Genomic DNA, 57671 nt, shown 5'->3' on the forward strand with positions numbered 1-57671 from the left:
ATAAGATAACACTAACGATAAACAACGAGTCATATTTATTTAAAAGAGAAGAACTTCTCCCTCTTCTTTTTGGCCCAGAACAAGCAATTGAACTGCAAAGCCTAATACCTCAAATCTATATTACTGGTGCTGATAGTATTTAATTACGATGCTTAAGTGTTCCATAACCGATAGCTCCTAAAGATAATAACCACAAGATTAAAGTTATGGTTGGATAATCGAGAAGCGCACCTTGATAGAGATCCTGCTCGGAGACAAATGACTTCCCAGCAAAAAACAACACTCCGCCAAGAATATAAAAAGATAATAATCTTACACTACTTGCAAGTGAAGCAATTGGCTTCCAGATTCCTTTATGCCTAATTTTTACTGCATAATTATTCTTTGCAAACTCTTTCAAAAACCACTTAAGATGTCTTGGAACAATTCGAGACGCACTTAAAACATCTTTTGCAATCCACATTCCATCTTCAATAAAGCTATCAGTTGAGAAGCTATCTTTGATAATGTCATTGATATCTCCTTCTAAAAGGTTGAAGATATCAAAGTCAAGATCAAGAGACTGCCCCACTCCATCAAGAGTTATCAATGCTCTAAAGACAACGAACCATTCACTTGGTAAGAAAATATGATGTTCTCTAAGAGTTGTAATAATAGAACTTATAATTAGAGAAAAGTTAGTTTGTTGAACAGTTAGTCCAATCTGTGGACCAATTGCATTCTTTATATCAACAATAAGCTTATCTACATCTGGTACAGTTTCATAAACTGCAACATCTAAAAACTCATAAACTAAGTTTTCAAAATTTTGAGTTAAGATGGCATAGATAATCGCGATAAAGTTTTGGCGAGCATTCTTAGAAAGATTTCCAACAAGGCCAAAATCAATCAGAGCTATTTTTCCATTTGGAAGATAAAAGAAGTTTCCACCGTGAAGGTCTGCGTGAAAGAAACCTTCATTTAGAAAACATCGCATAAAGATTTTCACGCATTCATCGAGCTTAGAATCTAAATCAGCGATATGCTCACTAATCCTAGCGCTATCACTAAAAGGTATCCCCTCAATTAGTTCCATGACCAAGAGGTCGTGGCAAGTAAAGTCTTTATAAATTTTAGGTAAATGAAAAATTTCTGATGAGTCGTACTTTGCAATTATTTTCTTCAGTTTCTCACAATTAAGAGCTTCAACATTGAAGTTTAATTCACTTTGAAGTGAGAAAGAAAAATCTTCTAGAACTTTAGAGAAGCCCAAGAACTTAAAATCATCTGCCGCCTTCTCTGTTTGAGTTGCCAAGAAGATAAGAATTGAAAGATCAGTTTGAATGATTCGATCAATCCCAGGTCTTTTAACTTTTAAGACAACTTTTTCACCAGTTAGTAATTCAGCTCGATAGACCAATCCAATTGAAGCGGTACCAATCGGCTGCTCCTCAATACTTTTAAAGACTTCTTCAATCTTTTTCCCTAGTGATGCTTCAACATTCTTTTTGATACCTGAGAAAGGAATCGGCTTCACTTCATCTCTAAGTTTTTTCATATGCTTGATGAAGTCTTCATCAAAGATATCTTCTCTCGTACTAAGTAGCTGGCCAAATTTAACAAAGGCAGGCCCAAGCTCTTCAAAACAAAGTCTTAGGCGATATCCCATCACATCTCCCCATGAATTGTCATGAACAGAAACCTTTTGTGACTCTTCACTTTTTCTTGGGAAAACAAAGTTTGGAATTATATTAATAACATTCTGAGAAACAAACTCATCGAGGCCATTTTTAGCAAAAACAGTAGCAATCTCTCTTAAACGAGAAATATTTCTAATTGTTTTCGTTATTTTAAAACTCGTCGTTATTAGGCCCACATAATATCCTTTAGAAAATATCTATTATTTTATCACGATAGAATCAAAAGGTGCATAGCCCTATTGCCAGAAAAATGGTAAAAATAAGGAGTGAAAGAATTTTTTATTATTACATCGCTTTTATTTTCTCTAGTGACTCATGCAAATGATGAGACTTGCTCGCGCGTTGCAGTAATTAACCAACAAGAGATTCTTATTGATCCAAGCTCCTCATTAAAGGGAGAAGGCCTACGCTACCATCTTGAAAAAGATAAAGTGGCCCTAAGTTATTTAAATGATTATCAATCACTACAAGAAGATATTTGGCGTCCTGCAATAATGGGAACTGTTGGTTCGGGCCTTATTTTATCGGCCTTCCTAACAAACCCTAGCTCAAATACCAGAAGAAGCCTTATTGCATCAGGAACGGTTGTTCTTATTCTCAACTACTTATTAACGAAAACAATTCAAACAAGTAATGAAGAGTTACTTTATAAGAGTATTGATGAGTACAATAAGAGACAAGAACCTAAGATTTTTCTAAAGTCAGACGATCAAATTAATACGCCTGAAGTTTATATTGAAAAAAGCTGGAGCTTCTAATGATGGACAATAAAGAAATCACTTGCCACGCGTGTCATAAACCACTAGATCTTCAACCGGGACAGAAAATCTCATTAAAAGAAGAGTGTCCATATTGCTACGCTAGTGTTCATTGTTGTAAAATGTGTAAGTTCTACGACATTACGGCATATAACGAGTGTCGCGAATCAAGTGCTGATCGCATTGTTGAGAAAGAAAAAGCTAATTTTTGTGATTACTTCGTCCTCAAGGGCGGTGGTGATGGCGGAGATAGTAAGGGTGACCTTCTTGCCGCTGCAAACGCATTATTTAAATAAAGGAATTATTAATGGCAAATCCAATAACAAAACAAGGTTACGATACAATTCAAACTGAGCTTGATCACTTAATCAAAGTAGAAAGAGAAGAGCTTAAGGTTACAATTGCGGAAGCAAGAGAGCTGGGTGATTTAAAAGAAAATGCTGAGTATCACGCGGCCAAAGAAAAACAAGGTGTTGTTGAAGGACGTATCTCACAACTTCAAGGAATTCTTGCGAGCTGTGAAGTTATCGACCCTAGTACAATTAAATCAGACAAGATTGTTTTTGGAGCAACTGTCTCAATTTTAAATATGGAAACTGATGAATCACAAACTGTTAAGATTGTTGGTGAGTCGGAGTCAGATATGAAGAAAGGGCTTATTTCATATAATAGTCCATTAGGTAAAGCACTTATTGGTAAGGAAGAAGGCGACGAAGTTCTAGTGCGTGCACCAAAAGGTGATATTGAATATGAGGTGGAGAGCATTGAGTTTAAATAAGGATATTCTATCTACTCAAATTTCTGATCTCTACGCAAAGCCTACCAAAACACTCGAAGCGCTTAATAAAAAAAATATACATACAATTAACGATTTGCTTTGGCTTATGCCAAGGCGAATTGTTAAATTGCCAGAAATTGCTAAATTTGATTACGCAAATATTGGCGACTTCTTTCGTGGTCGCGCAACAATTGTTTCGATGCAAGCAAAGCCAAACTTTAAGTCGAGAGGAAAAGGTAGAGCTGTATTACTCAATATCGCTGTTACCGTAAAAGATGACTTAAGTGACAATTATATAACTTTAAAATGGTTTAACGCTTACCAGTCAATTCAGAAGAAACTTGAACAGCTTAAGCACCTCGAATTCCTAGGTGTTGTCTCAGTATTTAATGAATCAATGCAAATTGTTAACCCTGAAGTTTTTGAAGTTGGTAAATCTGAATCTGAAAGTGGACTGCGTATCACCTACCCGACAATCGATAGTGTGAAGTCACATCATATTCAAAAAGTCTTTGATAAATTACCAAATGGATTCTGGGATAAGATTCCAGAAATTATCCCTAGTAATATACTTGAAGACAAAGGCCTTCTATCTCGTAGTATGGCCTTTAAATATCTCCACGGCAGAGTTCCTTCTAACGAATGGAGCCAGGAGAAATTTGATCAAGCGAGACGTAGAATTATTTATGAAGAATTCATCTATGATCAACTCAAGATAAAACTACGAAAAAATAAGAGAACTGAACTATCACGCAATAGCCTCGAAATAAGTACAGAGCAAGTACAAAAGGCAAAGTCTCTTTATCCTTACGAGCTTACTACTGATCAAGACAAGGCCCTCAACGATATTGTCTCAGACTTTGAAGGGACAACACCTTCAATGCGACTAATTCAAGGAGACGTAGGTTGTGGGAAAACGACTGTTGCCGTTGCCTCTGCTTACTTAATCCTAAAGACAGGTGGGCAAGTCGCTCTTATGTGCCCTACTGAAACTTTAGCACTTCAACACTACCGAGAAATAGAAGAAATTCTTGGCAGTGAATTTAATGTTGAACTTCTTGTTGGGAGTACTAAGGGCAGTGAAAAGAAAAAAATAAATGAATCTTTAGAAAATGGTAATTGTAATATCGTAATAGGAACTCACTCTCTTTTTCAAGACAGTGTAAAATTCAAGAATCTTGAACTAGCTATTATCGACGAGCAACATAAATTTGGTGTCGAGCAAAGAATAAAACTAATGAAGAAAGGTGAAAATCCTCATTGCTTAATTATGTCTGCAACACCTATTCCACGCTCTCTTAGCCTAACCAAATATGGCGACCTTGATATCTCCATCATTAAAACAATGCCAGGAGGAAGAAAAGGTCAGAAAACTCGTATTGTAACAAATACAAATTTAAATAACTACTTAAGCTTTGTGAAAACAAGACTTGAGATGAAAGAGCAAGCCTACGTTGTCGTCCCGGCAATTGAAGAGTCTGAAAATGATGATATCAGAAACCTTGAACATACTTATGAGCTTTACAAAAAATACTTCCCTGAGTTTAGGATTGCCTATCTACATGGAAGAATGTCACCAGATGAAAAGCAAGCAGCAATTACAGAGTTTAAGGAACATAAGACAGATATTCTAATTGCGACCTCAGTTATTGAAGTTGGTATTAATATTATTAACTCAACTATTATGGCCATCCTAAGCCCTGAAAGATTTGGACTTAGTAGTCTTCATCAGATGAGAGGACGTGTTGGACGAGGAAATAAGCCAGGCTTCTGCTTTCTTGTCACAGACAGAGAAATCACACCTGACAGCATGCAAAGGCTACAAGTTATCGAAAAATACACCGATGGATTTAAAATTGCTGAAGAAGATTTAAAGATTCGAGGAGAGGGAGATCTCTTTGGTCAAGAGCAATCAGGAGTCGTCACTCAGAAAAGATTGGCCAATATCGTCCTCAATCAAGACATCCTATACGAAGCAATTGAGGATATTAAGAAGTACCCTAATGACTTTGATTCCATCATCAATTTTATGAACCATGATGAAAAAGTTTTCACTACGATTTAACTTAGCAAAAAACTCAGATCGAGTATAAAATAGAACTATGATTCACTTAAAAGTATTAAAAACAAATGACCTTTTATCTCTAGGAGAATATCGCTTTGATCTTCCTAGGGTTTATATTGGAAGTTCTATTCACAATAACTTGATCATTGAAGATAAAAGCATTGATAAAGAAATTGGAGTTCTGAAGTCTATCAGTCATTACTTAGTCTTTGAAACGAATAACTCTTATAAAGTAAACTCTAAGGCGGTTGAAGGTATCGTTAGATTAGAAAAGGGTGATATCCTTGAGTGCCAAGGAGTACAGATACAAATACTTGAATTTCTTAAAAGTGAAGAAAGTGACTTTCAAGACTATTACAAATACCTTGAAAAATTAAAAGTAGAAGATCCTGCAAAGTACGAGTTTATTCAATCTCTCGAAGAACATTATATTACTCTAACTGGAAAATACGACGATGACTTCTTGGAGAAATAAAGCAAAGTATCATCAAGTGGATGAAACAACTAAAATTCAATATTGGACGAATATTGAAAATTTAGAGCAAGAACATAATCGTGTCATAGTATTCAATTACGGACTAGTTTGTAATATAAGGCATTTTGTCTATCAGATTGATCACTATGAAAAACTTGGATATAAAATCCTACTACATGATTACCGCGGACACTATCAATCAGAAACCACTCAAGGTGTTGAGTCTATCACATTTAAGAATATTGTTAGTGATCTCAATTCGTTAATCAGATCTCTTAATATCAAAACATCAATACATATCGGACACTCGATGGGAGTAAATGTCACACTTGATTATGCTCATAAATTTCCAGAAGAGGTACAAAAAATTGTTTTGATTTCAGGAACAATCTTTCCTCCACAAGATGTTATGTTTGATTCAAATATTATTGATATGACAGAGCCTTATATCAAAGAGTTAAAAAGCAAGTGGAAGTCTCAATTTCAATTCATCTGGAAAAACGTTTACCGTAATCCTCTTGCCAGTGCACTGGTTTGGAATGGCGGCTTCAACATTAAGAAAACAAATATTGAATTTGTAGAGTACTATATGAAGAAGCTTGGAGAACTATCTCCAGATATCTTTTTTCAGCTACTCGATCAAATGAGAGATCAAAGAATCATTAAGGAGCTTGAGGAAATTAAAACTCCGACACTAATCATTGGTGGTGACAAAGATAAAGTCATTCCAAATTACTTACAACAAATCCTTCATGACAGTTTAAAGAATTCAGAGCTCTATATCATTAAAAACGGAAGCCATGTTCCGCAAGTTGATTTCCCAGATTTTATCAATGAAAGAATTGATTTATTCTTGAACTAAACCTTTATGGATTAATAGCTTTTTGAAAACACGATTCATTGCATAGATGCGTTGCGCTTTCTTATATTCACTATGTGATGCTTCACCTTCTGAATTAATTCGATAAGAAGTTTCATCAACAACTTGAACTTCAAAAGGGTAAAAGAATCTGATATCTCTTGCTAGTGAAGAAAAGTCTAAACCAAGTAATTCCTTAGCAACTGCTGAATCCTCTTCTTTAGCAAGTTTTCTTAATTTGAAGAACTCTGCTAAGAAAGGGTTCTTATACTTAATTAGCTGACGACAAGTAAATTGAACTGAACGGTACTTTGCAGAAGAATGTAAATTATTTTCATTCTTTAAATTATCAAAGCTACATTCATCAATTTCTCGATTCACTGCTGAAACAAATCTCTCCTCAGAAAGATTATTCCTTAACGCCATTTTAACCAGGCTTGAATACTTTGTTCTAAAATGATTGATATCAAAAATTGTATTCAAAGATCTTGAAGGCTTAATATTATGAGGAGTTACAACATAATTACGAATTAAAAATTGAAGAACTTTTAAAATATCTAACTTATTTTTTGTAACTAAACGAACACCTACTCTATCAAAAAGTTCTTCAGCAACGTTTTCGGCCTTATGAAGTAACTTAATAATAACACTATCACGGGACTTCTTTGATTTCGTTTCAAAATCAACGAGAGGAATTGAAATATCTCCCGATTTCAAGAAAAGATTATTCTCTTGATCACGGTGAAGATAGCGATAGAATTTATCAAAGATTTGAGTTTGAATTTGATTAAAGTAATTGGAACGAAGATCTTTATCAGCATGCAAGATAGTGTGCATTACTTTTAAAACAATTTCCGCCCAAAGTTGTTCCTCAACTGTATGATCTGAATTCCCAGTGGCCATAAGAAATAAACCACTAATGTCTGTAACAGTATAAAGAGAGTTAGGAATCTCTAGATCAAGTCCATCTGGAGTTCCATCTTTTAAGAAATAACGTTTAATGAATTGGACAGCTTCTTGAAAGTTACCAAATAACTCTGCTCTTGAAACAGGATCTTCTGTATCTAGGCCATAACCTTTTAAGAATTTATTTACTTCTGTGATGTCATCCAGCTTGGCAACAAAGAAGTTTGAGTCGAGTGCAGATTTACCACCTACAACAACATCAAATACATCCCAGTCGAAAATATAATTTTTTAAATAATCAGGTCGATTCATAAAGTTACTTTGTTCTATCGTTGAGTAATGCTACCATAAGCCCATGAAGACAGAAAATCAGCTAAAAAATACAAAAAAACTGACATTAAAGTCACTAACTGACTTAAGAATTCTTTTTCTTACATTTTTTGGTGCAGGACTTGCGCCAAAAGCACCAGGAACAGTTGGAAGTTTAGTAACAATTATCCTTCTCTATTTTGTTGGTAAGCTGAACGCACCTTTTTTCTTCTTCATCCCCTTTCTTCTAATCCTAACAATTGGTGCAGTTTTCATAACTGGTGTTATTGAAAAAGAATACGATTGTGTCGACCCATCATGGATTGTTATTGATGAAGTTATTGGGATTTGGATTGCGTCATTCTTCATACTTGATCACAGTTACGTAAGTTACGTAGCGATTTTTGCCCTCTTTCGCCTCTTCGACATTTGGAAAATAGGACCAGTGAAATACTTCGACAACCGTAAAGACGCACTAGGAACTACGTTTGACGATATTGCAGCGGGTCTTATGGCCGGTATCTGCTACATCCTTACTTTTAAATTGTTAGAATTTATCTCTTGACTTACGCAAAACTTACGCTAAAAATATTTATAAGCAAAAAGTAAAAAATTAGAAAGTCATCTAGTTAGATCTTTTAATTAACTGTACTTACACAGAAGTTAAAAATCCTCCTTTTTGCATTAGCTGATAACAGATAAATTTGGTAGAACAAAGTAAATAGAAAAACGGAGAGCTTATGGCCACAACATCAACTGAAAAGAACAACAAGCAAAAAGCATTAGACCTAGCACTTTCAACAATTGAAAAACAATTTGGTAAAGGTGCAATTATGAAGCTGGACACTGAAAATGGTCCAGAAAAAATTCCAGCGATTCCAACAAGCTGTTTAGGTCTAGATTTAGCACTTGGTGTAGGTGGTGTTCCTAAAGGTCGTATTATCGAAATCTATGGTCCAGAATCATCAGGTAAGACAACACTAACTCTTCACATTGCTGCAGAAGCGCAGAAACAAGGTGGTACAGTAGCATTTATTGATGCTGAGCACGCTCTTGATACTGTATATGCGCAAAAGCTTGGTGTTGATATTCCAAATACTCTTATTTCTCAACCAGACAGTGGTGAGCAAGCTCTAGAAATTACAGATATGCTTGTACGCTCTGGTGCAGTTGATCTTCTAATTGTTGACTCTGTTGCAGCACTTACTCCAAGAGCTGAACTTGAAGGTGACATGGGTGATTCACACATGGGTCTTCAAGCAAGACTAATGTCACAAGCACTTAGAAAGCTAACTGGTTCTATTAACCGTTCAAATACAACTGTAATTTTCATTAACCAACTTCGTATGAAAATCGGTGTTATGTTCGGTAACCCTGAAACAACGACTGGTGGTAACGCTCTTAAGTTCTACTCTTCAGTAAGACTTGATATCAGAAGAACTGGTGCTATTAAGAACGGTGACGAAGTAATTGGTAACAGAACGAAAGTAAAAGTTGTTAAAAACAAAGTAGCTCCTCCATTCAAAGTTGTTGAGTTCGATATTATGTACGGACAAGGTATTTCACAGACAGGTGACCTATTAGATCTTGCTGTAGCAAATAATATCGTTGGAAAAGCTGGTGCATGGTTCTCATATAATGAAGCTAAGATCGGTCAAGGACGTGAGAACTCAAAACAATATCTAGCAGATAACCCAGAAGTTGCTCTAGAGATTAAAAATAGAATTCTTGCCCTACACGGACTAATTGAAGATAACACTGTTGTAGATCAAGCAACTGGTGAAATTATCGAAGATGAGCCAGTAGTTGAAGAAAAGAAGACTAAGAGCAAGTCTAAGTCTAAAAAAGTAGTTCAATAAACAAATATAGCCCCTTAGGTTTCTATCCTATCGAATGATAGATATTAATATTAAGGGGCGCCCTTTAAAATGAATCTCTCAAAATGACCCTCAAAGAAACTATCGATAAACTTCCGCTTGGAGAATCTGAAACAAAATCAGAGGACATACGTTCATTCAAACGAGCTTATCAATACTGCATCTGGCTTCTTTCAAAGAGAGATTACTCAAGATATAAACTATCTCAAAAACTCTACGAAAAAAAATACACTCCATTCATTGATCAACTACTCGACTTCTTAGAAGAGGCCAAGTATCTACAAGAAGAACAATATATTCGTACTCGAATTAAAACCTTCATGTACAAGGGTTTAAGTAAGAGAAATATTCTGAATAAATTACGTGCAGAAAGAGTTGAACCAAGCACAGAGCTTATCGACGAGCTGTTTGATGAGTATAGATATACTGAAAATGGTCAATTACGCGAGTTAATTAACAAGAAATTGCGCTCTAAGGGTGTTTCGGCCCTCGAGGATTTTAATTTTAAGCAAAAGTTGATACGCTTTCTTTTGTCAAAAGGACATTCATACGACAAAATTAATACTGAACTAAAAAATGTCCAAAATGATGAGGAAAGTAATGCACAAAACTACCCTTTTTAATTTCATTCTTTTTATCTTATTACTACCTCTAGTATCGTGTAGAGTTGATAGAGATGATAAGAATACACTTCGATTTCCTTTAACAGAATCGATTTCTACAATTGACCCAGTAAATGCATATGACTCGGTATCGATGTCTGTAATTTATCAAGGGTATGAACAATTATTTGAATATCACTATCTAAGAAAACCATTAAAACTTGTTCCTCTTTTAGCAGAAGAAATGCCACAAGTTTCAGATGATGGACTTACATATACAATTAAAGTTAAAGAGGGAGTTCAATACCACGATCACCCAGCTTTCAACGGACAACCACGTTATGTAGAGGCCCAAGATTTTATTAACCAAATCAAACGTCTAGCTTTTACACCGTATCGTAGTAATGGTTGGTGGCTATTTGATGGAAGAGTTGTTGGTTTAAATAAGTTTAGAAAAGAAGTTGGAAGTGATTTTGAGAAGCTTTTATCAACTAATGTTGATGGACTTAAAGCTCTTGATAAGAGAACACTTCAGATTAGACTTATTGCTCCCTACCCTCAAATGCTAAATGCTCTTGCAATGAGCTTTACTTCACCAATGCCAGCTGAAGTTATGAAGAAAGAAACTTTTCTTGATGAGTTAATAGGGACAGGGCCATATAAATTAGATAAGTGGTTTCGTGGTTCAAAACTTTTCATGAGCCGATTTAATAACTATCACAAGTCTTTCTACCCAGGAAAAGGTGATCGCTTTGCCCATAGTAAGAACCTTTTAACGGATGCTGGTAAACGCGTTCCTTTTATCGATAAGATTGAATTTCATATTATTAAAGAAGCTCAAACAAGATGGCTGCAATTTATGTCTGGTAAACTCGACTTCCTTAGAGTTCCAAAAGATAACTATCATTCACTTGTTTCACCTAGCGGAGAGCTTACAGAGGAATTTCGCGACAAGAAGATCACTCTTGATATCTTTTCAAGTTTCACTTATTGGTGGTTCTCATTCAATATGAAAGACCCAATTGTAGGAACAAATAAGAATTTAAGATTAGCAATTGCACACGCTGTAAATGTTGAAAAGTATATTAAGACATTTACAAATAATATTGGGTTAAAGGCAAACTCAATCTATCCTCCAGGAATCCCGGGTTATGACCCATCAAGAAAGCTTCCGTATTCATATAATATTGAAAAGGCAAAAGAGTATCTAAGAAAGGCCGGATACCCAGATGGAAAAGGGCTTCCAACTCTTGTCTATGATACGAGAGCATCATCGACGACACAAAGACAACGTGCAGAACTTCTTAAGCAAGATCTTGAAGCAATTGGTATTAAAATGAAAATTCAACTTAATACATTCCCTGCATTCTTAAAGAAATCAAAAGAAGGAAAACTTCAAATTTGGTTAGATGGTTGGACTCTTGATTATCCAGATAGTGAAAACGTTCTTCAGTTATTAACAACTAAGAACCAAGCTCCTGGCCCTAATGTTTCAAACTACTCAAATGCTGATTTTGATAAGAAATTTGAAAGTATTAAAGTAATGAATGATAGTGATGAAAAATATCTTCTGATGTCTCAAGTTGAAGATATTGTTTTAGAAGACCTTCCATGGGTACTTCTTTACTATTCACGTGACTATATCGTTTATCATAACCGACTAAAAAACTTCAGATATAACGACCTTGTTGTTAATAAAGTTAAATACTTAAGATTAAAATAGTAAATAAGCACCATATTTCGGGGGAATATATTTCCCCCGAATTTCGACAATACTGCCCCTATCATTTTTTTCCCCATATTTCCGAATAGTAGATCAGTACGCTTGTAAAGCCTACTACTGCAACAAAGGAAGTAATGAATGAAGACTCTTGCACATTTCATACTCGTCATCATAGGGATACTATTTCAAGCTCAAGTCATGGCAAATGACTATATGATCTATTCTGTAGAACATGAACTGCCAATGACCAATGACGTTCAAGAAATTCAAAAAAACTACTACGTAAACTTAGGTGAAAAACAAGGTATTAAGAATGGTACCTTACTTGATGTGTATCGTGTTGTGATTTTAAACGATCCATATGATCGTGAGAAACGCTACCGTCACAAGATGAAAGTTGGACAACTTGAAGTTATTCATCATGACTCTGATACCTCAATTGCAGTAACAAAGAATTTTAACGATAAAGAAAGACATCCTATTTTAGAGATACCTGCATTTATGGTTGGAGACCAGGTTAACGTAAGTCTCAATTAGAGCGTTCATGGAGCAGAAACCTTCTTTGCTTAAGAAGTTCTATCTGCTCTTTAATGGCCTTCGTGGCCTTCCTTTGTCTTCTTATCAGCTCTTCATCTCCACCTTGTTGTTCTAAAAGCTTCAACACCTTTGCGGCCATTCCATCTGCAATAGCTAGCTTATTAGACATTTCATGAAGAAACTTTCTTTCTTCTAAGGCAAGTTCAACAATTGTAGAGTCATCCATTAGTCACCAAAATATTTATAACTTAACACTTCACCAAAAAGTGTTTGTGATTCAATTCTTATTACATCAATCTTAAAAATATAGTAACCAATTGCCAAATCACATGGGCCATTTTTAAATATTAAATCAATTTTTCTTAATATATTTCCAGCGCAAATACCGTGGAATTTTTGTTGATAATGTTTAACCGATTCTAATACTGATTGATGTTCGATAAATATAAATAATTGTTGCTTCATAGGATATTATTATGCAAGTAAAGTACTCAACAAATAGAGCTAAGTGACTTAAATTACATAACTAAAGTATAAGTACTTCTAAATATTTTAAATATTTAGGCCCTATCTCTAGACAAAAACAGCGCTTTGTCCTATAAAAATAACTTAAGTCACATTTAATTTTTCGGAGTGCACAAAATGGCAAGAATTACGATTGAAGACTGTCTAGAAAAAGTTGAAAACCGCTATGAGTTAGTACACCTAGCTGCTAAACGCGTAAAGCAATTAAGAGATGGTGCAGACCAACTTGTTAAGAGTAAAAATAAAGATGTTGTTACAGCACTTAGAGAGATCGCAGCTGGTAAAGTTAAGCACGCTCCAGTAAGTGAGTACGATTCAGACGAATTCTAAGTCGAATTTAATTTTTTTTAAATTATTTTGAATATAAGAAAGGCCCTAATTAGGGCCTTTTTTATTACTTAAATTTTGGTTTGAATTTTGGTAGCGCAATTTTTAAAACTTCATTAAAGTGTGCTACAGGATAGAACTTCATTCCTTTTCTATGTCTTTCAGGAACTTCTTTTAAATCCTTTTCATTATCAATTGGTAACATAATATTCGTAATACCTGCTCTCTTTGCAGCTAATACTTTTTCTTTAATCCCACCAACAGGAAGAACCTTACCTGTTAAAGATAGCTCACCAGTCATGGCCAGATTACTCTTAATAGTCACATTGTGAGCAAGTGAGTAAAGAGCAAGTGCCATTGTAATACCTGCAGACGGACCATCTTTTGGAGTTGCACCAGCAGGAAGGTGAAGGTGAACTTCTCTTTCAGAAAGGAAGTCTTCCATTTCATCTTCGTTTTCATCAGAAGCTTTTCTCTTAGGCTTCATCTTGAAGTATTCTTCCATCTCATTTTGTAGAAGTTGCTTAACATAACTATATGCAAGGTTAGCAGACTCATTCATTACATCACCTAACTGACCAGTTAGCTTGAAACCTTTGCCGTTAAGAGAAAGAGTTTCGATATAAAGAATATCACCACCATAACCTGTCCAAGCAAGACCTGTTGTCATACCAGGACAAAGCTTCTTAAGGGCCTTCTCACTTTGATAGCGAGCAGTTCCTAAGATATCTTCAAGTTCCGTAGGTTTAGGATTAAATACCTTATGTCTCTTGGCCTTAACTTTTTCAAGTGCAGCGCGACGACACATTTTAGCAATCATCTGCTCCATCACACGAACACCTGGCTCACGAGCATAATCTTCGATTAGCTTTTTAAGTGTTGCTTTTGTTAGGCTAATATCTTTCTTTTCTAAACCATGTTTTTTAATCTGTTTTGGAATTACCCATTTAGTAGCAATTGAAAGTTTCTCTTCCATTGTGTAACCACTAAGCTCAATAATCTCCATACGATCTAAAAGTGGCTCAGGAATATCGCCAATATAATTAGCTGTCGAGATGAAAAGAACTTTTGAAAGATCAAAAGGAACATCTAGATAGTGATCAATGAAATTATGGTTTTGCTCAGGATCTAAAACCTCTAAGAGCGCTGATGCTGGATCACCTTGGAAAGATTGTCCAAGCTTGTCGATTTCATCAAGCATGATGACAGGGTTATTCACCTCAACACGCTTCATTGCTTGGATTAAGCGACCAGGCATTGCTCCAACATATGTTCTTCTATGTCCTTTAATCTCTGCCTCATCTCTCATACCACCAAGAGAGAAACGGTAGAATTTTCGACCGAGAGATTCTGCAATTGATTTACCCATCGATGTTTTACCAACACCAGGAGGACCTGCTAAACAAAGAATCGTTCCATCAAATTGTGGCTTTAATTTACGAACGGCCAAGAACTCCATGATTCTTTCTTTCGCTTTCTCAAGGCCATAGTGCTCTTTTTCAAGAATCTTCTGCGCCTTATCCATATCGACATGATCTTCAGTCGACTTTGACCATGGAAGATCGACGATCCAATTTAGGTATGTACGAGTTACATTGTACTCTGGTGATGAATCAGGAATTACCTCTAGTCTTTCAATCTCTTCATTAACAGACTTTAGAACATCTTCTGGAAGTTTCGCTTCAAGAATTCTTTCTTTAAGCTTACTAATGTCACGGGCCTTATCATCTTCTTCCAATCCAAGCTCAGATTTAATAACCTTGAGCTGCTCACGTAAGAAGTATTCTCTTTGATATTTGTTAACTTTGTCATTAACCTCATCAGAGATTTTCTTTTGAATGTCAGCAACATCCTTTTCTCTTTTTAGATATACTAATAGTTTCCCAAAACGTTTCTTAACAACAAGAGTTTCTAGGAAGTCTTGTGCTTCTGGAATATCTAGAGATAGTGCAAATGCAACTAAGTCTGCCAGTGCACCAGGTGAAGAAGAGTTAATCATCGCAAGCTTCATTTCTTCGTTAAAGTAAGCATTTACTTCACTAAGCTTTTTAACCTGATTGATGATTGAACGAGTGTATGCATCTAGTTCTTCATCTTCTTCTAAGATATCATCAAAAACTTCGTACTTAGCTCTTAGTAGTGGAGATTGTTCGTAAATATTAGAAGCACGGTATCTTTTTATACCGTGTACAAGAACGTTTACAGAACCATCTGGTAACTTAAGTCTTTTTACAACCTTACAAAGAACACCTACTTTATAAATATCCTTTGAAGTGATTTCCCTAGAGTCTAGGTCTTCTTGAATAGAAGGATCAATCTCACCTTCTTCATTTTTAAGATCACTCTTAACAAGGTTAAGAGCAAGATAACCACTCTTAATTAGATACTCATCTAATTCAGCAGTGAACTTATCTTCAGTTAAAATAATTGGCGCAATCATTCCCGGAAAAATCGGGCTATTCATAATAGGTATGATTACAACATCTTCAGGGAATTTCTCATCCCCTTGAGAGTCTTTAATTTGCACGTTGTACTCTTCGTATTCATTCATAATAAGTCACACCTACTTTTTAATATCGATTACTAATCGACCTGGATTTTTTAAAGTGAAAACATCAATTGAATGTTTTCCATCAATAACAAGTTCTGCAGAAAGCGTATCGTCTCCAACTGGATAAAAATCTACTTTCTTCACAAGTTTAGAAGTTCCAAAAGAACCAACTTTTTTATTAAGCTTTGTTTTAAAGAAATCTACATAGATCTTATTCTCTTTTTCAGACTTATAACCATAGACTCTTGGAGCCTCATTTGTTTCAAAGTCGAAAACAAGTCTTTCAAAACCTCTTGAGCTACCATTTCCGTGACGAATTGATTTCAGTACAGAATTAGTATTGCTATTTGTCGAATGAAAGATTCCTTTGTTGAAAAAGATTGATCTTTTTTTATCCGGAATTTTACGAATTCTTTCGTTTAATAAATCTTGTGAATAGGCCTTGTGACCCAGAGAAAAAACTGTGATTAACAAAAGTACTTTTAATAGATTCATATTTACCTTCCATGGGATAATTAGTTAAATTTTACTAAATTGCGCGTTAAAAATGAATAGTAAATTTGGATAATTAGACTTTTGATTTTCTTAACTGTGCCGCACCAAGCAATCCAAACAAAAGAGCTAACCAATAGATGTGAATTTTATATTCACTAGATTCTCGAGAATTATCAACTGAAGCAATTTTCCTGCCTCCGGCCTTCTTATGAAAAATATCTTTATCAGTTCCAATTCCTTTCAGTCCCTCACCATAGATACTACTTATCCAAAGATTGAATGTACTAAATGAGTTGGCACCAAATTTTGGATTATCTGGAAAAGCCTGAGAAATAACGGCATCTTCACCATTGCGACCAATTACATTATACACGCCAAGGCGCTCGTTCAATGGATAGAAATCATACTCACCTTTTCTTAAAAGAACGATATAGCGGCGTCCGACAACGAATCTTGGCTTAAGCTTGTTAGGATAATCGATCCCCTGCCAAGTTCCTCCATCATAGACAAAACTAAATGAGTTCTTATTCAAAAGTTGGCGAGAACCAAGTCCAACTGACTTCTCTAATTTGAATGAGACATTAGTTACAACTGATCCATCACTTAATTTCTTAGGAAAGCTACCTTGATAGGTTCCCATAATAATAGCATTGGACTCAGAAAGCTGTTTACTCAATGGGATTTGAAATAACTCTTGTGCTGAACTAGTTATAGAAATAAATATAAAAATAGAGCACAATAAGAACCTTAACATACAATTCTTATCGGATATTCTACCTAATACTTTAGTCTTTTAATCAAGCTCTATCGTATTGAAATTACTAAAAATCTCATGGTTATCGAGAAGAACTAACGTATTACCTTGGCCAGTTAATCCCTCAAGTAATTCACATATTGAAGTCAGTTCATTAATTGATAGACCGTAAGAGATATTTGTTAGTACGATAACCGAATTCTTCACCTTCTTATCAATGGCCTTTAGAAGTTTTACACGAAGGCGCTCTCCACCAGAAAGAGAAGGAATTGTTCGATCGAGAGTTAAGTAATCAAGGTTAAGAAGTTTTAAATATTCTATCGTTCTTTTAATCTTAGGTGTAGTTGGTAGTGTTTCAAATAAAGTTGATACTGGTGTTTTACATGCATCAATAATCGTATACTTTCCATCTGTGATAGTAGCGTAGAATTTCTTCAATCCTGTTCCACCACATTCATCACAATCGAAAGTCACGTCTTCTAAGAACTGCATATCAATTTCTTGAATGCCCTTTCCTTCACAAACTGCACACTGACCTAGCTTACTGTTTTTAGAAAAGTGTCCTTTTTCTAGGCCAAGAGACTTAGAAACTGGAAGCTTTGAGAAATAATTTCTTACATGGCCACTCAAGTCTAAGGCCGTTCCAACAGTAGAACGACTAGTCGATTTCTCAATCCTAGTTTCATAAATAAAAATATTCTCAATTCCATCAGGATAACTTAAATCATCGATTTCATAAGAAGTTTCAAAATCATATTTTTCATTGAAGATATCTTCATTCAACTCATTAAATAAAGCATTGATAACAAGCCTCTTATCAAATGAATCCATCTGAGTCTTTACTTGATTAATTGTTCCAACTTGAAATTTAATTTCATTATATCTAAAGCCTTCAAACTCAATATTTTTGAAAACAATCTCTTCGTCTACTACTTTCTTTTTAGATGATTGTTTTTGAATTTTTTCAATTTTAGGTAGCTTGTGTGCAACAACTTCACCACCAAGATGTCCTGCACCTGGTCCAATGACAATATTGTGATCACTTCCTTGCTGTAGAACTCTACTATGTTCAACCATCACAACGGTATTATTTGTTGAAAGTTTTTTTAGAAATTTTAATAATACTTTTTGTTCATCTGAGTTCATCCCAAGACTTGGCTCATCAAGAACAAATAAAGAGCCACTTCCTTGAAAGCTTAAATAACGTACTAGTAGCGATTTTTGATATTCACTTGTTTCTAATGACTTAAGTTTTGTCATTAGAGGAAATTGACCTAGGCCTAACTCGATTGCAATCTCTAGTTTACTTAAGATTTTTTTTACGATTGTATTACTCTTGTCTACAAATAAGTTTTCATACAATTCTTCTAGAGTTAGAGATAAACAATCTCCATATGAAATTATATTTTGCAGTTTTCCACGATGAAGTAGAGCGCTAGGAGAAACTCTTCTGCCGTCACAAATGTGACAACATTTTTCACTTTGTAGTGATCTTAGAAAGATTCTCGCAGAACGCTTATATCGCTTCTCTTCAAGTCCATAGAGAAAGTTTAAAACACCATAAAAGCGTCCACTTCCTCTCATAAGTATTTCTTCAACTTCGTCTTTAACATCACAAAAACGACTATCTGGAGAGACTCCTACTTTTTTAATTTCAGCAATAAAGTACTTATAATGCTCACTATATTTAGCGTACTCTAAGAAAGTGATGGCACCTTCAGAGATTTTTTTCTTAGGGAATTTTACAATTTTATTAATATCATAACTAAGTGTTGACCCATATCCCTTACATTCAGAACACGCCCCGACTCCATTATAAGGAAGAAGATCACTAATTTGCCTCGCACTACGAACTTCTTCTTCAGAACACTTAGGACAAAAGGCCGTCGTATTTAAGTTGAAGTGCTTTAGTTCGTCTTGGCCAGCAAGATAAACACTTAACTGGGCAACAGAACTATTCTTTATTAGCTCCATCCATTTTTTTCTAAATTGGCCAATGCTCTTAGGCTTTATTCGAAAGATCTCCCATTGGGAATCCTCTTTATCAAAGTCACGGATAGTAGAAGTTTTTGAGTCAAAACTTCTAGCAGGCATTCCACTTATATTTTCGAGATAATGATCTTTACCAATTAGCACATGAATAACTTTACAATCACCAGTTAGAGTATCAGTTATGTCAGTTTCAACCTGTGAAAGTCCATCAACAAATTCATTTCCATGAATTAAGCACCTTGTAGAGAATGGCTCAAAATATAATTGCGCTAACTCGTAGCTTATCTCAAGTTGATCGGCCATATTTAGGCGCGATCCAACAATTGGATTATTTTGCGCTAAACTCCAAACCGGTAAAACAGGAGAAATACTATCGACTTCAGCACTTGTTGGAACTCTTTCAAAGAAGTTCATTGAAGAAGGAAGTGAATTCAAAAATCTTCTTTTGGACTCATTTGCCAATGTATTAAAAACGAGTGAAGACTTCCCTGATCCAGACACACCTGAAACACAAGTGATCTTGTTAATTGGAAATTCAACATCAATATTTTTTAGATTATTAGTTCTTACGCCTTTAAGCTGAATGGATTTTGCCATATGGATTTATAGCATAGAAGAAAAGTTTTTGGTAAGCCCATGAATAAACAAGGCCCACAAAAGTGGGCCCTGCATATATTCGAAAATATTGTAAGATAAATCTTAACGCTTCGAGAATTGGTACTTTGCTCTTGCACCTTTCTGACCAGCTTTTTGTCTTTCAACTTTTCTTGGATCTCTCGTAAGGAATCCAGCTGATTTAAGCTCGCCTCTAAGAGCTGCATCAATCTTAAGAATTGCTCTTGCAATACCAAGACGAGTAGCACCTGCTTGACCAGTAGTTCCACCACCAGTAACGTTGATCTTTAGATCATATTTATCTGCAAGCTTAAGTAGGTTTAGAGGTTGGTTAACAACGTATCTATCTGTACCTTTTGTGAAGTACTCTTTGATATCTCTATTATTAACAACAACTTTACCAGTTCCTGCAGCCATGTAAACTCTAGCAACTGAAGATTTTCTTCTACCAACTGCCTGTGAATCCCAAGTTTTTCCTTTAGCCATAATAATAACCTCTTACTAGAATTTGTATTCTACTGGGTTTTGAGCGCTATGTGCATGCTCAGATCCAGCAAAAACCTTAAGTTTTGTTAGTTGTTTTCTACCTAGAGAATTCTTAGGAAGCATACCTTTAACAGCGTTCATAAGAATCGCTTCTGGCTTTCTTTCTAATTGTTCTTTAGCAGTTCTTTCTTTAAGTCCACCAGCATACCCTGTGTGTCTGTAGTAAACTTTATCGTTCCACTTATTCCCAGTAAATCTAACTTTTTCTGCGTTAATAACAACAACAAAATCACCAGAATCTGTATGAGGAGTGTACTTTGGTGAGTTCTTCCCTCTTAATACATTAGCGATTTCAGTTGCTAAACGTCCAACTACCATATCAGTAGCATCAATTAAGTGCCATTTTTTGTCAGCGTCTGCTGGCTTCAACACAAATGATTTCTCAGTGTACATAGTAACCTTCCACTTTAATAATGTTAAAAATCAATAAAACGTAAACGCATCATCAGAATAAAATGATTTGTTTACAACACTTAAGGACCTAAAGGCCCATAATTCCGTTGTTTGTGGGGTAACGGGTTTCGGCAGATATTAAACAATTTATGCCAATAAAACAATGGGAAATTGTTATTTTTTTGGCCATGCGTAATATTTTCTTCGAACTTAAGTGTTTGAAATTGCGAAATTTTCTAAAATTGGCCAATCGTGATGTGAAAACGACCAAATGAGTCACCACCAATGCGGTCTAATTTGATCCCGTAGTCAAAATCGAGGGAGCCAATTGGAGTAAAAAACTTAAAGCTCATCCCTACTGACTTTAATAGGTCAAAGTTATCAATTTTATCAACAAAGACGCGTCCCGCATCAAAGAAAACAGCAATAGCAGAATAGTCACCAATATAATATCTTGGTTCAAGTCTGAAGTTTACAAAGAAGGCCTCGCCTCTAACTGTTGTATCATTAATATATGTACCGTCTGTTAGCCTTCCACTTTCTAAATCACTATAACCACGAAGATAGTCGCGTCCAATTAAACGAAAAACCTTTAAAGGTGGGATATAACCAGTTGTCATTGGCTTACCATCAGTATCGATAATAATATTTCCACTGCTATCTTTAACGATATCGCTTGAGAAGTTGTGCTCGTATCCTAGGGCAATAGAAGTTGCTAGGGTAAAATCACCCATAGGGATGTAGTTAAAATTACGAACGACGGCCTTGTGATAGTCAATTGTTAGGTCTTCACTTTCTTGTGAACCAAGATATGGGTTTGCAAATTCCCATGAGAAATTAAACCAAGAGCCTTTCTTAGGAAGCGTTTTATTATCTCTAAAGTCTAATGATAGTTCAGGCCTGATTGCACCAATGATATATTTATCTTCATCAATTGCATCTGTTGCATCAAATTGTCTGATATTATCAAATTCATAAGTAAGGCTCATTGATAAAACATCAGAGAAGGTCTTAATCAGTTGTGGAGAGAAACTAATGATATCAGCATCAAAGTCAGAGTATCTTTTTCTTTCGTAACGAGCAGTCGCCTTAAAAGTTACTTTGGATTTGAATAGGTCATAGAATAGATACGGCTCAACATATTGAAACTGTACTAACCCTTCTAATAACTTTCGCGAGTCCTCTCTTCTGCGATCATCAAGATACGAGAAATCAGTTCTCCAGTTTGTCTGGGCCTTAAAAATGAAAGAGCGGTTCATTCCATTGAAGTTATTATAAGAAATAGTCGTAGAGAATTTTAAACCTAGGTCGGTTCTGAATCCCGGTGCTATTTCAGCAAGACCAAAATCCTTCTCAGTAACTTTAATAACAAAGTTTAGATACTTCTCTGTTGGTGAAACTTCTTCTCCAACGAATGAAGAAATATTTACGTTTGAAAATAGGCCAAGCTCTCTTAAGCGTGCGATAAAGTCGTTCATGGCCTTAGGAGTAACAAGATCCCCACGCTCCAACGGAAGCTCCCTTCTAATAACAACATCTTTAGTCGTTGAGTTCCCAGTTACAATGACATTTCCAAGATAGGTCTTTACACCAACACCAAATTTTAGGTTTAATTCAATTTCGTTTGTTGCAGAGTTTACATTAACAATCTTTTTAGGACGTTTTTCAGTATATGTACTGAAGTAATAGCCTCGTGTTTTTAGAGAAATCAGGGCATTCTTTAAATCCTCATCAATGTGAACAACATTAAAAGGCTTTCCTATTTTATTTTTAAGGACATCTTTAATAAAGTATCTGGCCTCTTCATCTTCAACACCCTCAATATTGATCTTACTTAATATATACTGAGAACCTTCAGAAATTGAAAAAGAGACAATTGCAGCATCTCCACCGTCGATGAAGTCGACCTTAGGCTTTTCAATATTTACGAAGATATAACCGTCTTTAACATAAATCTCTTTAATCTTCTCAGAGGCGTTTTCAAGTCCTCTTTCATGTAGATAGTCAGCCTTTAAAAGATCTGAATCTGTCTTATAGTAGACTTCATTTAGTTTTTTACTATTTTTTAAGTGATTGCCGTTAAAATTAATTTGAGCAACTTTAACCTTACGTCCTTCGTTGATAGTAAAATAGAAGTTTAGAATTTTATTTCCATTAATATCAAGTCCACGAGCTTCAGTTAGCTTAGACTTTGCGTAGTAATAACCGTTCTCACGATAAAAGTTCACAATATGACGATTAAGCGAAATATCATCAAATCGTCCCTTATTATTTTGAATATACTTCTTAACGTGAGAGAGAAGATCGTTATGATTTAAACGATAGTTATTATAAAAATTAACACCGAATCGAGATCCTAGTTCAACATTGAAAATTAGCTCATAATTACCATTTTTCAAAACGTTCAACTCTTCTTTTACTCGCGATAGCCAAAAACCATCTCTTATTAATAAAGAACGATACTCTTGAAGCATTTTTTTATAATTTGTGAAATCCAGAGAGCTTCCTTTAATACGATGCCAGAATTTTTCAGCTTCGATTAAGTTTACTCCAACTAGGCCATTTAATTTTATATCCTCAAGTCTCCTGATCTCATTCTTTAATAGATTTAGAGTAATCTTAATTCCTTCTTGATTTAACTCTTTAGAAATTGAACCTACTTTTGAGCCCTTTTTAAAATACTCTTTACCAATGGCCTTAAGCCCCTCTTGAGCAGACATGTCATCAAAATAGTCCCCTTCTTTCAACTTAAAATCATTTTTGATTCGTCGGTTAAGTACAGAGTCTGTCCCCTTTACGTTTATTGAAAGAATTCTAGGCTTTGTTTCGACAACAATATTTAGACGGCTCTTTTTAACTTCATAATAAAAAGTTTTGTAATATGGCTTTGTTAATTCAAATTGAATAATTCGGCTTAACTCTTCACGAGTTAATTCCTTTCCTTCATACTTTTTAAAACTTTCGATGATAAAAAGACATTCTTCGCGGCCGGTACAGTCAATATCAACATTTTTGATATGAATATTTTCAGCACCATGAACAGAACTAAATAGTAAGATGAATGTGGCAATTAATCTTAAAATGACCATTTATATTTTATGTCGGCCCCTACAGAACCGTCTGTTCCTTCTTTATTATTTGTATCATCTTCACTTTCAAAGATCCCTTCAATAGAGAGCTTATCACTTATACTGTAATCAACGTTAATCGACTGTTTATTACTTTCACTATCAAAAGTATTGGAAAACTTTAAATTGATATTGTCATTCACTTTTTTCGTAATCTGTAGCTTAGTTGCCGTCTTTACTGACTGCTCAGATTTCGTGGCCTCTTCAATAGGACTATCAGAGCTTTCAGTAAACTCTGGCAAAACGCTTAGCTTTAACCCAAGTGCAGCATCTAGGCCTTCATTAATATTTAACTGATCAACTAAAAATGTACCAATTCCGATTGTCGTTAAGTTAGTTCTTTGACTGTCTTCCAAGTTTTGAGAAAAGTCAGATGTTACTCCAAGTGTGAGTAGTGAAAATATATTATCACGAGAAAGTGATGGATTTGATTCTAAGTTGATTGAAATGTCGTCAACCGAACCAGCAATTCCCATTTCAATATCATATTGTCCAATAGTAGAGTTTGCTAAAAGATTTAGAGTGATAGGTTCAATATTCTCTTCTTTCGTAAAGTAAACAACGCCTTCAGATAAGATAAAGTCATTACCTCTAAATTTAAACTTACTTAATCCTGGAACAATAATAAGTTGTCCCTGCATTGCTGGGTTTGTAAACTGTCCATCAATATGTAAATCCCCTGCAATCAAGAGATCTGCTAAACGATTTCTTAGTCTAACAGTTTCCTTAATACTTAAGTCGATATCCAGATTAATTAAATCAGGGATACCTCTTTGGTTCTGGGTAATATATTTACTTAAGCTTTTATTGAACTCTGATGACGATTTAAAGTCATTAAATTCGTTTTCAATAAGTCCACCATTAACAAAAACACTTCCTTTAATTAAATATGGAAAACCACGGCCACTTAAAGTTAATTTACCATCTGTGTTGATAATTGATCGCGACTCTACTTGATAGCCTACATTTGTATAATTAGAAGTTATATAAACTTCAGGCAGTGGAAAACTTGCTTTTATATATCCAGACAAGTCAAAGTCACCAGAGCCAATCTCACCACTAAGGTTATTGATTAGTATTTTTTGGTCACGATAGGCACCGACACCACTAGCATTAGAAATTTCTAAAGGAACGCTTTTAAGCTTTAGCCCAAAATTTGAAGTACTTAGGGAATGGGACAAGTCATATTTTTTACGATTTCCAACAATAATTCCCTTGCCCTTGATCGTTCCTAGAATCCTTTCGATCTCACTTGTTAAAAGGGTTAGATAACTAAGATTAATATCTAAGTCTTGCACTAGTTGAAAATTAGTATCAAAATTTCCACTCCCTACTAAATGATATGAACCACCGGAACCGCTTAATGATAAGTTAAGCTGCTTAATTTCCGATTGATCAACTTCAATCGAGGTCGGCCTTTTCAATGTTAGAGAGCGCCCATAATTACTAATATGAAATTGAGTCAAATTCATAATAGAACTTACAGGTCGATTTGGATTGAAGTCGTAAGTTAATTGTCCACTCAGCTGAACAAATCCATTCAATTCATTATTAAAAGAGTTGTGCTCAGAAATAAAAGATAGAGATGGTTTGATATCAGGCATATCGACATTGTAGTTAAGAATAACTCGCGGATGACTTTTACTAAAGTCTAACTCACCATCTATATGGATATTTTGATTTAGAATATTTGTATTAAAGTTAATTACCTTATCTTTAAAACTGAACTCTAATTCCGAAGCACCAATCTCTTCATTTCCTACTTTTGTTTCAGTTAAGTATGCATTCCCTTTTCCTCTGAGAACACCATTTCTCTTTGCTTCAATACTAGCAGAGAAGTGGCCATTATAGCCTAAACCGAGATCACGATATCGATAAAAATCACCAAGCTTTATTGGTGTTGTAATAAATGAAATTTCTTCAAATCCATTTTTAAAATTATAAATAAAGTCAGCCGATGCACTAGATTGGTTCTTTTTAACGAAAGCATCCTTGATCGATACATCATCATTTGTAACGATAAGCTTTAAAGCAATATTATCAATAGGCTCTTTGTAAACGCTCACCTTATCTGAATTAATATTTACAGAAGTGATAAAGTTTGAAAATTTACCATTCAAATTAACATCAGCATTAAAGACACCTTCAAAAGGTGTCGTATACATTTTAATATCTTCCCAGATAGGCTTAACATTTCGTTCGAGTAGACTTAGGTCAACATTCTTAAGTCCAATATTTAATTCAACCTCTTCTTTACCTAGGTTCACATTTCCTGAAAGCGTGGTTTGGCCATTAGTCTTATTTCTAAGTTCGTTTACATAAATGATATTCTTATCAATTGAATATTTTAAACTTGCGCTAGATTCTTTTTCTAAGAGAAAGCCAAATACTTCAATATATTTTGCGTTTGAAGTATTTACATCAATTATAACTTCCTCTGATCCTTTAATCGTAATATCAAAATCACCTCGGCCTTTTGCAACTTGAGCAATTTGTCCACCAAGATCAGAGATACTAAAGTCTCTTGCTTTAACAGTGAAATCTACTTCACTTCCAACAACAGATCCCCAACCAACGAGTGATGAGGAATTACTTTTTGCATTAATTCCAATTCTAAAGTCATCTCCCGCAAAAATATTTAGACTTGATATGTCTACCTTCTTAAAGTTTAAAATATTATCAAGTGTAGGTTTTAGAGCTAAGTTTTTGATATAAATGGGACTTCCTTCAATACTATCAACAAGGACAGCACCATTTTCATCCATACTTAGTAGAACTTTTCCATTTGCACGTCCTTTTAAAAGAACAAAATCATCACCCAGGAAGTATAAAATATCATTCAAATGAAGATTTTTCGTTTCAACGACAACTTTATTTTCAACTACTTTATTCTCACTAAAGTTCAAGATTAGTTCATCAGAGACTTTGGCTTGGCCATTATTTATCTCACCTACAAAGTCTTTTATAGTTAATTTATTATTATGGAATGAGTACTTTGTTTTAAACTTATCAAGATTTACATAATCAGAATGAATATTACTTCCATTCGTAAGACCACTTATAAAAATATCTTTCTTATCGATAGCTCCTGTTATCGTAGCCTTTCCTTCTAGGATACCATCCATTTTTACACTATACTTCTTCTTTAAATCCTCAAAGCTATCAAAGTTTATTTTATACTCAATATCTGAATGAATCTTTTTGTTTTTAAACTCATATTTTCCAGAACCACTTATCTTAGAGTCTTTAATGAATACATAACCATTTCTGACACGAATGTTGTTTTCAACGATCTCTGCATCTAAAAATAAATTATCAACAATGGCACCTTGCCAACTAACATTTTCAATATCTAGGATTATATCGTAACTATATTCGAATGGACTTAGGGCCAAATGCTTAATTGGAATATTGAGATTACTTTCAGCAATATAAAAATCAGAATTTCTAATTTCAATTTTATTAATCTTAAATGGTAATTGATTAGTTACGTTATTAAGCGTGTTAAATACACTCACTTGTGAAGTGTCATCTTCACTCTTTTCTAATTTTTCAAGAACAATGTAACCATCGCTGAAGTTTACTGAGTTAAATCTAACATTTGATGAGAATAGACTTAGTAGTGAGAATGCTGCAGAAACATCCTTTACATGTACTTCTAACTCATCTTTGACCTTAAAGTTTACATCCTCTAGGATTGTTCGAGGAGGAAAGAATCCACCAGAAACTCTCGAGAACGAGAGAGTCATATTAGAATCAAGTATAATATTCTTATTTATATATTCTGTTAGTATTGTTGATACATATCGTGATTGAATAAAACGCCAGGCCCCAACAGCAAGAAGTCCGAATACAAGAGTGAATATGATTAGAAATTTATTAACAAATCTCATCTCTTTAACATAACCTCTATATTTCTATAACCAGGATATATTCGGTTAACAATTATTGCTAAAAAGTATGCTCTTTCCTCATTACCGAGTTTTCGATAAGCAACGGCCATTTCAAATAAAGTATTGATATATTCATCTTTCGACTTACAACCATCTACTAATCTTTCTCTTAATTCAACTAATGATAGAAGCTCATCCTTTTTATTAATAGAAGTCTTATAAGCTTCAATATAGTCTCTATCTAATGTTCGCTTTGATGTAGTTTTAACAAACTCTGAAATATCGCTATAATCTTTTAGGTAGTAGTTAATAGATCTTATCAGATCGTTATCATCACTATTTTTTCCATACTTATAGATAATAGACTTATACTCACTTGTTTCAAAAAACAAAGGAATGACTTTAAAAATTGATTCGATGAACATTAGAGGATCGATTAACTCTAAGTCTCTTTCAAGTTTCTTTCTTAATGTTTCATATTGGAAATATTTTTCAGAGTTTTTAACAGTAGTAATCGTTGAAATAGAATCCGCGAAAGTCTCGTCTACTTTTTCAGTACTTAATATATTTATATATGAATCAAAATTTTCTGAATATGAAACACTGAAATGATCTAAAATATTTTTTAATTCATTAAGGCGATTGGATTTTTTTCGTTTTAATAAATAACCTATTAGATTTTTAATCTCGACTGATAGCTTTTGTACTTTTCCTGTTGAATGAAATAATAGAATTTTTAAAATTGAATCAATATATAAATTATGACTTAGTGATGACTCTTCATTTTCAACACGATGACTTTCTAAAAACGCAATGAGTTCCTGCGTACTACCAAGTAACGTTTTGATATTAAAATTTGTATTTGTCATTGTGTTTTCTGACACATTGCCTCTGGTATAAAAATACAACTAACTATCTAATATTATTATATCAAATAATTAATTTAATTAATGTTAAGCGTACTTTTTACCACAGAAATAATTGAAATAGAGACAAGAAAAAGGCCCTAAAAAAGGGCCCTTACTATTGGAAAATTTATTTATTTACACGCTCTACGTAGTCACCAGTTCTTGTATCAATTTTCAGGATTTCACCTTCTTTGATAAATAGTGGAACGTTAACTTGAAGACCTGTTTCCATAATGGCCTTTTTTAGTCCACCTTGAGCAGTGTCACCCTTTAGTCCTGGATCAGTTTCAGTAACTGCAAGTTCAACAAAGTTTGGAAGTTCAATCGAGATTGGCTTTCCTTTATAATATAATAGTTCTACTTTAATACCTTCTTGAAGGTAATTAGCAGCATCTTCGATATACTCTGTTGCTACGTGAATTGTTTCAAAAGTTGATTGGTCCATGAAGTTAAATCCTTCAGGATCATTGTATAAGTACTCTACTTCTTTTTCGTCTAGATCTGGTTGCATTGCACCCGTTGCTACACCAGACTTGAAAGTTCTTTCGATAACTGCACCTGTTTCAAGGTTCTTAATTCTTAACTTGTAAAAAGCTGAACCTTTACCTGGGTTAGTGAAGTCACATTTAATACAAACATATGGTTTGCCATCGATTTCTAGTTTTAAACCTTTCCTAAAGTCATTTGTCGATATTTCCATAAAAACCCTTTAAATTAATTGCGATAATATTGCTAGGAAGTAACCTTTTTCTTTTAAACCTTCTATCACAGCTGATGAAGATTTTGCAGTAATTTTATTCTTTCTAAACTCCTCTCGAAGATTTGTGTTCGACAGGTGTACTTCAATTACTGGACATTTCATAACGCGCAAAGCGTCTAATATAGCAATACTAGTATGAGAAAAAGCCGCTGGATTTATAATAAGTGCTTTATAACCACCCTCTGACGCAGCATGTATTTTTTCAATAATTTCTTGCTCACCATTAGATTGAAACCATTCGACATCAACATTATAACCGAGGTCTCCAAGTTTTTTGTTTGTATACGACTCGATACCGACAAGATCTAAAGTGCCATAGATTTCGGGCTCACGCTTACCTAATAAATTTAAATTAGGTCCATTAATGACTAAGAATTTATCCATTTAAAACTTCGCTGCTTCTTTTCTTTAGATATGATTCAAATAGCTCAAAGGCCATTGATAATTTTTCTAATTCAACCTTCGGCTTTTCTTCTAGTTTCTTGGCCGTAGACTCGAATGCGGCCATAAGATCTTCACGGCCTTTACTCTCACTTATCTCATCAAGTCCTTCAAGCTCCCTTAGCCTATCTTGAATTCTCTTATCATCTGGATTTTCAACTAATGCACTATTTAATACCTCAATAGCTTTTTGCTTGGCACCCTGTTTTAGGTAAAGATCAACTAAGGTATGACTAAAGATTTGTCCTGGTTCATCATTGCTCTTCTCTTCAACAACAGGCTCTTCTTTAATTTGCGGAACTAAACTCAACGTGCTCCAGCTTTCAATCTCGTCATCGAGATTTGAGATATCAAAAGTCTTTTGCGTTAAGTCCTCATCTTCAACACTATCAAAATTATCATACTTAACGATAAACTCAGTCGCTTCCATATCTTTAGGAGAGATAAATAGAACTCTCTTATAAGTATTTAGAGCTTCAAGAATGAGGTTTTGCTTAAAACAAGATTGTGCAAATAGTTTTAGGAACTTTATATTATCGCCATTTATAGAAAGCTGAGGCTTTAATATAGTATATGCCTCTTCAACCTCATCCTTTTCTAGTAGAAGTTGTCCATAAATAATAATTGCAGCTGAAAAATTTGGATGATGAATTAGACCTCTTTTTAATAAGGCAAGAGCTTCATCATTCATACCAACTTTGCGATATATCTCGGCAAGAGGAGCAAAGACCTTCGAACGAGGGTCTTTCTCCAATTGACTCTTATATTTTGAGATTAAATTATTATAATTTTTCATCTACAAGCTACTTGTTAAACCTGCACGTTCTTGGTTAATAACCCTTGGAGTGATGAAAATGACAAGTTCAGTCTTACTCACTTGCGGGTTATATGGAGTTCTAAATAGCCAGCCAACAATCGGTACATCTTTTAAGTAAGGTACACCAGAGTGTGATTCAAGTTTAGAATAACTATAGAGTCCACCTAAAACGATAGTTGACCCATTTTCAACCAACACGTTTGTCTTTACCTGTCTCTTTGTTTTATCAGGTGGTGCTCCAGCTGCTGGAGAAGTACCAAATTGCTCCTTTGAAAGTTCGACAATTAGATCAATCGCACCATCATTAGCGACCTGAGGTGTAACAGCGAGACTTAACTCTGCAGTCGTTTCTTTAAATGTAATTGTTAGATCCTCACCTGTTCCTTCTCTTTCTTCAAATGAAGTTGTATCAGTTGAAACGATCTCAGCTTTCACATTATGTTTTGTTACAACTCGAGGAGAAGCAATGATCTTCCCTTTCGACTCACTTTCTAAAAGTTGTAATTGGAAATTAAGGTCAAATAAGCGACCAAATCGAGAGATTGTTACTCCAAGTAAGTTTCGTGTACTCTCTCCTGTTGTTGGAGCACTTGAAAAACTTAGCCCTGGTCCTGAAATACTAGTTGTACTTCCCGTCCCCGTTAACTCTGTCGTAGTAGGAATTTGTCCAACAGGGTCATAGCCAAAGTTTAACCCATTTTGAAGACCAATTTGTTTCTGGTATCCTTCGTTAACTTCAACAATCTTTGATTCAATTAAAACCTGTGGAGTTTGTCGATCAAGGATATCAACAATTTTTGCAATCTTTTCAGTAGTCTCTAAAGTATCATTTATAATTAAATTATTTGTTCTCTCATCAGCAATGATTGAACCTCTTGCAGGAGTTACATAGTCCTTTAAAAGTGTTGTTAGGTCTTTCGCTTTTGAATATGAGATTGGAAGAATTTTTGTGACAAGAGGTTCCGCAACTTCTTTAATCTGAGTCGCCTCTCTCTCTTTTCTCTTCTCTTCAGTCGCTTGAGCAAGCGTCTTAATTGTTAGGATCGCACCATTCTTTTCAGCAACAAGCTTATTGATTGATAAAACGGTATCTAGTGCCTGATCCCATGGAACATTAACAAGGTTAAGTGATAAAGGCTTAAGCTCTGCTACATCATTTGTCATGATAACGTTAAAACCTGAAGCATCTGCAATGAGATCAAGAATATCGTTAATCTTCATGTCTTTAACATTTAGAGAGATTTTATTACCAACATATTTCTTTTGCCCAGAAAGAGTTAGGTTTTCTAGAATATCTTCCATGCTCTTAGACTTAGGTTTTAGAAGTCTTTCCGCCTTCTTTTCTTCAACCGCTGACACAACGCTATCTTGCTCTTTTGAACTAGCAAAGGCACCGTAACGATTTTCAAAAATAATGCTCGCTAAATTTCCCGATGTTTGAATTTTGGAACGTACATTATCACGTAACTGTACAACGACTCTAATATCTTGAGAACTTCCTGGTGATTTGAATGCTGAAACAAATACAACACTTCCAGAAAACTCAGATGTATCAAAGGCCCTTAAAACTCTTTGAGTTGAAACTGTGTTTTCAATATCGATGATAACTTGTTTGTCTTTTACTACTTGAAACTTCTTGATCTTGAAGTCATTCTTATCAAAATTAAAATTCAAGTAACTTAAGTCATCTTTTTGTTGAAAATCAATTTTTGTTAAATTTGCAGATAGTGCAAAAAATGAGTATAGAATTGATACTGCTATGACTATTTTTTTCATTTTTACTCTTCCTAAGTAAAATTATTATATTTTTATGATATCACAATTTGAATTTTATAAAAGTATTATGCATTACTCAGATAAAGGAAGTATTGTTTCTAGATATTCTTCTTCATCATATACATTAATAATTTTCTCAACTAATACTACCCCACCAGGTAGGATTGCTTTTACTTCAACTTGATCTGGGCCTATTTTCATCCCTTCTTTTATTATGACAGCTTCAGATAATCCTTCATCATCAACTTGTTTAATAATAGCTCTTGCATCTTTACCTAAGAATATTCCAGTAACCCTTAAACGATCAATTCTTAAGTGGTCAGTAGTGAGTTTATTTGAGAAACCAGTAAACTTCTCTCTTCTTGCTTTCTTACTACCCATTTTCTTTTTATATTTTACCTTAAATGGGTCACGGATATTGCGGCCAGAGCTTAAGTCAGACGGAACATCTCCAAACGAGAGATATGAGAATAAACAGATGAGCATTATTTTGCTAAATTTTATCATTTTCTCTTCCTAGTTCTCTTCTTAGGTGCTGGCTTTTTCTGCTTTTCACTAAGCTGCTGTTCGATTTCTTTAATACCGCGCTTTTCTCTATGGTTCTGGTTATAAATATAACTCTCAATTGTCGCATAAAGATTAATAATCTCGTATCTTGATTTATTCGTTTTTGTAATTTTACTCAGGTTTATATCTCTAACATTTAAGATTCTTTCTTGCTTAGAAATATTTTCTAATAATAGTAAAAACTGTAAATAAGTTCCTTTTCCAGAAAATGTATAATACTTCGTAATATAGAAGCCATTTTCTTCTTGGCCACTTGGATTAATTTGCACATCTTTAATTTTGAGACTCTCACCTAGCTTCTTAATAAGATTTATACTTTCGTTATCACTTATATCTTTAGGTAAGCGTCTTTGTGTTTCTTCTAACTTTTGAGCAACGATTTCAATCTCTTCTTTCTTTTGTTCGACATCTCGCTCGTAGTCTTTGAGTTTTTTTAGTTCTCTTTTCTTCTTAGCTATTCGGCCATTAATTGCATTCAGGTCAGACTGTAGAACTTCTCTTTCTGAATCAACTTGATTATAAGCCTCGTATGCCTGGAAGGCTCCCCAAAGAATAAGTAGTAAATATAGCTTATTAATTAACGATAACATTACTAAAGATCTCCATATGATTGAACTTTTCCTTCAATCGAAAAACTCTGTAACGTTACGTTTTCGCCATATAATTGGTCCTGTATCTCTTTTAATTCTTTCATTCCAAAGGTCTCAGAACTAAAGCCGTTTCTTGGGATGAAATATTCAAGCTCCTTCACATTATTAATAAAATCTCCAACTGAAGAAAAAGAAATAGACTCCCCTTCTATTTTGATAACTTTCTTATCATCGATAGTCAGTGTATTAAACCAAATATCATCATTCAAAGAACCAGACAGACCTCTCAGTACTTTATATGGGTTCGATTTCTTTGACATTACTTGTGCAACAAGAGCTTCACGACTTTTAAGTTCTTCAATTCGTTTCGTAAATGCATCCATTACCTCAGTCAATGAGCCATATGAATCGACATCTTTCTTAATTTTATTATAAGTTGCTCTTTGTTGAACAATTTGATCTTGAATATCTTTATTTTGATTCTTAAAACTAGGAACCAAATAAGATGTCATTGCATAGTACAGAGCATAAGCAATCAGGAGTGACTTCTTATTCACCTTATTAAGATCAACACCAAGAATAACTGGAAGCTCTATCGGCTTCTTTTTCTCTAATAGGTTAATTTCTATCATTTTGGAAACTCCCTAAGGGCCAATCCAAATGAGACAACACCTTCGTGGGCCATATCATTTAATTCTTCATCATCGAAATCATTTTCATTAAACTCAATTTCATTGAATGGGTTTAGTACATTTACATCAACACCAAACGAAGATCGAATCTCTTCTAATAAATTCGGTAATCGAACAGATCCACCTGTTACAGTAATGTTTTTTAATGAGTCATCAGACGTGGCATTTATATAAAAGTCATGCGCTTTCTTTAGTTCATTAACCAGAGTTCCATTGATTTCATTAATGATCATTAAGACATCGTCTGGAACACCTCCACCAGCAGACATCTTCTTCAAGTCTTCTGCCTCTTGGAAGGTAACACCTAGCTGCCTTTGAATTTCTTCAGTAATACTAGCACCACCAATAATGATTTCCTTAACAAAAACAGGAATCCCCTTTTTGAGAACAATAAATACTGTCGCCTGTGAGCCTATATCTATTAATAAACTCGAAGGAATAAGCACCTTACTTACATCTGTACTTGTTGTAGGCTCAAAAACTTCATCATTAAAATCTTGAGTGATACTACTTTCGACATCATCATCTTCAGAAGCTAGCTCATAAATATTTGTGATCGCAATTGAACATAAGTCCACAACTTTAACTATTTTCCCTAAGGATTCAATAATTGACTTGAATGATTCGAGAACATCTTTTTTAACAGCACAAACAATAACATCGAGACCTCCCCCCATGTTTTCACCTATGACATACCAGTCAATATTACAGTCCTCTACTGGAAATGGAAGATACTGCTCGGCTTCCCAAATAACTTGATCTTCAAGTTCTTCGTCATCACCACCAGCTAGTTGTAATTTCTTAATAACAGTATTGGGACCAGATAGGCCGAGGCAAATATAAGGTTCAGTAACCTTAGCATCTTTAAAGGCTTCTTCTAAAGCTTCTTTAAGAGCGTCCTCATCTTGAATTTCATCTTCAATAATTGCAGCTTCCGGAAGTGGAACAGATGCATACTTAACTAATTTATAAGTATCATTCTTAGTGACTATTTTAGAGACCTTTACTGAGCTTTGACCAATGTCAACACCAATAAGTTCTTTAGGAACTAAACCTAAACCTTCCCTAATTTTAAATATAACATCCTGTATATCAATATTCTTCTTCATCCGTGACCTATCAAAGTATTATTATATTATACTCTGCACAGTCCAGTCATTTCAAGAAGTTATTTAAAACAGTAATGCGCCTAGCATCATTTTAAAAACACTTGGGAAGTAAATTTGAATCACAGCAACGATGATAATAAACGGGCCAAAGGCAATTGCCTGGTCTCTTTTTATTACCTTAAACATCAACAGTGGTAACATCAGCAAACTTCCAAGAATACATGAAAAGAGCATATTGTGAATAATTCCAAGTGGCCCAAGATATATCCCCAAGACACCAAAAAGTTTTATATCACCACCACCAAGACCGATGACTCCTTTAATACGATAGAATACATAAGTAATTAAGTACGGTACCAAGAATCCGATTAAGCCTCCTAATACCCAGTGTTTCCAATGAAAGAAAAACACAACATGAATAAAAAAGATAACTCCTAGATATACGTTGATAACATCAGGAAGTATTTGGTGTCGAATATCAATAACAAAGTGGACAAGTAAACAACAAGCGACTGTGAAAAAAAATAAATACGATGTTAATCCATGAAGACTAATATCATTGCCAAACAATAGAAGTGAAATTGTTGCTGTTAAGAACTCTATTACAGGATATTGAAAGCTTATATTTGTTTTACAATTAGCGCATTTTCCTCTTAGGCCAATAAAGCTTAGAATAGGAATATTGTGAAACCATTTAAGTTGAAATCCACATTTTGGACAACGTGATCGATCAATAAAGAACTTTTCATTTGTTGGCAGTCTAAGAATTAAGACATTTAAAAAACTTCCAATAAGAGCGCCGAAAATGAATGCATAGATTTTAAACAGAAGTATCATTAGCTCAGCTCTTTATTTTTGAAAACAAACGCATTAATAAAAGATAACACTACAATATAAGAGACCCCATAGAGGTAGCTATTCATAATATTTTGACTAGAGACCAGATCAGCATTAAAAACAAAAGGTTTATAATTGAGTAAATTCAAATCCGGTAGAACGGCTTTATATAGCCTAAGAACAAGCTCTAGTCCTTCACGATTTTTTACAAAAGATAAATTAGAAATATGAGTTATGGCATGCCCAACAAAATAAATCACAACGGTATTAATTACACTAAGCGCACGTGAAGTTATTAAGCTAAAAAAAAGAACCACTAAAAACAAAAGTATTGATTCTAAGATACCTAAAAATAACGAATTAATGATAACGCTATCTAAGACTCCACCTCTCATTAAATAAACAACGAGAGAAGTTCCAAAAATTACAAATGAACTTAGAATTAAAATAGAAGAAACTCCCAAAATCTTTCCAAGTAAGAACTTAACTCTTGAGATAGGGCGAGACAGAGTTATATAAATCGTTCTTGATTCAATTTCATCAGACAGAACATTTACACCTACAAAAATGGCCAATATATTTGCAGCCAAAGATGCACCGCCTAGCCCGAAATCAATTGATATTCTCAAAACATTTCCGTAAGAAAACTCGGATGTTATATAACTTAAAATTAAGATAAAAAGGGCTATCCATAAGGTAAGGTAAAGAACTCTACTCTTAACGATATCCTTAAATGTAAATTTTGCAATTGTTAATATATTCTTCATTTATTTAACCGATATACTATTTCTTCTAAAGAGGAGCTTTCTCTACTTAATTTCGAAATTTTTGCACCTGATTCAATTAACTCTAAAACCTTCTTGTCTTTAAGGTCTTCTTCTACTAATAATTCAAAGTCTTTAGTTCCATCATTATACTTTATAACAAACTTATTACTTGTATTCTTAGAGACTAATTCTTTAATTGGGCCATTGTAGATAATCTTTCCACTTTCAAGAACCACTACATCGTGGCAAACTTCTTCAACATCATTTACGATATGTGAAGAAAAGAAAACACCAACTCCCTCTTCATTTACTTCTTTAATAACGTCTTTAAACTCTTTTCGTCCAATTGGATCCAGTCCAGAAAGAGGCTCATCCAAAATGATAAGACGTGGATTGTGTAGTAAAACAGAAACAAAACCTAGTCGTTGCAACATCCCTTTGGAGTAGCCTTTAATTTTTCGATCTAAAGCAAACTTAATCTCTAGCTTTGTGGCCCACTTTTCAATATTCTTTTCAATTGTTTTATTCTCAATCTCTTGTAGTTCACCACAATAAGTTAAGAACTCATAGCCTGTTAAATTCTGATAATAGTAAGGACGCTCTGGCATATAACCAATAAGCTTTCTAACTTCATCTTCTGTCCAATCAATATCTAATATCTTAATTGAACCTGTATTTGGTTTGATAAATCCAAGAATAATTTTAATAAGTGTTGTTTTCCCGGCGCCATTTGCACCTAAAAAGCCCACAATCTTTCCAGAACCTAGTTCAAAACTTACATCTTTTAATGCGACGAAATCTTTATTCCAAAAGTCTTTCTTAAATGATTTCGATATATTTTCACAAATTAACATAGAAGCCTTTTTATTTTTTTTAATACTAGTATAATCAGATATGCTCATGAAGAAAACACAACTTACAAATAAATTAATTCCAATGATCCTATTCATTTTTCTAATAGGTGTTAATCATATTCTTTCATTTAAGAAGCCTATTAATCCTGAGCTATTTACTACCTTAAACAGTGACTTTATTAAGATCATATCATTTGGTAATTACCGATTTATTTCTAGCTATTATTGGACAAAGACACTATTGGATGCCGATGTTGAGCATGTTAAGAATAGAGAGAAATCTTGGCTGTATTATAGATTCAAATTAATTGCAGATCTTGATAAAGCTTTTTATGAAAACTACCTTCACGGCGGTATCTATCTATCAATTATTAAAGATGATACTCTGGGGGCAGAGATAATCTTCAATAGAGGACTAGAAGTTTTCCCTAATGATTACCGTCTAATGTACAACGCGGCATTCAATTATCACTTCCAACTTAGAGACTATAATAGCTCGTTAGCCTTATATCAAAAGATACAACAGAGTCCCTATGCAACTGGATTTATTATCCTTCCAAAGCTTATTGAAGAAGCAAAAGCTAAGAGAAAATCAAAAGAATCCCATATTCAACTTTTAAGATTACAGCTGAATAAAACTAAAGACATTAAAGAAAGAGACGTATTGATTAAGAAAATAGAAGAAATTAAAAAGGCCCCAAATATTTGAGGCCTTCTCTTTTAGATTATTAAATTAAGACTAGTAACCTTTATTAATTTCTCTAAGTACTTTATCTTGGTCAATCGCCCATTTACTCGCATTAGCAGTAGTAATATTGTCTGAGTCAATGTAACCAATTGCACCAGCTACAAAGTAACCACCTTGAGCGTCTACACCTGGAGCAGTTTGTGTACCGTCACCCATGTTCGAAACAGCAATAGTAGAAATGTTAGCAACAGTTGTTCTCTGCCCCCCTACTTTCTTAAATGCAGGTGCGCCAAACTCAATATTTTGGCATGTTCCACCGTTATCTCTAACGATTTGGTTTGGTGTCGAGTTAGCAGCACTAAATCCAATTGAGTAATAATTACTCCCACTAGATGGTGTTGAAGCATCCCATGCACCATTTGGTGATACGTAACCAGCGTCACCTAGACATGTACCAAATGAATCATAATCAGTTTGAATAGCTGTCATAGCTGAATAAATTGAAGCTAACTGAAGCTTAGCTTCAGAAGTTTTCGTTTTCGCTTGATACTTTTTAAAGTTTGGAATTGCTACCGCAGATAGAATTCCGATGATGGCTACAACGACCATCAACTCAACTAGGGTAAACCCCTTTGAGTTTCTCAACTCGTTCGTAAATTTCATGTCTTTTCTCCTCGTTAATCTAATTTAGATAGATTAATTTAAACAAGTTTAAGAACTTAGCTAAAATTAAGATTTAACCAGCCCTACAACTACTTTACGGTATATTTAACTTAAAAATTAAGTCTTAGTAATATCAAACACTTACTTCGAAACAATAAATAAATTCTACTACTTTTTTGCCTCTAAAGTATGTCAATCTAAGTAATTAAGCTCCTGCTGACATGAACATTGGTAGGTAAATTGCAATAAGAACACCACCGATGATTCCACCAAGAACGACAAGAACTAAAGGCTCTAGCATCTTTGTCGCTGCTGTAATTGCATCATTAACCTCATCTTCAAAAACAACAGAGATCTTGGCCAGCATTTGATCAATTGCCCCGGTTGATTCACCAACTTTAATCATCTGGGCGACCATTTCAGGAAAATAATCAATTTTCGTTAAAGGCTCAGTAAGGGTTTTACCTTCTATTACTTTCTTCCTGACTTCTTTGATATCACCCGAGATAACACTATTATCAATCGTTTCAACACAGATTTCTAAGGCATCGATAAGTGCAACACCAGAACCAAGTAATGTAGCAAGTGTTCTTGAAAACTGTGCCAAACTACCTTTAATAATAACAATACCAAAGCCTGGGACATTCATTGCAAATTTATCAAATGCTACTTTTCCTTGTGGTGTTTTTACAAAGTAAGTAAGAAAAATCATGGCCGCAATACCACCAATAATCATCTTCCCAGAGTACTCACCAAAGAATTCAGATGTATCAATTACAAATTGAGTTATCCAAGGAAGCTCCTGTCCTGTATCTGCGAGCATTCCTGTAAACTGAGGAACAACATATGTAATTAGACCCCAAACAACAAGTGCCCCAATACCTGATACGATAAGTGGATAACTCATTGCTGACTTAATTTGTTTTTTTATTTTTTCTTGTTTCTCTAAGTGCTCGGTAAGCTTAGAAAGGATCTCATCGAGAATACCACCAACCTCTCCGGCCTTTACAAGGTTACAGTAGAGATTATCAAAGCCTTGCTGCTTACGCATACTCTCAGCAAGAGTATTCCCTTCTGCTACATCTGTTGCAATATTCTTTACTGCATTTTTGAGAGCTGGATTTTTTTCTGACTTATAAATAATCTCAAGAGCCAAAATAATTGGTACACCTGCATTGATCATAATGGATAACTGCTTAGTGAAGTTCATTAATTCTGGAGCACCAAAAGCTGATCCAATACCCTTCTCAATTAACCATGCATTAATATCAAATTCTAAAATTGACGGTGGAATTATTTTACGTACACGATTACCTTGGGCGCGCAGTCTCTTCTTCGCATCCTTTTCATCGTTGGCCTGGATTTGTCCAGAGGCCTTTTTACCGTTTTTATCAAGTCCTTCCCATTTATATAGTGGCATATCTTACTCTATCGCTCCTTAATACCTAGTTGTGGACCAAGCTCTTCAGGGTTTGTTGAGTATGACATGGCCGTCTCAACATCAATTGCACCAGAATCAACATGCTTTTTAATAGATTGATTCATTGTCGTCATACCGGTCTGATCCTGACCAATTTGCATTTGTGAATAAATTTGATGCATTTTATCTTCACGAATTAAGTTTCGAATCGCAGGTGTTGGCCTTAAAATTTCAAGACAAGCAACTCGTCCAGGCTCATATGTTTTTGGTAATAGTTGTTGTGAAACAACACCTTGTAGAACAAATGAGAGCAGTGTACGAATCTGATCTTGTTGATCCGAAGGAAAAACGTTTACGAGACGGTTAATTGTCTGCACACACGAGTTAGTGTGGAGTGTTCCAAAAACTAAGTGTCCAGTTTCTGCAACAGTTAAGGCAGCTTCAATTGTTTCCACATCCCTCATCTCACCAACAAGAACAATATCAGGATCTTGTCTTAAAAGCCCTTTAAGAGCATTTTCGAATGAGTGAGTATCACGGCCAATTTCACGTTGATTCACAATACTTGTTTTATGTGGGTGGACGAATTCGACAGGGTCTTCAAGAGTAACGATATGCGCAGGCTCCATCTCATTAAGACGATTAATAAGAGCTGCAAGAGTTGTCGATTTCCCTGAACCTGTTGGTCCCGTTACGAGGAAGAGACCATTTGAAACGTCTGTCATTTCCATAAGTACATTTGGTAGATTTAGTGCTTTGAAATCAGGAACAGCACTAGGAATTAAACGAAATACCGCTGCGACTCCACCTTTTGAGTAGAATATATTTGCCCTAAAACGTGCAAGCCCCTTAATTCCAAAGGCAAGGTCGAGTTCTAGATTTTTCTCAAATTCATTTCTTTGTTCTTCAGAAAGTATTTGATAAATAAGCGACTTACTTGAAGAAGCATCAAGAGCAGGAAGTTTTACTCTTACAATGTCACCATTAACTCTCATTGCAGGAGCAGTTCCTGGAGTTAAGTGCAAATCTGAACCACCATTATCAACCATCAACTTAAAGAGCTGTTGGATTTTAAGGGATTCGGCACTTGTGATAGCACCTGTCTTTGTTTCCGTTTTAGTTTTTGTTTGCGTATTATCGCTACTCATCTATTTCACCTATAGAAAATATTATTATAATTTATCAACACTCGAATTTTTTATTGCTTCAGCTAAAGTTGTGACACCTTCAGCAACTTTTGTCAGGGCCGACATTCTTAATGTCTTCATCCCATCTGCAATAGCCTGCTTTTTCAAATCATCAGAAGAGCAGTGCTTTAAAACAAGATCTCTTGCAGCTGGAGTCATTTCTAGAACTTCATAAATGGCGACACGTCCCTTGTAACCTGAACCATCACAGAACTCACAACCAGTACCGTGATAAACTTTAAGGTTCTTAGCAGAATTTGGAGTTACACCACAGGCAACAATTTGATCAACTGTTACGCTCTCATCGACAGTCTTACAGTTTTCACAAATCTTACGGCATAGTCTTTGTGCAACAACAACATTTAGAGCACCTGTTACAAGGAAAGGCTCTATTCCCATATTTAATAAACGAGTAACTGTTGAAGGAGCATCATTGGTGTGAAGAGTAGATAGAACCATGTGACCAGTTAGGGCCGCTTCAATGGCAATCTCACCTACTTCTTGGTCTCGAATCTCCCCAACCATGATAATGTCCGGATCCTGTCTAAGAAAGGCCTTAAGAGCTCTAGCAAAGTCCAGTCCAATATCCTTTCTAACGTTAACCTGATTGATCCCTTCTAAGTTAAATTCACAAGGGTCTTCGGCCGTCGAAATATTTTTTTCAATATTATTAAGCTCTGATAATGCAGAATAAAGAGTTGTTGTTTTCCCTGAACCAGTAGGCCCTGTAACAAGACACATTCCGTAAGGCTGTCTAATACCTTCTAAGAAAACATCAAGTTGTTTCTTTTCAAAACCTAACTTAGTCATATCTAACTGTAGATTTGATTGGTCTAAAAGTCGCATTACAACTTTTTCACCAAATAGTGTCGGTAGTGTGGAAACACGATAATCGATAGGGTTACCATCAATCTCTAGCTTAATACGTCCATCTTGTGGAATCCTTCTTTCAGAAATATCAAGTTGAGAAAGAATTTTCATTCTCGAAACTAATGGCAATAGCATTGATCGTGGTGGTGCCGCGTACTCATGGAGAGAACCATCTAATCGAAATCTAATTCTGAAATTATTTTCATAAGGCTCAACGTGAATATCGGATACCTTTTTAATATATGCTTCAGCTAGGACCTTGTTAACGTACGAAATGATATCTTCGCCAATATCTTCTTCTTTTACGTTCTCATCACCTTGTTCCTGATCACCTCTAACCTCTCTTACAGTTTCAAGAATTTCATCAATGGAGGCTTGGATATTTTGATATAGAGTTTTCCACGCAGATAAAGAAGTTAAAACAAACTCTACGTTAGACTGAATTTCTTTTTGTATTTCTGCTCTAATTTCAACAAGTGATGGATCAAAAATAGCTAATGATAAAGTTCCTGCTTGTCTCTTCAAAGGAACAATTCGAAATTTTGTGGCAACACCTTTTTTAACTAATTGTAGTGTTGAACCTGGTACACGAGTTTCTGATAAATCAACATAGGCAAGACCACTTTGTTCTGCAATGGCCTTTGCAAATTTAATATCATCAAAGAAATTAAACTTTAATAGATCTAACTCTGACACAACACCAGGGTTCTTATTTGCAGCTAATGGTACTAAATCTTTTCGTGGTACCATACCGGTTTTTGAAATGACTTCTAGAAATTCTTTTCTTATCACCTTACGTTATCCTAATATTAGTTTCTTTAAATATTGAACACTTAGACACTCTAACTATTTACTATTTATTTACTATTATAACGTAAAGTTCCAAAATTTTTTTGCTGCTACTGCTTGTAGGTAAAGAAGTTCACTTCCATCTACATAAGTGAGTTTATTACTCAGAAAAGACTGATGATATTCATGAGAATAGTTCATATCCCAAAAAATAGAGTTTTTTGATAGTACAGAATCAAACTGAAATTGACGTGCACAACAATTGATAATCAATGTCTTATCAAGATTAACAAAGGAATCATATTTAATAGAATTTAGATCACCATTCTTTCTTCTAGAGAATTGGTGATAATTGATATTTAGCTCTTTAAATAAAATTTTGAACATATTTGTCATAGCGCCATCACCAAGCATGACGATATCTTTTTGTTCATACGAGTTTTTCAAAATGATTTCTTTAGCGGCCAAGTAGTCAGTATTTGTGCCAAAAAATTGTGTTCCGTCATATTTAATGCAATTGATTGCACCAATTTCCTTTACAGTATCCTCTAATAAAACATCATTTAGAAAGTGCTTCTTATAAGGAGCTGTAATTGAAAGTCCTTGAAGATTAGAAAAGATCTCTTTTAATTTAGGAATATTTTTTTCATCATCAATATCCAAAAGAGTGTATTCAACTTGGCCATCAAAGAGTTCATCATATATATCAGGCGATTTTGAATGTTGAATATTCTTTCCTAAAAGACCTAGCTTAAGCATTAAAATATTCTCGCGTCTTCTTCACATCTAATTTAATTTGTTCAATGAGCTCATTTACTGATGAGAATTTCTTTTCATCCCTTAACCTTTTAATGAATGATACTTCTAGTTCATTTCCGTAAATATCATTATCAAAGTCTAAGATATGTGTTTCAACGAAAACATTATTTCCATCATTAAAGGTAGGATTATGACCGATATTTGTAACGGAGTACCATGTAGATTCCCCAAACTTAGTTTTCGTAATATAGACACCATTTTTAGGATAACGACGATAACGATCGAGGGCCAAGTTAGCTGTCGGAATTCCAATCTGACGACCACGGCCAGCGCCTTTTATAACACGTCCCCTAATAAAATAGTTTCGTCCTAGATACTTTCCAACACTTTCAACGTCTCCATTTGCCAGAGATTCACGTACAACTGTACTAGAAACTTTATCTCCTTCAACATCGTAAGAGCAAAGTACATTTACTTCTGTAGACTTTGATGAACAAAAACTTTTAACAAACTCATGATTTCCTTTCTTTTGCGCACCAAAAGCAAAATCATGCCCAAGATAAATTCTTTTAGGCTCTATATGATTAAAGATATATTCGTTTAAGAATACTTCTGGTTCTTTCATCGATAGATCACGATTAAATTCAATCTCTAATAGGTAATCAATATTTTGACGAGAAAGAAGCTCTCTTCTTTCTTCATAACTATTAATTAGGTAGTGCTCTTTTGGATTTAGGATTTCAATAGGATGTGGAGTAAATGTTATCACGACTAGTTTTAAATCAGCATCGCGGCATTCATTATAAATCTGATTAATAATTTTCTGATGGCCACGATGAACACCGTCAAAGTTACCAATAGTAACAGCAAAATTATCACACTCTATTTCGTTTAGGCTTTTAATTATTTTCATATTCTGCTCTAGCTAGTTCTTGCCAGTATTCTTTCTTATACTTAAGAGGCAACTTAGCGCCTTTGTACTCATTTTTTCCAGCATTATCGACAAGATCGAAAAAGTATTTTCTAGCTTCATCTGAAACTCTCATTCCCTTAATACGATCATTTAAGCTATCACCGTGTACACTTGGTGTAAATATTGTGATGTAATGAAAAATATTTGAATAATTAAATTCATTTTTAAGATTCTTAAAAGGATCTCTATCAAAGAATCTAATATAAGGAAATGCCGTAATCACCAGAATCAATATTACAATTCCCGCTAGCGAATAGTTAATAATATCCCATAAGCTTCTCTTATTAGAGACAACAAATACTGGCGCCATAATATTTTCTGCCAGTATCGTTTTCTGGACTTCAGGCGTTGTAACCTGCTTATTTTTAACAACTTCTTTTGTCTCACTCGATGCAATATTTGAAGCGGCACTTCCAGAACCAATAATGACAAGTGGATCAACAACTAACTCTGTCGTTTCAAACTGGCCAGAAGCTGGATCAAATGTCGATAATTCAATTTTTCTCTGTGAAACAAATTCTGCTCTTTTTGCTAAGAAAGTATAATCAAATACTTTATTCTTTATGAGTGGAGTTTGCTCAACCATTTCCGCTCTTGTTTCAAAAACTTCGAATGCGTCAGAATTAATTAAAATTGGTGCATCAAATTTCTCAAGTGCACCATCTCCTCGAACTTCTAAACGGGCCTCTAATACATCATTCACAACAATTTTACTTTTATTAAGACTTAAGTTGAAAGAGTGTTTACCAACAAGTCCCGTAAATGACTTAGGCATATTCTCCATAGGTATCTGAAGGGCCTTTATTTTAACTCGCTCACTTCTAATCGTTTTCGACTTATAAGTTGCTGAGCTAAATGAAAATGACATCCCGAATGCATTTCCGCGTCTATTCTTATAGTCTGGGTGTTGAAAACGTACTTCGATAGGATCAATAGAAAGATTTCCTGGTTTTTCGGGATAGAGTACACTTTTATAAACAGGAATACGTTTGTAGACATCTCCCTGAACACTTACTCTCTCAACATTTGTACGTGGTAACTCAAAACGTTTTAAGAAATTCTTTTGTACAGGAAATTTAACAAATTCAGGATTAGTTATTTCCCCCTTAAAATATACATAGTAGACAAGGTCAATCTTCTCTCCAACATATGCCTGAGTTTTATCTACTTCTGCGCGAATAAAGTAATCTTGGAGTCTTGCCCTTTGACTAAGAATACGAACTGTTAAAGAACGGTGCTTAATAACTTCATTTCCAAAATCAACTTTAATATCCCTAACTACAGCACTTCCCTTTTTTAATGCTCTAAGTTCATAGACGTAATTATAGACTTTTTTCTGAATCATTTTACCGCCAGCAAAATACCCTTTCACCATCAGTCGACTTGCATCATTTGTGTTATCAGAGACTATTTCAGCATTATTAAGCTTGAAGCTTACATAAGGTTCCGTTTCACCCTGATACTCGAAATTGATTATTAATTTAAACGAATCCTCTAACGCGACCTCAGATGAGCTTACTTTTGCAGTTATCGTTTGAGCGATAGAAGAAATTGTTAATAGAATTAAAATTATATACTTAAACATTACCAATCCTTACGATTATTATTTCCATCTGAAGTTGTATCGATAAATTTCTTTTGCAGTTGTGAATCATCATTCATAATCTGCTTAAAGACTCCATTTGCTTTTCTCATACGCTTTTTCTTCTTGGCCTGATCTTCTAGATCCTTCCACTGCTGTTGCTGAGTTTTTTGCTTTTTCTTATTCTTTTCATCTTTATCATTATTGTTTTCAGACTTATTTTGGTCTTTCTTTTTATTTCCTTCATCAGATTTATTTTGATCTTTTTTCTTATCTTCTTGACCCTTCTGCCCTTGGTCTTTCTGATCTTGCTTGTCGTCTTTATTTTGTTGACCATCTTTCTTTTGCTGTTTTTGGTCTTGGTTTTTATTATCCTTATTATCCTTATTTTCTTTATTGTCTTTGTTTTCTTCTTGTTTCTTCTTATCTTGTTCTTGCTTTTTCTTATCTTGCTTCTGCTTTTGAAGAGCAAATTTGATTTGCTTCTTAATTGCTTCTGCAAGCTCTTCATTATCCGCGTTTTGCTCTAAGATATACTTATAAAGATTAACGGAATCGACAAATTGATTATTTTTCAAGAGTGCAGTTGCATAATTGAATAGGTCTGTTGGTGCCTCATCTTCATAATTATCCAATGTTTCATTATAGATATCGGCAGCTTGCTTTTGCCCATCCTTCTGCTTCAAAAATAATTCTGCTAGTTTTAACTTCTCATCTTTTGAAATATTACCTGCACGCATTTTATCAACTAGCATCTCTTGCATTGGATCGGCTTCTGCTTCTTCTTGAGCATAGCTATTCTCAGTTGGAAGAATAAATAGAGAAAATAAAATAAGCATGACCACCGGCTTAAATGTTTTAAAACGTCCAAAGAACACTGATAGAATATAAAAGAAAATACTTGTCACGATGAGCCAATACCCTAGAACAGGTCTTGATCTCAATGTTCCCTTAGTGAAGGAATTCAAATGAATATCCTTAAAGAATCCAAGAATCTCTTGTGTTGGTAGGCTATAGGATTCCACAAACCATACTTTTGCGTATTTAGATTTATTTACGAGATCTTCAAAAAACTGTTTATTTAGTTTAGAGACGATTTCGACGCCATTGAATTTTTTATAACCAAAGAAATTACCACGCTTTCCACGCATAGGAATTTTCCCACCTTCCTCTGTACCAACCCCAACAATTGCCAAACTGATTTCAGCAGGAATATCAACTTCAATATTAGAGTGCTCTTCACCATCTGTGATTAAAAGAATATTTCCTTTTGTAAATCCGTCACTTGTCTTAAAGAATTGGAACGCCTCTTTTAAAGCAAGACTAACATTTGACCCTCCTTCCGGAGCAGCACTTAACATTGTTCCCAAGCGTGACTCAAGAATATCGACATCATCTGTAAATGGAACGATCTTACGTTGTATATCAGAGAAAATACTTAAGGCAACCTGATGGCCATAAGCATTTTTAACAAAGTGCTTTGCAATAATAGCTGCTTTAGAAATTCGATTAGGTCTAATATCTTCAACTAACATACTTAAAGAATTATCAATTAAGATTAGTGTTCTCTGGTTAGGAATATTAGATTCAACAAGTTCTTCAGGGCCACGAAGATCTCCAAGAGAAAACGCAAAACCAAAGAAGGCCAGAGTATAGCATAACATTGACAGCTTACTTATTGGCCTAGAATTAAAATTCCAAACCTGTTTAACAATTTTGAAAAAGCGTTTTCTTAGTATGAACAAAAGCGTGATAAATATAGCAACCGCTACAATAGAAATGATCAATAGCTTCGTATTAACAAAATCCATTATGCAACTTCCCTTAAGTATAAACGACGAGTACCTTCAACCAACATTAAGAGTAAAACACCTGCGAGTAAAAACTTATAATAATCTTCTTGATAAATAATACGTCCTTTAATCTCAAGTCCTTTTCTTTCAAGTTTATTAATCTCAGAAAGAACTTCATTTAAAGAGTCGTTATCAGAGGCAACAAAGTCTTTTCCTCCTGATAATTCTGCAATCTTTTGAAGAGTTTCAAAGTCCATACTTGCACCAGGCATATTCTGGTATCTCTTTCTTCCAAAAGCATCTCGACCGATCGGTAATTTTGCATCTGGGTCACCACCAATACCAATCGTATAGATCTTTATTCCTAACTCTTTTGCTTTCTCTGCAGCTTGCATAGGAGACATTAGACCTGCGTTCGCACTACCATCAGTTAGTAAAATGATTGATTTATTTTCAGCAACACTCGTTTCTGACCTTGCCAAGGCCAATCCAAGAGCATCGCCAATATTTGTACCAGAACCGAGAAAGCCAATATTAATCTGCTCAACTGATTGCTCTACTAGCTTTAAATCTGTTGTTACTGGAATTAGCGTAAACACCTTATCTCCAAACATGATGATACCAATTCGATCAACAGGAGATAGTTCAACAAATTTTCTTATCTGACTTTTCGCAGCTTCTAATCGATTTGGAGGAAAGTCTTCGGCCAACATCGATCTTGAAACATCAACAACAAAATAAATATCATTAATTTCTTTTTTTACATTGCTCTTGCCCATAGGAGTCTTTGGCCCCATTAGGGCAAAGCTGATAAGGGCCCATGATGCAAGAGAGACTAGAAATAGAAGCCCTCTTAACATAGACAGCCTAGTCTTTAGGCTATATCGCGGAGGAAGGATTAATTCCCCTTTTTTGAAGATTGCAAAAAAATCGATGCACCAAAATAGAAATCCTATAACACCGACAATGAATAAGTATTTGTTGTGAAAGATATAATTACTTAACAATGATATTCTCCTTGGCACGATTATGGAGATCAGAAATTGTTAAATCATCATCATGTGTCCAACTTCTCTTATACTGAAGCTCATTTATCTTATTTAGGTAGTCCTTAAACACCTCTGCGTTTTCAAATATTTCTTCATAATTTATTTTTTTCGAATAGATACCCTCATGTTTTTCACGAGTATCAGCATCTCTAAATTGGTCAATCTTTTCGGCCCAAGCCTTTTTAGCATTTTGCTTCTTATTAAATATTTGAAAGCCATAAAATGAAGCCAGCATTACAACAAGTAGCACCACTATATATATGACATACTCAATAATGGACCTTTCTTCTTCTAACTTTTTATCAAAAACAATGAAGTCTTGCTGTGCAACCGCTGTGTCTTGAAAGTTGATACCAGAAAATGAAACACCAAGGGCCATTCCTCGATAATCCCATATTTTTGGAAACGAATTCTTTGGTGTTGCAACGAGAACACCACTAGCTTCCACGATATAGTATTGCGGATTAGTTTTTAAGAAATATTGTTTATTAACTTTTGATATCTTAACAATATCAGCAAAGTCCCGTGACATTAAATTATTCTTAAGATCTTCATCAATTACATCTGTAATGGGATAAATTGTAAGCTTGAAGTCGCGAATTTCACCAACACTCCAAACTTTCTCATCACCTTCAAGGCTCAGCTCTATCTTTGTATCAAGTGCTCTCGTATTAAATGAGAAAGATATTAGAATTATTGCAAGAAACGAATAAAAGGAATGCAATCTCATTATAACATCTCCTTAACAAAATCTTCCAAGTAGCGATCCCCTACATTGATATCTTTTAATCTAAAGCCAAAATCCAATGGTTCAACTTTACCCTTAAGTCTGGCATCGACTTTTCCGCTTCCTTTCCCCGCAATACGTCCAATTACAGAGAAGCGAAATTCATTAGAAGTATCCAGCGGACAAAGTAATCTAAAGGCGTGTACATGTTTTCGGGCCGTGAGTCTTTTTAAAGTTTCTGGTGATAAGAATTCATAGAAATCACTAAGGATAACAACTTCTCTTTTCTTATAAAACTCTCTTACTAGCTCAGCATCAAATTTATCAAAATTACGCTCTTTTTGAGATACAAGATATTCAGTATCAATTTCACCGGCCTTATTAATGACGCTAGACTTCCTTAGGGCATCAACAAATGCGACAAGCCCAGCTTCTCCTCTTTTCTTTTGAACTCTTACAACTCGATCATTCAAACAGATAATAGTTTCTATATAATCATGAGTTTTTTCAGAGAGTAAATAAAGCAACGAGATAATTTCAAAGGCAGCAGCTAGTTTTGACTTACCATTGTGTCCAATAACCATACCTGGACTACAATCAAGTAAAATTGTAATCTCCACATTTCTTTCTTCTTCGAAAGTTTTAATATATGGAGTATTCGTTTTAGCAACCATTTTCCAGTCAATAAAACGAACATCATCACCATGAACATACACCTGATGTTCCTTAAACTTTAACCCCGTACCTCTAAAGTGAGATTTAAGCATACCAATAGAAAATGAGTTTGCTCTTTTGAACAAACTATTTTTCATATTTTGAACAATTTGATGTACTTCAAGTGTTTTCATATTAAATCATTTTCTGAGCAATCTTAACTGCTAAGTCCCTTGGGTTTATACCATCAATAGATGCCTCATAAGTTAAAATAATTCTGTGCCCTAAAACAGAAGCCACAACTTTCATCACATCATCTGGTGTAACATAATCACGTTGGGCCATAAATGCGTTAAAGCGTCCTAGTTTCTGTAACCAGATAGCAGCACGAGGTGAAGCTCCAGCTTGAACAAGTCCCTTAAAGTCAGGTGAGAAGTGTTTATCACCTGGCCTTGTTGCTCTTACTATCTTAATGATTAAGTCCTTCATTTTATCATCAACATAAACCTTATCAATTTCTTCACGAATAGAAAGAATGTCATCTGTTGAAAGAATAGAGCTTAAGTCTTGCTTAATATTCTCTAAATCAAGAATTGATTTTTCAGCTTCAAAATCAGGATAATTAACACTTACTTTCATCATAAATCGATCAAGCTGTGCTTCTGGAAGCGGATATGTTCCTTCTTGTTCAATAGGGTTTTGTGTAGCAAGTACAACAAATGGACTTGATAGTTTATGTGTCGAATCACCAATCGTTACTTGCTTTTCTGCCATTGCCTCTAGCAGTGCAGATTGTACCTTGGCCGGAGATCTATTAATCTCATCGGCAAGTAAAAGTTGTGTAAAGATTGGTCCAAACTTCGTCGAAAATTCTTCTTTTTGCTGCGAATAAACCATTGTCCCAACAAGATCAGACGGGAGTAGGTCTGGCGTAAACTGAACCCTTTTAAACGTTAAGTCACAAAGCTTACTCATTGTTGATACAGATAATGTTTTACCTAAACCAGGCATACCTTCAATAAGAAGATGTCCTTCACAGACTAATGCAGCAATAATACTATCTAGCATTTCATCTTGGCCGTAGACAATTCTCTTGGCCCTATCTAAAACACTATTAACCTTCTGTTTTGAATTATCAGTCATTTCTTTCCACCTTATAAGCTAAATATTTTATATAATTTGATTTTGAATCTAGTCGACTAATAGGATGATCGAGACCCTGTATACCTGTATCGATTAACCTAATTGAAAGATTATTCTTTAGAGCACTCTTAGCAACACATTGATCTAATTCATTCATCGAAATATTTTGTGTACATGATGCTGCGGCAAGAATTCCCCCCTTATTAATCATCTTAAATATACGGGTATATAGTTTTTCGTAGCCACTAATCGCGGCCTTCTTATCTTTATAACTTTTACTAAATGCAGGAGGATCACATACGATTACATCATAGCTTGTACCTTCACTTACTTTTTCATCTAAAAACTTAAAGACATCCTTACGCGTAAAAATACCACGATTGCTAAAGTTATTTAGCTCAACATGATTGCCAACCACTTCTGCCATATTTGCTTGGTCGACAAACTCAACCTGCTCCACACCTGCACGTAAGATATGCAGTCCCCACGACCCCACATAAGTAAATAGATCAAGTCCTTTTTTATAGCTTTGCCCTGTTCGCTTTATTAGTTCTTCAAACTTTCTTCGATTTTCACGGTGATCATAATAGTATCCCACCTTTTGCATCATCTCTCTTTTGATCTGATACTTAAAACCAGTTTCTTCAATTTCGATCAGCTCAGGTAATTCATCACTTTCAAAAACAGGAAGTTCTTCGATGTCACGATACTTCTTATTATCGAGAAGTATCACTTCCTTATCGAGAAGCTTTTGCAAATGTGCTTTTATTTCACTTCGAAAAGTGTCCATTCCCGCTGTATTAATTTGCAGAATGACACAGTTTCTATAACCATCAAGAATCAGTCCAGGGAGTCCGTCTTCATCACCATAAATCAAACGAGCATCTTGTCCATAACCTATTTCAGAGCGGTAGTTTATTGCATCTTCGATAGCTTTTGCCACATACTCCCAAGGCTCTAACGATGATTTAAATATTGCAATATTCTTTTTTCGTGTTGAGTTTGGATTAACAAATCCAATATACTTATCTTTTAAATGACTAAAGCTACACCACTCACCTGGACGATGTGAACGAAGTGAATCTTCAATATCATTTTCAGATAAATGAATGACTTTACTTTCAAAGTGAAGTCTAACTTTTTTATTAATTTCTATTTGTCTCATTTATAGGCCTATAATCTTTTTGGCTTGCCCAGTATTGATTTGATAGTTTTGAATTTTCAAATCTAGTTTACCTAGCTCAACCTTCTTATCCCCTGTCACAACATATGACACAGCTTCGATATTACTTGGTAATCCGAAAGTTCCAAATTTTTCATACTCAATCTCAATCTCTTTTATAACAGAGGAAGCTCCTCTTCCTTCTGAAATAGATATCTGAGAGATTACACTCTTTCCTTTTGCCCATGATTTCTTAGAGTAAGAAAATGATGTTTTTGTATGTAGTTGTGGACTACTTGATTCGATCTCTTTAATTTGTCCACTCGAGTATAGCTCAATACTTAAATCAAGTAATTCTGCCTTGTCTTTAACTCTAATATAACGACTATTATTTTTTGGATCTTTCTTAAACGCACTCTGCTCAAGAGGAGTTGTTAAGTTTTTCGCTAACACCAATTCTACATACGGCTTAACTTTTGCAATTAACGTTTGCTTAAGTAAATCAAAGCCTTTCTCCGGCAGCCCCTCGACTCTAATTCTAATATTATTCGGGTAAACCCAGTAGACACGATAGTAGATATCATCGGGCTCTAAGGCCGTGTTTGACCTAACGTATTTTTCTAAGTTTGGCTCACGGATATCAAAGAATAGGTCCTGTATCTGTCCTTCTAATGGAGTATACGTTCTTAACTTGTGATCGTTAAAGATACTACTATTGTTAGAAAAAACAGATGAAACAGAGAGTAATAAAACAACAATTAGAGATAAGTTAAATTTCAGCATAATATGTCCTTTTAACTTATTTTAAAAGGGACATAGACCATTACCAACTAGTTGAAATTATTTCCTTCCAATTGACTTTAGGGAGAATCAAATGCTTCTCTTTCTTATAAATAACTTTACCTGCTGCGCCCTTTACTCCCTTAAGATTTTCTACTTGAGTAAAAATAACAGGTATTTGATCCGCACTAAACTCACTATAATCGGCCAATATTGATGCTACGACACTGTATTTATCGAAATCGAAGCCCTCTAAGTTTTTTGCAATAACGTGAGCACTCTTATCTCCATCAAGGTGAAACCAAATATCTCCTTTAGTCGACCATTTGCTTCGGATATAGTCATTTCCTTTAGTATTTAGGCCAACTGCAATTGAAATATCATTCCATTTGAAAATAGAGTGATCATCCGACTTATTAACTTCAGTACTTTTTTGTGCAACTTTTTTCCAAACAGGTACATTTATTTTTTCTTTAACAAATACGACTTTCTTAGACTCGATTTCTTTAATAACATCCGCAAGGCGCTTTTCTAGAAATTCTTCACCCTTTCTAAGTTTCTTTATCTTCGTGAAAAGTACGTTCTTCTTTTGATAATAATTAAGGCCATAATCAAATTTTGCCTTAAGACTCTTATATTTGAATACGTGTTCACTTAGGTCCAATTCGTCATTGATTAGCTTATTTTCCAACTCATGTCTGACTTGGCAATTTTCTAAATCTTTTTCAATAAACTTCTTTTTTCGCATTAACTTCTTATTATAAGTCGTCTCAGCTTTTTTATTAAATACTTCAGCTTCATCTAATATGAGCTTCTTCTCATTGATGTCTTTCTTATCTAATTGTTTACGTCCAAGTTCGTTGAAAATATCAAAGTAGTCTTCAAACTCAAATAATTGCTTCTTATTTGATTGCCACGGAGAAAAATGTAACTTCTTCCCTTCATTGAAGTACACATACGAGAAAAAGAGCTGACGGCCTTTCCAAAAAAGTAAGAGATTACTCTTGTCATAAAACTTAAAGTTTAAACATTTATCTTTTGCGTCGACTTCAATTTCACTTAAACGTGAATTTCTAATATTAGATCTTAAAAACTCTAAGAATTGATCTCGAGTTATTCGATACTCAGAAGGTATACTTGCAATTGAATCCCAAATTCCACAATGCTCTCCACCTCTTCCTAGTGTGATACAAAGATTTTTACCTCTGAGCCTCAATTGTAGTAGAACAAGTTTTCCAGAGGAAAAGATTTTTTGAATTTTAGGGTTTGTCGACACCCCATTTTCAAATAATTGCGCATTAATTTTATCGACATTTCGCCCTAGCTCTGAGAAATTTAAATTCATGAATAATCCAACAATTTTGTCACAAACACTGAGTAATATTGACTGGAGCAAGATTGCTTCTGAAATTATCACCCATGCAAGGTTTCAAGTTAATAAGAATATTATAGAACATAACCCAAAGATATTCGAATCTGAACAACTAGACGAACATTTTTATGACTTAAATGAGATTATTAAGAAAATTGATGAAACAGGTAATCTTGGTGATTTCTTCTTTAGCAACTTGAGAGATAGTGATGAAAATCACAATACCTTAAATTATATTGCAAAAGGTGGCGTTGCAACACTGGATCAGCTAAATTTCTTAGCTAATACGATTGAGAACCTTTTTTCAACTAAACGTGTATTAAATTTTGGTAATTACCGAGTTTTCTTAGATGAATTAGTTAATAAAACACAGAGACTTAAGCAAAAGTTCATTAATCCCTTTCGCAAGTTTGTGGATGCTGATGGAAGTGTTCACTTAGAAAAGCACCCCGTTATTGCTCCTTTAATTCAAGAACAAATAAGTCTTGAGAGAAGAATTCGTGAAACGATTAACTTTATTTTAAAAGATGAAGATATTTCAAAACGACTTCAAATGGATACCTTTGATATTATCAATGAAAGATTTGTCATTCCCATTAGAAGTGACTCCTATCGAAGTGATTTAGGTAGCATTGTTGCGAGATCATCAACTGGTAACACTCTCTTTGTTGAACCAGTTGCGACGAGAAAAATGTCTAATGAGCTAATTGAGATTAACTCAAAAATTGATTACGCAATTTCTCAGATCTGCAAAGGTTATTGTGACCTGATCAATAATGATCTCACAACAATGCGTGCTGTTTACTCATTCTTTATCGAGCTTGACTATACATATACTTTAGCTAGTTATTCACATACTAAGGATTTCTGCTACCCAGAAGTTAGCCAAGATGGAACGACTAATTTAGTGGACTTCTATCATCCCCTTATTGAAAACTGTGTTCGAAATACGATCGAAGTTGAAAGTAAGATGAGAGGAATTATCATCTCAGGGCCCAACACGGGGGGGAAAACTGTTTCCATTAAAAGTATTGTTATTGCGCACCTATTTTTAAAGCTTGGATTATTTATTCCAGCGCAAAAAGCGAAGCTACAGTACAAAAGCGATGTGTTTTATTTTGATAGTGACTATCAAGACTTAGAAATGGGACTCAGTTCATTTGCCGGTGAAGTTCAAGTTATTCTCTCAATGCTTGAGAATATCCAAAATGATTCACTTATTGCAGCGGATGAAATCTTTAATTCGACATCTTCAGATGAAGCATCATCTCTAGCCTACTCAATTATTAACTATGTTACAAAAGAGCTAGGCTGTGACGTTTTAATTTCAACTCACCATCAGTTGTTAAAAACAAAGATACAAGAGAGCAAGGAATTTATCTCTGCCCATGTAGGCTATGACTTTGATAATAACACTCCTACTTATAAGCTAATTATTGGAACTCCAGGTTCATCAATGGCCCTGGAAATCTTTAATCGTCTAAGTAAGAAACATAATATACCTGCCTTCATATTAGATGATGCAAAAAAGATGCTTGATACAAAATATGTTACTTATGAAAAACTTTTACAAGACCTTTCAAAGAAGCAAGAAAGAATCAATAAAACACTTAAAGAAAATATACAACTTAACCACGAGCTTAAAAATCAAAAGAAATCTCAAGAAGGTATTCTATTTCTCGAGAAACAAAGAGCTTTTGACCAATATGAGAAAGAGATTAAAAAGATTATCAAAGGGCTTAATGATGTCAAAACCAAAAGTCTAAGCAATGAGATCTCTTCACTAAATAAGCAGTATGAAAGGCTAAAACCAAGTCAAGTTGAGAAGCCAAAAGAAGAAAGGCAAGTTGCAACAGAGATTAAAGTGGGTTCACGCTATTTTTGTGATCGCCTAAACTCGACTTGTGTTGTCTCAGAGATTAAGGGTAAGAATTGTGTTGTCGAAGTAAATGGTAAGAAAATTTCTGTACCAAAAGCATCACTCTTTGATCAACAAGGTATTAATAATAAAAAGCCTCAAAAGGCCAAGAAAGTTGAAATTAATGTTTTTAAAACGATCAACTACACGACCGAAGTTAATTGCCGTGGTATGCGCTTAAGTGAATTTCAACAAAAAGTCTTCTCTTGTATCGATGATCTAAGAATGGGCCATATT

54 protein-coding genes (2 of these 54 running past the window's edge) are annotated in these 57671 nt (G+C 34.6%); 15 read left to right on the top strand and 39 right to left on the bottom strand.

Annotated elements, in window-relative coordinates; genetic code table 11:
• Window positions 1-143: the final stretch of a GNAT family N-acetyltransferase gene (locus tag ABMA78_RS14600; protein ID WP_392861111.1), read on the top strand. 859 nt of this gene lie to the left of the window's left edge; 143 of the gene's 1002 nt are visible here — the last part of the coding sequence; its start codon lies beyond the left edge, outside the window; it ends in the stop codon at window positions 141-143.
• On the opposite strand, the gene ABMA78_RS14605 is transcribed toward ABMA78_RS14600, so the two are convergent.
• Window positions 140-1855 carry an ABC1 kinase family protein gene (locus tag ABMA78_RS14605; protein ID WP_392861112.1) on the bottom strand — a complete coding sequence of 572 codons (1716 nt, stop codon included), beginning with the start codon at window positions 1853-1855 and terminating at the stop codon, window positions 140-142. The two genes, ABMA78_RS14600 and ABMA78_RS14605, sit on opposite strands and share 4 nt — an antisense overlap.
• Window positions 1856-1945: 90 nt before the next feature.
• On the opposite strand from ABMA78_RS14605, the gene ABMA78_RS14610 reads away from it, so the two are divergent.
• The 6 genes from ABMA78_RS14610 to ABMA78_RS14635 are packed head-to-tail and all read left to right on the top strand — an operon-like array spanning window position 1946 to window position 6617.
• Window positions 1946-2437 (top strand): hypothetical protein, encoded by a 492-nt coding sequence (locus ABMA78_RS14610; RefSeq protein ID WP_392861114.1) that lies wholly within the window; start codon window positions 1946-1948, stop codon window positions 2435-2437.
• Window positions 2437-2733, top strand: a complete 297-nt coding sequence (locus ABMA78_RS14615; RefSeq protein ID WP_392861115.1) for a hypothetical protein — start codon at window positions 2437-2439, stop codon at window positions 2731-2733. Before ABMA78_RS14610 ends, ABMA78_RS14615 begins: the two co-directional genes overlap by 1 nt.
• Before the next feature lie 11 nt (window positions 2734-2744).
• Window positions 2745-3215, top strand: a complete 471-nt coding sequence (gene greA / locus ABMA78_RS14620) for a transcription elongation factor GreA (protein ID WP_392861117.1) — start codon at window positions 2745-2747, stop codon at window positions 3213-3215.
• Window positions 3202-5280, top strand: coding sequence for an ATP-dependent DNA helicase RecG (locus tag ABMA78_RS14625; protein WP_392861118.1), 2079 nt, complete (start codon window positions 3202-3204; stop codon window positions 5278-5280). The genes greA and ABMA78_RS14625 overlap by 14 nt, the downstream gene beginning before the upstream one ends.
• A 37-nt stretch (window positions 5281-5317) precedes the next feature.
• On the top strand, window positions 5318-5755 hold the full coding sequence (locus ABMA78_RS14630) for a hypothetical protein (protein WP_392861120.1): 438 nt from the start codon (window positions 5318-5320) through the stop codon (window positions 5753-5755).
• A complete protein-coding gene (locus ABMA78_RS14635) occupies window positions 5736-6617 on the top strand; it encodes an alpha/beta fold hydrolase (protein ID WP_392861122.1) in 882 nt (293 codons plus the stop codon). The genes ABMA78_RS14630 and ABMA78_RS14635 overlap by 20 nt, the downstream gene beginning before the upstream one ends.
• On the opposite strand, the gene ABMA78_RS14640 is transcribed toward ABMA78_RS14635, so the two are convergent.
• Window positions 6603-7832, bottom strand: a complete 1230-nt coding sequence (locus ABMA78_RS14640) for a TIGR04552 family protein (RefSeq protein ID WP_392861123.1) — start codon at window positions 7830-7832, stop codon at window positions 6603-6605. The two genes, ABMA78_RS14635 and ABMA78_RS14640, sit on opposite strands and share 15 nt — an antisense overlap.
• 43 nt (window positions 7833-7875) lie before the next feature.
• On the opposite strand from ABMA78_RS14640, the gene ABMA78_RS14645 reads away from it, so the two are divergent.
• The 5 genes from ABMA78_RS14645 (at window position 7876) to ABMA78_RS14665 (ending at window position 12568) form a co-directional block, all read left to right on the top strand.
• Entirely contained in the window at window positions 7876-8394 is a 519-nt protein-coding gene (locus ABMA78_RS14645) for a phosphatidylglycerophosphatase A (protein WP_392861124.1), read from the top strand.
• A gap of 175 nt (window positions 8395-8569) precedes the next feature.
• Window positions 8570-9688 (top strand): recombinase RecA, encoded by a 1119-nt coding sequence (gene recA / locus ABMA78_RS14650; protein WP_392861125.1) that lies wholly within the window; start codon window positions 8570-8572, stop codon window positions 9686-9688.
• 83 nt (window positions 9689-9771) lie between these two features.
• Entirely contained in the window at window positions 9772-10329 is a 558-nt protein-coding gene (locus ABMA78_RS14655) for a regulatory protein RecX (RefSeq protein WP_392861126.1), read from the top strand.
• Entirely contained in the window at window positions 10307-12031 is a 1725-nt protein-coding gene (locus ABMA78_RS14660) for an ABC transporter substrate-binding protein (protein WP_392861128.1), read from the top strand. Before ABMA78_RS14655 ends, ABMA78_RS14660 begins: the two co-directional genes overlap by 23 nt.
• Before the next feature lie 138 nt (window positions 12032-12169).
• Entirely contained in the window at window positions 12170-12568 is a 399-nt protein-coding gene (locus ABMA78_RS14665) for a hypothetical protein (RefSeq protein WP_392861129.1), read from the top strand.
• Here the strand turns inward: ABMA78_RS14665 and ABMA78_RS14670 are convergent.
• Together ABMA78_RS14670 and ABMA78_RS14675 are read right to left on the bottom strand one after the other, a co-directional pair.
• Window positions 12561-12794: a hypothetical protein gene (locus ABMA78_RS14670; protein ID WP_392861130.1), complete on the bottom strand. Its 234-nt coding sequence runs from the start codon at window positions 12792-12794 to the stop codon at window positions 12561-12563. The two genes, ABMA78_RS14665 and ABMA78_RS14670, sit on opposite strands and share 8 nt — an antisense overlap.
• Window positions 12794-13033 (bottom strand): hypothetical protein, encoded by a 240-nt coding sequence (locus ABMA78_RS14675; protein WP_392861131.1) that lies wholly within the window; start codon window positions 13031-13033, stop codon window positions 12794-12796. Before ABMA78_RS14675 ends, ABMA78_RS14670 begins: the two co-directional genes overlap by 1 nt.
• A gap of 177 nt (window positions 13034-13210) precedes the next feature.
• On the opposite strand from ABMA78_RS14675, the gene rpoZ reads away from it, so the two are divergent.
• Window positions 13211-13423, top strand: coding sequence for a DNA-directed RNA polymerase subunit omega (gene rpoZ, locus ABMA78_RS14680; RefSeq protein WP_021267614.1), 213 nt, complete (start codon window positions 13211-13213; stop codon window positions 13421-13423).
• A 64-nt stretch (window positions 13424-13487) separates the two neighbouring features.
• On the opposite strand, the gene lon is transcribed toward rpoZ, so the two are convergent.
• From lon to ABMA78_RS14780, 20 genes are all read right to left on the bottom strand, one after another.
• On the bottom strand, window positions 13488-15971 hold the full coding sequence (gene lon / locus ABMA78_RS14685; protein ID WP_392861133.1) for an endopeptidase La: 2484 nt from the start codon (window positions 15969-15971) through the stop codon (window positions 13488-13490).
• Between the two features lie 12 nt (window positions 15972-15983).
• Entirely contained in the window at window positions 15984-16466 is a 483-nt protein-coding gene (locus ABMA78_RS14690; RefSeq protein WP_103218451.1) for a hypothetical protein, read from the bottom strand.
• A 73-nt stretch (window positions 16467-16539) separates the two neighbouring features.
• Window positions 16540-17142 (bottom strand): hypothetical protein, encoded by a 603-nt coding sequence (locus tag ABMA78_RS14695; RefSeq protein WP_392861135.1) that lies wholly within the window; start codon window positions 17140-17142, stop codon window positions 16540-16542.
• 117 nt (window positions 17143-17259) lie between these two features.
• Window positions 17260-19809 (bottom strand): hypothetical protein, encoded by a 2550-nt coding sequence (locus ABMA78_RS14700; protein ID WP_392861137.1) that lies wholly within the window; start codon window positions 19807-19809, stop codon window positions 17260-17262.
• Between the two features lie 102 nt (window positions 19810-19911).
• Window positions 19912-20313, bottom strand: a complete 402-nt coding sequence (gene rpsI, locus ABMA78_RS14705) for a 30S ribosomal protein S9 (protein WP_021267519.1) — start codon at window positions 20311-20313, stop codon at window positions 19912-19914.
• A 15-nt stretch (window positions 20314-20328) separates the two neighbouring features.
• A complete protein-coding gene (gene rplM / locus ABMA78_RS14710; RefSeq protein ID WP_021267593.1) occupies window positions 20329-20766 on the bottom strand; it encodes a 50S ribosomal protein L13 in 438 nt (145 codons plus the stop codon).
• Window positions 20767-21002: 236 nt separating this feature from the next.
• Window positions 21003-23855, bottom strand: a complete 2853-nt coding sequence (locus ABMA78_RS14715; RefSeq protein WP_392861139.1) for an outer membrane protein assembly factor — start codon at window positions 23853-23855, stop codon at window positions 21003-21005.
• On the bottom strand, window positions 23843-27787 hold the full coding sequence (locus ABMA78_RS14720; RefSeq protein ID WP_392861141.1) for a translocation/assembly module TamB domain-containing protein: 3945 nt from the start codon (window positions 27785-27787) through the stop codon (window positions 23843-23845). Before ABMA78_RS14720 ends, ABMA78_RS14715 begins: the two co-directional genes overlap by 13 nt.
• Window positions 27784-28671: a hypothetical protein gene (locus ABMA78_RS14725; RefSeq protein WP_392861142.1), complete on the bottom strand. Its 888-nt coding sequence runs from the start codon at window positions 28669-28671 to the stop codon at window positions 27784-27786. Before ABMA78_RS14725 ends, ABMA78_RS14720 begins: the two co-directional genes overlap by 4 nt.
• A gap of 151 nt (window positions 28672-28822) precedes the next feature.
• Complete coding sequence (gene efp, locus ABMA78_RS14730; protein ID WP_392861143.1) at window positions 28823-29395, bottom strand: elongation factor P; 573 nt, start codon at window positions 29393-29395, stop codon at window positions 28823-28825.
• A 9-nt stretch (window positions 29396-29404) separates the two neighbouring features.
• Window positions 29405-29839 (bottom strand): type II 3-dehydroquinate dehydratase, encoded by a 435-nt coding sequence (locus ABMA78_RS14735; RefSeq protein WP_392861144.1) that lies wholly within the window; start codon window positions 29837-29839, stop codon window positions 29405-29407.
• Window positions 29832-30692, bottom strand: coding sequence for a tetratricopeptide repeat protein (locus tag ABMA78_RS14740; RefSeq protein WP_392861145.1), 861 nt, complete (start codon window positions 30690-30692; stop codon window positions 29832-29834). Before ABMA78_RS14740 ends, ABMA78_RS14735 begins: the two co-directional genes overlap by 8 nt.
• Window positions 30693-32489 carry a type IV pilus secretin PilQ gene (pilQ, locus tag ABMA78_RS14745; RefSeq protein WP_392861147.1) on the bottom strand — a complete coding sequence of 599 codons (1797 nt, stop codon included), beginning with the start codon at window positions 32487-32489 and terminating at the stop codon, window positions 30693-30695. It lies immediately after the preceding gene.
• 72 nt (window positions 32490-32561) lie between these two features.
• Complete coding sequence (locus ABMA78_RS14750) at window positions 32562-32996, bottom strand: hypothetical protein (protein ID WP_392861148.1); 435 nt, start codon at window positions 32994-32996, stop codon at window positions 32562-32564.
• Complete coding sequence (pilO, locus tag ABMA78_RS14755) at window positions 32993-33646, bottom strand: type 4a pilus biogenesis protein PilO (protein WP_392861150.1); 654 nt, start codon at window positions 33644-33646, stop codon at window positions 32993-32995. The genes ABMA78_RS14750 and pilO overlap by 4 nt, the downstream gene beginning before the upstream one ends.
• Window positions 33647-33648: 2 nt before the next feature.
• Window positions 33649-34278 carry a PilN domain-containing protein gene (locus tag ABMA78_RS14760; RefSeq protein WP_392861152.1) on the bottom strand — a complete coding sequence of 210 codons (630 nt, stop codon included), beginning with the start codon at window positions 34276-34278 and terminating at the stop codon, window positions 33649-33651.
• Entirely contained in the window at window positions 34275-35447 is a 1173-nt protein-coding gene (gene pilM / locus ABMA78_RS14765; protein WP_392861154.1) for a type IV pilus assembly protein PilM, read from the bottom strand. Before pilM ends, ABMA78_RS14760 begins: the two co-directional genes overlap by 4 nt.
• A gap of 63 nt (window positions 35448-35510) precedes the next feature.
• On the bottom strand, window positions 35511-36284 hold the full coding sequence (locus tag ABMA78_RS14770) for a prepilin peptidase (RefSeq protein ID WP_392861155.1): 774 nt from the start codon (window positions 36282-36284) through the stop codon (window positions 35511-35513).
• Complete coding sequence (locus tag ABMA78_RS14775; RefSeq protein WP_392861157.1) at window positions 36284-37051, bottom strand: ABC transporter permease; 768 nt, start codon at window positions 37049-37051, stop codon at window positions 36284-36286. Before ABMA78_RS14775 ends, ABMA78_RS14770 begins: the two co-directional genes overlap by 1 nt.
• Window positions 37048-37905 (bottom strand): ABC transporter ATP-binding protein, encoded by an 858-nt coding sequence (locus tag ABMA78_RS14780; RefSeq protein ID WP_392861159.1) that lies wholly within the window; start codon window positions 37903-37905, stop codon window positions 37048-37050. Before ABMA78_RS14780 ends, ABMA78_RS14775 begins: the two co-directional genes overlap by 4 nt.
• 46 nt (window positions 37906-37951) lie before the next feature.
• On the opposite strand from ABMA78_RS14780, the gene ABMA78_RS14785 reads away from it, so the two are divergent.
• A complete protein-coding gene (locus ABMA78_RS14785; RefSeq protein WP_392861160.1) occupies window positions 37952-38614 on the top strand; it encodes a hypothetical protein in 663 nt (220 codons plus the stop codon).
• A 30-nt stretch (window positions 38615-38644) separates the two neighbouring features.
• Here ABMA78_RS14785 and ABMA78_RS14790 read toward each other — a convergent pair whose 3' ends face one another.
• The 15 genes from ABMA78_RS14790 to ABMA78_RS14860 all read right to left on the bottom strand — a co-directional run bounded on the left by ABMA78_RS14790 (window position 38645) and on the right by ABMA78_RS14860 (window position 55489).
• Window positions 38645-39256 (bottom strand): type IV pilin protein, encoded by a 612-nt coding sequence (locus tag ABMA78_RS14790; protein WP_392861161.1) that lies wholly within the window; start codon window positions 39254-39256, stop codon window positions 38645-38647.
• A gap of 205 nt (window positions 39257-39461) precedes the next feature.
• Window positions 39462-40676, bottom strand: a complete 1215-nt coding sequence (locus ABMA78_RS14795; RefSeq protein ID WP_392861163.1) for a type II secretion system F family protein — start codon at window positions 40674-40676, stop codon at window positions 39462-39464.
• 8 nt (window positions 40677-40684) lie between these two features.
• The gene (locus ABMA78_RS14800) at window positions 40685-41824 is read right to left on the bottom strand and encodes a type IV pilus twitching motility protein PilT (RefSeq protein WP_392861165.1); all 1140 of its coding nucleotides are present in this window, start codon (window positions 41822-41824) and stop codon (window positions 40685-40687) included.
• Window positions 41825-41848: 24 nt separating this feature from the next.
• Window positions 41849-43525 (bottom strand): GspE/PulE family protein, encoded by a 1677-nt coding sequence (locus ABMA78_RS14805; protein WP_392861167.1) that lies wholly within the window; start codon window positions 43523-43525, stop codon window positions 41849-41851.
• 75 nt (window positions 43526-43600) lie between these two features.
• Entirely contained in the window at window positions 43601-44281 is a 681-nt protein-coding gene (locus ABMA78_RS14810; protein WP_392861168.1) for a hypothetical protein, read from the bottom strand.
• A complete protein-coding gene (locus ABMA78_RS14815) occupies window positions 44274-45194 on the bottom strand; it encodes a bifunctional riboflavin kinase/FAD synthetase (protein WP_392861169.1) in 921 nt (306 codons plus the stop codon). The genes ABMA78_RS14810 and ABMA78_RS14815 overlap by 8 nt, the downstream gene beginning before the upstream one ends.
• Window positions 45181-46839: a hypothetical protein gene (locus ABMA78_RS14820; RefSeq protein WP_392861171.1), complete on the bottom strand. Its 1659-nt coding sequence runs from the start codon at window positions 46837-46839 to the stop codon at window positions 45181-45183. The genes ABMA78_RS14815 and ABMA78_RS14820 overlap by 14 nt, the downstream gene beginning before the upstream one ends.
• Complete coding sequence (locus tag ABMA78_RS14825) at window positions 46839-48647, bottom strand: VWA domain-containing protein (RefSeq protein ID WP_392861173.1); 1809 nt, start codon at window positions 48645-48647, stop codon at window positions 46839-46841. Before ABMA78_RS14825 ends, ABMA78_RS14820 begins: the two co-directional genes overlap by 1 nt.
• Window positions 48647-49489: a VWA domain-containing protein gene (locus tag ABMA78_RS14830; protein WP_392861175.1), complete on the bottom strand. Its 843-nt coding sequence runs from the start codon at window positions 49487-49489 to the stop codon at window positions 48647-48649. The genes ABMA78_RS14825 and ABMA78_RS14830 overlap by 1 nt, the downstream gene beginning before the upstream one ends.
• Window positions 49490-49625: 136 nt before the next feature.
• On the bottom strand, window positions 49626-50408 hold the full coding sequence (locus ABMA78_RS14835) for a hypothetical protein (protein WP_392861177.1): 783 nt from the start codon (window positions 50406-50408) through the stop codon (window positions 49626-49628).
• Window positions 50408-51253, bottom strand: a complete 846-nt coding sequence (locus tag ABMA78_RS14840; protein WP_392861178.1) for a DUF58 domain-containing protein — start codon at window positions 51251-51253, stop codon at window positions 50408-50410. Before ABMA78_RS14840 ends, ABMA78_RS14835 begins: the two co-directional genes overlap by 1 nt.
• A gap of 1 nt (window position 51254) precedes the next feature.
• Window positions 51255-52202, bottom strand: a complete 948-nt coding sequence (locus ABMA78_RS14845) for an AAA family ATPase (protein WP_392861179.1) — start codon at window positions 52200-52202, stop codon at window positions 51255-51257.
• Window positions 52195-53367, bottom strand: a complete 1173-nt coding sequence (locus ABMA78_RS14850; RefSeq protein WP_392861181.1) for a class I SAM-dependent rRNA methyltransferase — start codon at window positions 53365-53367, stop codon at window positions 52195-52197. The genes ABMA78_RS14845 and ABMA78_RS14850 overlap by 8 nt, the downstream gene beginning before the upstream one ends.
• Complete coding sequence (locus ABMA78_RS14855) at window positions 53368-54147, bottom strand: hypothetical protein (protein WP_392861183.1); 780 nt, start codon at window positions 54145-54147, stop codon at window positions 53368-53370.
• Between the two features lie 40 nt (window positions 54148-54187).
• Complete coding sequence (locus ABMA78_RS14860; protein WP_392861184.1) at window positions 54188-55489, bottom strand: hypothetical protein; 1302 nt, start codon at window positions 55487-55489, stop codon at window positions 54188-54190.
• Between ABMA78_RS14860 and ABMA78_RS14865 the strand changes: the two genes are divergently transcribed.
• A protein-coding gene (locus ABMA78_RS14865) for a Smr/MutS family protein (RefSeq protein ID WP_392861186.1) crosses the window boundary here: on the top strand, window positions 55488-57671 show its 5' portion. The gene runs 147 nt beyond the window's last position; the window shows 2184 of its 2331 coding nt (coding positions 1-2184); the start codon lies at window positions 55488-55490; the stop codon falls past the right edge of the window. The genes ABMA78_RS14860 and ABMA78_RS14865 overlap by 2 nt on opposite strands.

It is taken from the genome of Halobacteriovorax sp. RZ-2 (genome assembly GCF_043196685.1).
Taxonomy (GTDB): Bacteria; Bdellovibrionota; Bacteriovoracia; order Bacteriovoracales; family Bacteriovoracaceae; genus Halobacteriovorax_A.

Coding starts and splice junctions, on each gene's coding strand:
- ABMA78_RS14815 (WP_392861169.1), bottom strand. CDS start 45,194: ATGAAAATAATTAAAAGCCTAAACGAAATAGAGTGTGATAATTTTGCT.
- ABMA78_RS14845 (WP_392861179.1), bottom strand. CDS start 52,202: ATGACTGATAATTCAAAACAGAAGGTTAATAGTGTTTTAGATAGGGCC.
- ABMA78_RS14835 (WP_392861177.1), bottom strand. CDS start 50,408: ATGAGATTGCATTCCTTTTATTCGTTTCTTGCAATAATTCTAATATCT.
- ABMA78_RS14760 (WP_392861152.1), bottom strand. CDS start 34,278: ATGATAGAAATTAACCTATTAGAGAAAAAGAAGCCGATAGAGCTTCCA.
- rplM (WP_021267593.1), bottom strand. CDS start 20,766: ATGTACACTGAGAAATCATTTGTGTTGAAGCCAGCAGACGCTGACAAA.
- pilM (WP_392861154.1), bottom strand. CDS start 35,447: ATGAAGAAGAATATTGATATACAGGATGTTATATTTAAAATTAGGGAA.
- ABMA78_RS14810 (WP_392861168.1), bottom strand. CDS start 44,281: ATGCTTAAGCTAGGTCTTTTAGGAAAGAATATTCAACATTCAAAATCG.
- ABMA78_RS14645 (WP_392861124.1), top strand. CDS start 7,876: ATGAAGACAGAAAATCAGCTAAAAAATACAAAAAAACTGACATTAAAG.
- ABMA78_RS14860 (WP_392861184.1), bottom strand. CDS start 55,489: ATGAATTTAAATTTCTCAGAGCTAGGGCGAAATGTCGATAAAATTAAT.
- ABMA78_RS14660 (WP_392861128.1), top strand. CDS start 10,307: ATGCACAAAACTACCCTTTTTAATTTCATTCTTTTTATCTTATTACTA.
- ABMA78_RS14635 (WP_392861122.1), top strand. CDS start 5,736: ATGACTTCTTGGAGAAATAAAGCAAAGTATCATCAAGTGGATGAAACA.
- ABMA78_RS14830 (WP_392861175.1), bottom strand. CDS start 49,489: ATGTTAAGAGGGCTTCTATTTCTAGTCTCTCTTGCATCATGGGCCCTT.
- ABMA78_RS14715 (WP_392861139.1), bottom strand. CDS start 23,855: ATGGTCATTTTAAGATTAATTGCCACATTCATCTTACTATTTAGTTCT.
- ABMA78_RS14750 (WP_392861148.1), bottom strand. CDS start 32,996: ATGATAAAATTTAGCAAAATAATGCTCATCTGTTTATTCTCATATCTC.
- ABMA78_RS14855 (WP_392861183.1), bottom strand. CDS start 54,147: ATGCTGAAATTTAACTTATCTCTAATTGTTGTTTTATTACTCTCTGTT.
- ABMA78_RS14790 (WP_392861161.1), bottom strand. CDS start 39,256: ATGAAATTTACGAACGAGTTGAGAAACTCAAAGGGGTTTACCCTAGTT.
- ABMA78_RS14825 (WP_392861173.1), bottom strand. CDS start 48,647: ATGGATTTTGTTAATACGAAGCTATTGATCATTTCTATTGTAGCGGTT.
- ABMA78_RS14720 (WP_392861141.1), bottom strand. CDS start 27,787: ATGAGATTTGTTAATAAATTTCTAATCATATTCACTCTTGTATTCGGA.
- ABMA78_RS14820 (WP_392861171.1), bottom strand. CDS start 46,839: ATGTTTAAGTATATAATTTTAATTCTATTAACAATTTCTTCTATCGCT.
- ABMA78_RS14785 (WP_392861160.1), top strand. CDS start 37,952: ATGAAGAAAACACAACTTACAAATAAATTAATTCCAATGATCCTATTC.
- ABMA78_RS14655 (WP_392861126.1), top strand. CDS start 9,772: ATGACCCTCAAAGAAACTATCGATAAACTTCCGCTTGGAGAATCTGAA.
- ABMA78_RS14690 (WP_103218451.1), bottom strand. CDS start 16,466: ATGAATCTATTAAAAGTACTTTTGTTAATCACAGTTTTTTCTCTGGGT.
- ABMA78_RS14740 (WP_392861145.1), bottom strand. CDS start 30,692: ATGAAAAATTATAATAATTTAATCTCAAAATATAAGAGTCAATTGGAG.
- ABMA78_RS14795 (WP_392861163.1), bottom strand. CDS start 40,676: ATGCCACTATATAAATGGGAAGGACTTGATAAAAACGGTAAAAAGGCC.
- ABMA78_RS14850 (WP_392861181.1), bottom strand. CDS start 53,367: ATGAGACAAATAGAAATTAATAAAAAAGTTAGACTTCACTTTGAAAGT.
- recA (WP_392861125.1), top strand. CDS start 8,570: ATGGCCACAACATCAACTGAAAAGAACAACAAGCAAAAAGCATTAGAC.
- ABMA78_RS14675 (WP_392861131.1), bottom strand. CDS start 13,033: ATGAAGCAACAATTATTTATATTTATCGAACATCAATCAGTATTAGAA.
- rpoZ (WP_021267614.1), top strand. CDS start 13,211: ATGGCAAGAATTACGATTGAAGACTGTCTAGAAAAAGTTGAAAACCGC.
- ABMA78_RS14630 (WP_392861120.1), top strand. CDS start 5,318: ATGATTCACTTAAAAGTATTAAAAACAAATGACCTTTTATCTCTAGGA.
- pilQ (WP_392861147.1), bottom strand. CDS start 32,489: ATGAAAAAAATAGTCATAGCAGTATCAATTCTATACTCATTTTTTGCA.
- ABMA78_RS14640 (WP_392861123.1), bottom strand. CDS start 7,832: ATGAATCGACCTGATTATTTAAAAAATTATATTTTCGACTGGGATGTA.
- efp (WP_392861143.1), bottom strand. CDS start 29,395: ATGGAAATATCGACAAATGACTTTAGGAAAGGTTTAAAACTAGAAATC.
- ABMA78_RS14735 (WP_392861144.1), bottom strand. CDS start 29,839: ATGGATAAATTCTTAGTCATTAATGGACCTAATTTAAATTTATTAGGT.
- ABMA78_RS14700 (WP_392861137.1), bottom strand. CDS start 19,809: ATGGCAAAATCCATTCAGCTTAAAGGCGTAAGAACTAATAATCTAAAA.
- ABMA78_RS14840 (WP_392861178.1), bottom strand. CDS start 51,253: ATGAAAACACTTGAAGTACATCAAATTGTTCAAAATATGAAAAATAGT.
- ABMA78_RS14615 (WP_392861115.1), top strand. CDS start 2,437: ATGATGGACAATAAAGAAATCACTTGCCACGCGTGTCATAAACCACTA.
- ABMA78_RS14800 (WP_392861165.1), bottom strand. CDS start 41,824: ATGAGTAGCGATAATACGCAAACAAAAACTAAAACGGAAACAAAGACA.
- ABMA78_RS14780 (WP_392861159.1), bottom strand. CDS start 37,905: ATGTTAATTTGTGAAAATATATCGAAATCATTTAAGAAAGACTTTTGG.
- greA (WP_392861117.1), top strand. CDS start 2,745: ATGGCAAATCCAATAACAAAACAAGGTTACGATACAATTCAAACTGAG.
- ABMA78_RS14665 (WP_392861129.1), top strand. CDS start 12,170: ATGAAGACTCTTGCACATTTCATACTCGTCATCATAGGGATACTATTT.
- lon (WP_392861133.1), bottom strand. CDS start 15,971: ATGAATGAATACGAAGAGTACAACGTGCAAATTAAAGACTCTCAAGGG.
- rpsI (WP_021267519.1), bottom strand. CDS start 20,313: ATGGCTAAAGGAAAAACTTGGGATTCACAGGCAGTTGGTAGAAGAAAA.
- ABMA78_RS14670 (WP_392861130.1), bottom strand. CDS start 12,794: ATGGATGACTCTACAATTGTTGAACTTGCCTTAGAAGAAAGAAAGTTT.
- ABMA78_RS14775 (WP_392861157.1), bottom strand. CDS start 37,051: ATGAAGAATATATTAACAATTGCAAAATTTACATTTAAGGATATCGTT.
- pilO (WP_392861150.1), bottom strand. CDS start 33,646: ATGTTATCGTTAATTAATAAGCTATATTTACTACTTATTCTTTGGGGA.
- ABMA78_RS14770 (WP_392861155.1), bottom strand. CDS start 36,284: ATGATACTTCTGTTTAAAATCTATGCATTCATTTTCGGCGCTCTTATT.